47 protein-coding genes (2 of these 47 cut by a window edge) are annotated in these 57671 nt (G+C 61.4%); 19 read left to right on the top strand and 28 right to left on the bottom strand.

Going from position 1 to position 57671, the window contains the following annotated elements; all coding sequences use genetic code 11:
• The 8 genes from ACS5Q0_RS15425 to ACS5Q0_RS15390 form a co-directional block, all read right to left on the bottom strand.
• Positions 1–547: the 5' portion of a Crp/Fnr family transcriptional regulator gene (locus tag ACS5Q0_RS15425; RefSeq protein ID WP_473127534.1), read on the bottom strand. It extends 191 nt beyond the left edge of the window; 547 of the gene's 738 nt are visible here — the first part of the coding sequence; the start codon lies at positions 545–547; its stop codon lies off the left edge, out of view.
• 19 nt (positions 548–566) lie between these two features.
• Positions 567–800 (bottom strand): DUF6894 family protein, encoded by a 234-nt coding sequence (locus tag ACS5Q0_RS15420; protein WP_473127533.1) that lies wholly within the window; start codon positions 798–800, stop codon positions 567–569.
• Positions 801–1112: 312 nt separating this feature from the next.
• Positions 1113–2003: a hypothetical protein gene (locus tag ACS5Q0_RS15415; RefSeq protein WP_473127532.1), complete on the bottom strand. Its 891-nt coding sequence runs from the start codon at positions 2001–2003 to the stop codon at positions 1113–1115.
• Between the two features lie 164 nt (positions 2004–2167).
• On the bottom strand, positions 2168–4105 hold the full coding sequence (locus ACS5Q0_RS15410) for a DUF3604 domain-containing protein (RefSeq protein ID WP_473127531.1): 1938 nt from the start codon (positions 4103–4105) through the stop codon (positions 2168–2170).
• Between the two features lie 63 nt (positions 4106–4168).
• On the bottom strand, positions 4169–5152 hold the full coding sequence (locus ACS5Q0_RS15405) for a HupE/UreJ family protein (RefSeq protein ID WP_473127530.1): 984 nt from the start codon (positions 5150–5152) through the stop codon (positions 4169–4171).
• Positions 5149–6015 (bottom strand): peptidyl-prolyl cis-trans isomerase, encoded by an 867-nt coding sequence (locus ACS5Q0_RS15400; protein ID WP_473127529.1) that lies wholly within the window; start codon positions 6013–6015, stop codon positions 5149–5151. Before ACS5Q0_RS15400 ends, ACS5Q0_RS15405 begins: the two co-directional genes overlap by 4 nt.
• Before the next feature lie 350 nt (positions 6016–6365).
• Entirely contained in the window at positions 6366–7127 is a 762-nt protein-coding gene (locus ACS5Q0_RS15395; RefSeq protein WP_473127528.1) for an SDR family NAD(P)-dependent oxidoreductase, read from the bottom strand.
• A 135-nt stretch (positions 7128–7262) separates the two neighbouring features.
• The gene (locus tag ACS5Q0_RS15390) at positions 7263–7763 is read right to left on the bottom strand and encodes a fasciclin domain-containing protein (protein WP_473127527.1); all 501 of its coding nucleotides are present in this window, start codon (positions 7761–7763) and stop codon (positions 7263–7265) included.
• 193 nt (positions 7764–7956) lie between these two features.
• Between ACS5Q0_RS15390 and ACS5Q0_RS15385 the strand changes: the two genes are divergently transcribed.
• Positions 7957–8541: a helix-turn-helix domain-containing protein gene (locus ACS5Q0_RS15385; RefSeq protein ID WP_473127526.1), complete on the top strand. Its 585-nt coding sequence runs from the start codon at positions 7957–7959 to the stop codon at positions 8539–8541.
• Between the two features lie 489 nt (positions 8542–9030).
• Here the strand turns inward: ACS5Q0_RS15385 and ACS5Q0_RS15380 are convergent, their stop codons facing one another.
• Both ACS5Q0_RS15380 and ACS5Q0_RS15375 read right to left on the bottom strand, forming a co-directional pair.
• Complete coding sequence (locus tag ACS5Q0_RS15380) at positions 9031–9411, bottom strand: rhodanese-like domain-containing protein (protein ID WP_473127525.1); 381 nt, start codon at positions 9409–9411, stop codon at positions 9031–9033.
• A gap of 1208 nt (positions 9412–10619) precedes the next feature.
• Positions 10620–13487: a right-handed parallel beta-helix repeat-containing protein gene (locus tag ACS5Q0_RS15375; RefSeq protein ID WP_473127524.1), complete on the bottom strand. Its 2868-nt coding sequence runs from the start codon at positions 13485–13487 to the stop codon at positions 10620–10622.
• 503 nt (positions 13488–13990) lie between these two features.
• Between ACS5Q0_RS15375 and ACS5Q0_RS15370 the strand changes: the two genes are divergently transcribed.
• The 9 genes from ACS5Q0_RS15370 to ACS5Q0_RS15330 all read left to right on the top strand — a co-directional run bounded on the left by ACS5Q0_RS15370 (position 13991) and on the right by ACS5Q0_RS15330 (position 31605).
• Entirely contained in the window at positions 13991–15331 is a 1341-nt protein-coding gene (locus ACS5Q0_RS15370) for a nucleotide sugar dehydrogenase (protein ID WP_473127523.1), read from the top strand.
• 58 nt (positions 15332–15389) lie between these two features.
• Positions 15390–16850: a glycosyltransferase gene (locus tag ACS5Q0_RS15365; protein ID WP_473127522.1), complete on the top strand. Its 1461-nt coding sequence runs from the start codon at positions 15390–15392 to the stop codon at positions 16848–16850.
• A gap of 29 nt (positions 16851–16879) precedes the next feature.
• On the top strand, positions 16880–18082 hold the full coding sequence (locus ACS5Q0_RS15360) for a PilZ domain-containing protein (RefSeq protein WP_473127521.1): 1203 nt from the start codon (positions 16880–16882) through the stop codon (positions 18080–18082).
• Between the two features lie 58 nt (positions 18083–18140).
• Entirely contained in the window at positions 18141–19559 is a 1419-nt protein-coding gene (locus ACS5Q0_RS15355; RefSeq protein ID WP_473127520.1) for a mannose-1-phosphate guanylyltransferase/mannose-6-phosphate isomerase, read from the top strand.
• Positions 19560–19815: 256 nt separating this feature from the next.
• Positions 19816–23271: a right-handed parallel beta-helix repeat-containing protein gene (locus ACS5Q0_RS15350; protein WP_473127519.1), complete on the top strand. Its 3456-nt coding sequence runs from the start codon at positions 19816–19818 to the stop codon at positions 23269–23271.
• A gap of 10 nt (positions 23272–23281) precedes the next feature.
• On the top strand, positions 23282–24379 hold the full coding sequence (locus ACS5Q0_RS15345; protein WP_473127518.1) for an alginate lyase family protein: 1098 nt from the start codon (positions 23282–23284) through the stop codon (positions 24377–24379).
• On the top strand, positions 24379–27309 hold the full coding sequence (locus ACS5Q0_RS15340) for a tetratricopeptide repeat protein (RefSeq protein ID WP_473127517.1): 2931 nt from the start codon (positions 24379–24381) through the stop codon (positions 27307–27309). The genes ACS5Q0_RS15345 and ACS5Q0_RS15340 overlap by 1 nt, the downstream gene beginning before the upstream one ends.
• Positions 27310–27355: 46 nt before the next feature.
• On the top strand, positions 27356–30208 hold the full coding sequence (locus ACS5Q0_RS15335) for a tetratricopeptide repeat protein (protein ID WP_473127516.1): 2853 nt from the start codon (positions 27356–27358) through the stop codon (positions 30206–30208).
• A gap of 65 nt (positions 30209–30273) precedes the next feature.
• Entirely contained in the window at positions 30274–31605 is a 1332-nt protein-coding gene (locus ACS5Q0_RS15330; protein ID WP_473127515.1) for a tetratricopeptide repeat protein, read from the top strand.
• Positions 31606–31786: 181 nt separating this feature from the next.
• Here ACS5Q0_RS15330 and ACS5Q0_RS15325 read toward each other — a convergent pair whose 3' ends face one another.
• Complete coding sequence (locus tag ACS5Q0_RS15325) at positions 31787–32902, bottom strand: right-handed parallel beta-helix repeat-containing protein (protein WP_473127514.1); 1116 nt, start codon at positions 32900–32902, stop codon at positions 31787–31789.
• Between the two features lie 353 nt (positions 32903–33255).
• On the opposite strand from ACS5Q0_RS15325, the gene ACS5Q0_RS15320 reads away from it, so the two are divergent.
• Entirely contained in the window at positions 33256–34047 is a 792-nt protein-coding gene (locus ACS5Q0_RS15320) for a LuxR C-terminal-related transcriptional regulator (RefSeq protein ID WP_473127513.1), read from the top strand.
• 151 nt (positions 34048–34198) lie between these two features.
• Here ACS5Q0_RS15320 and ACS5Q0_RS15315 read toward each other — a convergent pair whose 3' ends face one another.
• Positions 34199–34426 carry a DUF6894 family protein gene (locus tag ACS5Q0_RS15315; protein WP_473127512.1) on the bottom strand — a complete coding sequence of 76 codons (228 nt, stop codon included), beginning with the start codon at positions 34424–34426 and terminating at the stop codon, positions 34199–34201.
• 504 nt (positions 34427–34930) lie between these two features.
• On the opposite strand from ACS5Q0_RS15315, the gene ACS5Q0_RS15310 reads away from it, so the two are divergent.
• A complete protein-coding gene (locus tag ACS5Q0_RS15310; protein WP_473127511.1) occupies positions 34931–35632 on the top strand; it encodes a LuxR C-terminal-related transcriptional regulator in 702 nt (233 codons plus the stop codon).
• 16 nt (positions 35633–35648) lie between these two features.
• On the opposite strand, the gene ACS5Q0_RS15305 is transcribed toward ACS5Q0_RS15310, so the two are convergent.
• The 6 genes from ACS5Q0_RS15305 to ACS5Q0_RS15280 form a co-directional block, all read right to left on the bottom strand.
• Positions 35649–37292, bottom strand: coding sequence for a GMC family oxidoreductase (locus ACS5Q0_RS15305; protein WP_473127510.1), 1644 nt, complete (start codon positions 37290–37292; stop codon positions 35649–35651).
• Positions 37293–37326: 34 nt separating this feature from the next.
• Positions 37327–38301 (bottom strand): branched-chain amino acid ABC transporter permease, encoded by a 975-nt coding sequence (locus ACS5Q0_RS15300; RefSeq protein WP_473127509.1) that lies wholly within the window; start codon positions 38299–38301, stop codon positions 37327–37329.
• A gap of 4 nt (positions 38302–38305) precedes the next feature.
• Entirely contained in the window at positions 38306–39193 is an 888-nt protein-coding gene (locus ACS5Q0_RS15295; protein WP_473127508.1) for a branched-chain amino acid ABC transporter permease, read from the bottom strand.
• A gap of 3 nt (positions 39194–39196) precedes the next feature.
• A complete protein-coding gene (locus tag ACS5Q0_RS15290; RefSeq protein WP_473127507.1) occupies positions 39197–39904 on the bottom strand; it encodes an ABC transporter ATP-binding protein in 708 nt (235 codons plus the stop codon).
• The gene (locus ACS5Q0_RS15285) at positions 39897–40655 is read right to left on the bottom strand and encodes an ABC transporter ATP-binding protein (RefSeq protein WP_473127506.1); all 759 of its coding nucleotides are present in this window, start codon (positions 40653–40655) and stop codon (positions 39897–39899) included. The genes ACS5Q0_RS15290 and ACS5Q0_RS15285 overlap by 8 nt, the downstream gene beginning before the upstream one ends.
• Before the next feature lie 84 nt (positions 40656–40739).
• A complete protein-coding gene (locus tag ACS5Q0_RS15280; protein ID WP_473127505.1) occupies positions 40740–41948 on the bottom strand; it encodes an ABC transporter substrate-binding protein in 1209 nt (402 codons plus the stop codon).
• Between the two features lie 285 nt (positions 41949–42233).
• Between ACS5Q0_RS15280 and ACS5Q0_RS15275 the strand changes: the two genes are divergently transcribed.
• Complete coding sequence (locus ACS5Q0_RS15275) at positions 42234–43721, top strand: NAD-dependent succinate-semialdehyde dehydrogenase (RefSeq protein ID WP_473127504.1); 1488 nt, start codon at positions 42234–42236, stop codon at positions 43719–43721.
• 38 nt (positions 43722–43759) lie between these two features.
• Here the strand turns inward: ACS5Q0_RS15275 and ACS5Q0_RS15270 are convergent, their stop codons facing one another.
• The 6 genes from ACS5Q0_RS15270 to ACS5Q0_RS15245 all read right to left on the bottom strand — a co-directional run bounded on the left by ACS5Q0_RS15270 (position 43760) and on the right by ACS5Q0_RS15245 (position 49583).
• Entirely contained in the window at positions 43760–44602 is an 843-nt protein-coding gene (locus ACS5Q0_RS15270) for an endonuclease/exonuclease/phosphatase family protein (RefSeq protein ID WP_473127503.1), read from the bottom strand.
• Positions 44602–45411: a carbohydrate ABC transporter permease gene (locus ACS5Q0_RS15265; RefSeq protein ID WP_473127502.1), complete on the bottom strand. Its 810-nt coding sequence runs from the start codon at positions 45409–45411 to the stop codon at positions 44602–44604. The genes ACS5Q0_RS15270 and ACS5Q0_RS15265 overlap by 1 nt, the downstream gene beginning before the upstream one ends.
• Complete coding sequence (locus tag ACS5Q0_RS15260) at positions 45408–46325, bottom strand: carbohydrate ABC transporter permease (RefSeq protein WP_473127501.1); 918 nt, start codon at positions 46323–46325, stop codon at positions 45408–45410. Before ACS5Q0_RS15260 ends, ACS5Q0_RS15265 begins: the two co-directional genes overlap by 4 nt.
• 66 nt (positions 46326–46391) lie before the next feature.
• Positions 46392–47672 carry an ABC transporter substrate-binding protein gene (locus tag ACS5Q0_RS15255; protein ID WP_473127500.1) on the bottom strand — a complete coding sequence of 427 codons (1281 nt, stop codon included), beginning with the start codon at positions 47670–47672 and terminating at the stop codon, positions 46392–46394.
• 76 nt (positions 47673–47748) lie between these two features.
• Positions 47749–48750 (bottom strand): ABC transporter ATP-binding protein, encoded by a 1002-nt coding sequence (locus tag ACS5Q0_RS15250; RefSeq protein WP_473127499.1) that lies wholly within the window; start codon positions 48748–48750, stop codon positions 47749–47751.
• 35 nt (positions 48751–48785) lie between these two features.
• Positions 48786–49583 (bottom strand): HAD family hydrolase, encoded by a 798-nt coding sequence (locus ACS5Q0_RS15245; protein WP_473127498.1) that lies wholly within the window; start codon positions 49581–49583, stop codon positions 48786–48788.
• A 200-nt stretch (positions 49584–49783) separates the two neighbouring features.
• On the opposite strand from ACS5Q0_RS15245, the gene ACS5Q0_RS15240 reads away from it, so the two are divergent.
• On the top strand, positions 49784–50587 hold the full coding sequence (locus tag ACS5Q0_RS15240) for a DeoR/GlpR family DNA-binding transcription regulator (RefSeq protein WP_473127497.1): 804 nt from the start codon (positions 49784–49786) through the stop codon (positions 50585–50587).
• A 57-nt stretch (positions 50588–50644) separates the two neighbouring features.
• Positions 50645–51895 carry a glycerate kinase type-2 family protein gene (locus ACS5Q0_RS15235; RefSeq protein WP_473127496.1) on the top strand — a complete coding sequence of 417 codons (1251 nt, stop codon included), beginning with the start codon at positions 50645–50647 and terminating at the stop codon, positions 51893–51895.
• A gap of 88 nt (positions 51896–51983) precedes the next feature.
• Here ACS5Q0_RS15235 and ACS5Q0_RS15230 read toward each other — a convergent pair whose 3' ends face one another.
• Complete coding sequence (locus ACS5Q0_RS15230) at positions 51984–52763, bottom strand: sensor histidine kinase (protein WP_473127495.1); 780 nt, start codon at positions 52761–52763, stop codon at positions 51984–51986.
• A 358-nt stretch (positions 52764–53121) separates the two neighbouring features.
• Here ACS5Q0_RS15230 and ACS5Q0_RS15225 point away from each other — a divergent pair, with 358 nt between their 5' ends.
• Positions 53122–53298, top strand: a complete 177-nt coding sequence (locus ACS5Q0_RS15225) for a CsbD family protein (protein WP_473127494.1) — start codon at positions 53122–53124, stop codon at positions 53296–53298.
• 45 nt (positions 53299–53343) lie between these two features.
• Here the strand turns inward: ACS5Q0_RS15225 and ACS5Q0_RS15220 are convergent, their stop codons facing one another.
• From ACS5Q0_RS15220 to ACS5Q0_RS15210, 3 genes are read right to left on the bottom strand one after another with little or no spacing between them, the layout of a single operon-like run.
• Positions 53344–53580 carry a sulfurtransferase TusA family protein gene (locus ACS5Q0_RS15220; protein ID WP_473127542.1) on the bottom strand — a complete coding sequence of 79 codons (237 nt, stop codon included), beginning with the start codon at positions 53578–53580 and terminating at the stop codon, positions 53344–53346.
• On the bottom strand, positions 53571–54236 hold the full coding sequence (gene mobA / locus ACS5Q0_RS15215) for a molybdenum cofactor guanylyltransferase MobA (protein ID WP_473127493.1): 666 nt from the start codon (positions 54234–54236) through the stop codon (positions 53571–53573). The genes ACS5Q0_RS15220 and mobA overlap by 10 nt, the downstream gene beginning before the upstream one ends.
• 7 nt (positions 54237–54243) lie before the next feature.
• Complete coding sequence (locus ACS5Q0_RS15210; RefSeq protein WP_473127492.1) at positions 54244–55374, bottom strand: Mrp/NBP35 family ATP-binding protein; 1131 nt, start codon at positions 55372–55374, stop codon at positions 54244–54246.
• A 218-nt stretch (positions 55375–55592) separates the two neighbouring features.
• Between ACS5Q0_RS15210 and ACS5Q0_RS15205 the strand changes: the two genes are divergently transcribed.
• The 3 genes from ACS5Q0_RS15205 to ACS5Q0_RS15195 all read left to right on the top strand — a co-directional run.
• On the top strand, positions 55593–56096 hold the full coding sequence (locus tag ACS5Q0_RS15205; RefSeq protein WP_473127541.1) for a pyridoxamine 5'-phosphate oxidase family protein: 504 nt from the start codon (positions 55593–55595) through the stop codon (positions 56094–56096).
• A 177-nt stretch (positions 56097–56273) separates the two neighbouring features.
• The gene (locus tag ACS5Q0_RS15200) at positions 56274–57539 is read left to right on the top strand and encodes a PQQ-dependent sugar dehydrogenase (protein WP_473127491.1); all 1266 of its coding nucleotides are present in this window, start codon (positions 56274–56276) and stop codon (positions 57537–57539) included.
• 56 nt (positions 57540–57595) lie between these two features.
• Positions 57596–57671, top strand: partial view of a c-type cytochrome gene (locus ACS5Q0_RS15195; RefSeq protein ID WP_473127490.1) — the beginning only. It continues 254 nt past the right edge of the window; 76 of the gene's 330 nt are visible here — the first part of the coding sequence; the start codon lies at positions 57596–57598; its stop codon lies off the right edge, out of view.

The raw sequence follows: 57671 nt of genomic DNA, 5'->3' as shown, positions 1-57671 counted from the left end.
CCCCCAGCATTCCGCTCAGGAACTCGTGCGTGAGCGGCAGCGTGTCCTGATCCAGCCGATCGTGCATGTTGAGGATCCACCGGCAGCAGCGGGCCTGGACCGAGTGGACCGCATTGCATGTGATCGTTTGGAATGTCTGGGTGAGCAGCACTTCCCCGTAGCGCAGAACCATGCGCCTCAGGTTCGGACGGACTTTCCCCGCTTCGTTCAGGCGTTCGACCGGAATGCGCGAGGCCGTACCGGGCACCTGCACGACATAGCGCCCAAACGCCTGGTGTGTGACCATCCCGCTGAGCAGGCCCAATCCCCCTTCGTGCCCGAACACCGCAACCTCGACGGTGCCGCCGTCCTCCAACTCGTTCACCAGTGAGACAATGGCATCGTGGGGGAAATAGGCCCATCGAACCATTGCGCCGGTATCGTAGATCACCTGTCTGCGCTTCAGCTCGACGGTTTCGAGGTCAGGTGCAAGCAGTCCGAAGTCTTCTGGCTCCAGGGCAGCGAGAAGCCGGTTCGTACGATGTGTGAAAGGTTCGATTCCGGTCATGGCCGACCACCTCACCCGATCACGTCACCCCTGGCTTCATGAGCGAGAACAGCAGGATGTCTTTGCCGGCCTCGTTGACGACCTTCAGTTCGTAGCGGCTCAAGAACCCCGGCATGGCGGGCCCTACCTTGACCAACCCACCCCCGCTGCGGGCATGTTGGCGGGCTGCCTCGTCGTTCTCGAAGGCATGGCCCACCATGTCATGGGCGATAATGTGCGAGCCTTGGCAGAGGTGAAAGTAATAGTGGGGCATGCTGCCTCCCTCCGGTGTTCGGCGGGAGCGCACGGATCTCTCAGTTGCCGGATGCCCAGGATGGTCGATCGGCAATATGATCCAACGCCTCATGAAGACTTTCGTTCGAAAGCGTACAAATTTCCGCGTGGGGGTGACGGAAGAAGCCGAAGAAACGAGGCGGGTGGACACCATGGCCAGCTATGGTCCAGTGTCAAGGCAGTAATCCTCATCGAACCGCGCGTCGTGGCATCGTAGGGAAGCGCGGTTCCCGTCCCACACCGGACTTCTACGCAGTGCGCTCTACCTTGCCTGATGACCAGCGGCTGCTGATCAGAACCTCGCGCTGATGCCAAGGATCGGCCCGTGCTGGATGGCGTCGAACTCGTAGCGCTGCCGGCCTTCGCCCTGGGCATAGTCAACGGAGAGCGCCCGGTAGCCGATCACGCCGGAGAAGGCGATGCCGTGATAGGTCCCGAACTCGAAGCCGTAGCCGCCGATGGCCTGCCAGGAGAAGTCGCTTCCGAGACCGAACCCGCCGATGTCACCGCGCAGGAACAGCTCGTGTCCCGGCGCCATGGCATAGCGCACCCGCGCGCCGATGACCGGGTCGAGCCAGTCAACGGAGCCCGAACGCGCGATCGCGCGGCTTCCGGCGAGTTCCAGGTCGCCCGTATCGACGGTGCCGGTGACGTCCAACGAGAGGTCCGCCTCCTGATACCAGTAGCGGGCGCCGCCGAGCACGTCGAAGGCCAGTGGGCCGGAGCGCAGGACCTCATAGGCGGCCCCGACCTCGACGATGGCCATCTGAAAATCCAGGCTGGTGGTGGTGCCCAGCGTCCCCGTCACGCCCGGCGCCAGCGAGCGCGACCGAATGTTGCTGCCTTCCACGCCGATCTTGGTCCAGACCAGGTCATTGTAGAGGGCGAGCGGGCCGTTGCGTGCCTCGAAGGCACCCATCAGCGCGACAAGGCTGTCGCTCTTCTCGACGATGTCGATGAAGCTCGCGTCGATCTTGGCGGAGCGACCGCGCACGGTCTGGGTGCCCTTGATGGACGTCAGCCAGCCGTACGGCGTGACGCGATAGGTCCAGCCCATGGGCGCCGTAGCCGGCTCCTCAGCGACGGGGCGGGGCGGCGCGATGTCGGCCGCGAGCCCTGCACCGCCTGACACTGAAAGAGCGTAAAGGGACATCAGGAGACACCGGATCGAGCGACGCGACATGAAGAGTTCTCCTTCTGCGGGAACTGGAGGGTGGGGCCGGTCGAAGCCAGGATGGCGCATGTCCGTGCACCCCATCAAGAGCTTGTCGGTTTTGGGACCGGCTGTTTCAGCCCCGTCCCCTTCGATCTCGAGCCGCCGACCGCGCGCCGGCATCATGGGGCCATTCATTGCGGCGTGTACCAGATCGGCGAGGTGTAGGCGCGCTCCGTGACGGTCATGGGCGTCCCCGGCAGGGGCTGCACCCCGAACCGCTTCGCGTCGTAGGCGGTCCAGCGCGGTGTCGGGATCTCGATCACGCGACCGTAGTAGAAGGCGGGCTGGCTCGGGTCGAAGTCCGGATCTGTCCAGACCGTCGCCAGCTCCGGTGCTCCGATCGTGTTCGTCCAGGTCGCATTCGCCACGTCGACGGTATCGCCGACCAGAGGCAGCTTGCCGTCCGCCCCGGGCTTGCGCCGCTCGGCATCGGCCCAGGCGACGTCGTAGACCTTCTCTTCGGGCCTGCCGTCCTTGGTCAGCCAGCCCTTCACGATCTGGTAGCGGTCGAGGTTCGCGCCGAGCGGATCCTTCAGCGCCGCCACCAGGAAGGTCGGCGGCTTACCCTGCGGCGCGGCCCGCAGCTCGCCGCCCATCGGCACGCCCTTGGTGTAGCCGGTCTGAGCGGGCAGGCGGCTGTTCGCGTCCTGCGGGACGAAGTCCCAGCCGCCGAAGAACCGCACGAGCATGCGCGGCCCGGTCGTGGCATAGGTCTCCCGGCGCTGCATCGCGTCCCACAGCGCCTCACGGGTGTTCTCCCGCGCCCACACGGCGGCATAGCCCGAGGCGGAGACCTGCCAGTCCATGATCTTGATGCCGGTCTTCGGGTTGTCCATGAAGGTGGCGTGCAGGCGCTCCGGGCTGGGCTCCCCGGGCGTGGTCTTGCCGAAGAAGTTGTCCTCCTCCAGCGCAGAAAGGGCCGTATGGGCGTCGCTGCTGCCGACGAGACCGAACTTGTAGGGGTTCACGCCGAGCATCTGCCCGAGCTTGAGGCCGTTCTTGAGCGCCGAGCGGGCATATTCGAACTCCAGCATCTCCTTGGTTTTCGCGACGCTGGCGTCGAGATTGCCGAAATCCCAGCGCTCGAAGTTGGCGAACTCGTCGTTCGGCGACAGGAACGGATGCGTCTCGCCGTCGCCCTTGGTCTGCGTGGCTTCGTAGAGGCGTTCCCATCGCATCCGCGTCTCGGCATACTCGCGGTCGAGCTTCTGGCCGAACGCCTCGACGGTCGGAAACATCAGGCCGTTTGAGAGATTGCCGTTGTGGGCGATCGCCAGGACGCTGCCGCCGGTCTTGTTCTGGTAGGTGTCCATCCATTTCCAGAGCTCCGCCGGATTGTCGCTCCCCAGCGGCGGCGTGGTCGTGAACGGCTCGACCTGGCTCGCCTTGTCGCCGCCATCGCGGAAGATGACGTTGCGATGCAGGTTGTTGCCGGCCGTGGTCGAGGTCCACTCGTACCCGATGAAGGCCGTGAAGCGGCCCGGATCGTTGGCCTCCTCGGCGGCCTTGATCGTCTCCTGCCAGGCGCCGCGATAGGCGCGCGTGCCGGGGGCGTAGATGAGATCCTTGGGGTACGTTCCCTGAGTGAACGAGAAGATGATGTCGATGGCGGCCTCGGCGCCGCGGCCCGACTGGATCATGTCGTACCAGCGCCGGCCCGTCGGATCGGCCAGCACCTCGGGCTTGCCGCCCAGCAGGTCTGGAAAGAAACCCATGTTGTCGGAATGATCGGCCACCACGAGGAAGTCAAGCGGGCGGGAGAGCTTGGCCGGCTGGCCGGATGAGGCGGTGACCTGCTCGCCCTTGGCGAAGCGGTAGGCGTCGCGCGGTCCGAGACGCGCTCCGAACGCTCCGGCATCGAAGGAGAACGAGGTGTGCAGATGCGTGTCGCCGAAGAACGGCCGCGTGGGGAAGTCGCGGTTCGCATAGGGCGAATACGGCGGCTTCGGCAGCGCCTTCTCGATTTGCTCCTTGGAAGGGGCACCGGCGTCCTGGGCTCCCGCCGCTGAGATGAGGCCGAGCGCCATCAGACTGCCCAGAACTGAACGCTCGAACGTCACTCTCGCCATGTCTTCCTCCCGTCACTCGACCGATCCGGCTCGGTCGCCCACATCAGCGCAGGCACCATCCGGTCAGAAAGCAGCTACGCGCTGGATCACCCAGAACATCGCCATGCTCCCGATGGCATATGGCGGTACCATCTCCGTCCAGGCGGGCCACGCCACCCGGATGCGGGTCGCCGCCGTTGCGAGGGTCAGCACGCCCGCGACGAACAGCAACTGGCCCGCCTCGACGCCGAGATTGAAGAACAGGAGCGCCACCGGGATTTGCCCCTCGGGCAGTCCGACCGCGCTCAGCGCCCCGGCAAAGCCAAAGCCGTGCAGCAATCCGAACGTGAAGGCGACGATCCACGGCATGCGCGCAGCCAGTCCGATCTTTCCCTCACGCTTGCGCAGGATCTCAGCCGCCACGAAGACGATGCTTAAGGCGATCACCGCCTCGACGGGCCCGGGCGGCACGTGGACGATCCCGAGCGTCGCCAGTGCGAGCGTGATGCTGTGCGCCACCGTGAAGGCCGTCACCGTCTTCACTAGCCGCCATGTTCCTCTCGTGAGCAGCAGCAAGGCCAGCACGAACAGCAAGTGATCGACTCCCGTGAGGATGTGCTCGACACCGAGCACGAAGTAGGTGCCCGCCACGCTCCAGGCGGTTGGGTAGACTGGGATGAGGGCGCTTGGTTGCCGAGGAGTGAGGCGCTCGACCCACATGCTGCCGTCAGTGAAGGCAATGCGCACGAGCACATCCGTGAGCGTGCTCTCCAACCCCTTGATGCGCAGGGTCTGCCCGCGCAGGCCGTCCGCCCGCAGGCGCCAGGTCTGCACGACCGCATCGCCCGTACGACGGGCCGCAACCGGGGCCAGGATATCGGCAGGGCCCGAGAAGACAGGGTCTAGCGTCAGGCGCAGTTCGCCTATCATCGGCGTCTTCCACATTACGCTGAACTCGCCGGGCCGATCCTCGCTCAGGCCGAGATAGGCAGGCCGTACCTCATGCGCTCGCCCCGTGACCGGCGACAGGAACGCCGCCAGGGCGGCGAGGATCGGAAGCCATCTCACGGCCGGATCTCCACCTGACTGGCGAGAGGACCCACGAACGGACGCACGGCCTCGTCGACGGTGACCCGATACTTTTGCATCAGTCCCTGGAGAAGCTGTGCCTGGGCCGCCTCCTGCCGCTCGCGGCGCCACTCCTCCGCAAGCCGCCCGCGGACCTCGGCAAAGGGACGCGCTTCGGGTGGTGACACTGCGGTGACCTTCACCAGGTGCAGTCCGTAGCTGGACTCGACAGGTCCCGACCAGCGCCCGACCGGAAGCTCGAGGACGGTCCGCGCGAACGCGGGGCCGAACAGGTTGCCGAGCGCCTGCTCGTCCTGATCTGCGAAGGTCTCGCCGAGCAGGATGCTGTCTCCCTGCTCCTCCGGGACCGCGGATCCCTCGGACAGTGCGGCGAGGGTGGTGCGGGCGCGGTCGTCGCCATTCTCACGGCGGAAGAACACTTGGGTGAACGACACACGCGGCAGGGTGCGGAGGAGATCCGGACGGGCCTCGTAAAGAGCGTGCAGCTCGGCCTCCGGCGGATCGGCCACCTGAATGGTGTCGTCGAGGAGAAAGGCCATCTTCTGCGCCAGCCGGCGGCGGATGACGGTGTCGCCGGCATCGAGCTCCAACGCCTTCGCCTCGCGGGCGAGCACCTCCTCGCGGATGTGGTCCGCGACGAGACGCGTGAGCTCCTCGCCCGTGGGCGGGCGCCGCCACTGGCGCGTCCACATCTCCTTCAGCCATTCGGCCTCGGCCCCGGTGATCCTGACGGCTGAGGCCGATGGGGCCTTGTCCTCGCTTGGGGAGACGGCGGCGTGGGCGGCGAACAGCAGTCCGCCGAGGACAAGAAAATGCAGCAGCGGTTCCTTGAGCAGCCTCATGCAGCAGCCTCGTGGCTTCCCTCTCGGTTGCCATGTGTGGCCCGAATTGTGGGCCTTTGCTTGACCGTTTCGGACCTCGGCTTGGCAATTACGGATACCAGCGGTACGCTATGCTCTGTCCGAACCGCTCGCGCCGGCCTACGCGCTCTCGGCACCTGCGACGTCATTCCCGTCAATCCTGACCGGAGGACCGAGGCATGGAACTTCCTTAAGTCTCTTCTTGGCACTCCTGAGACGTAAGCTCGAAGGCCGCAATTCTCACCAGACCAGACCTTCCGAAGGCGCAAGGAATCTCGGTTCGTGACCCGAAGGCGACCTTGGCAGTCCGAAATAGCGCCTGAGGTTCTCTATCAGAAGAGTATGGGCTGACCGTCCCAAGCGAAGAATTGCCCGGTGTGCGCCACCGTCAGGGCATTCGCGACAGCCAGCAGCCGCTGGGCAGAGGACTCGGGCGAGAACACCTTGTTGACGTCGATGCCGGCCTGAAATGGAAGGCTGAGAGCGGTATTCACCGTTCCAGGGTGAAGGGCGACGCAGACCGCTTCCGGTCTTTGGCGGCCGAGTTCAATCGCAAAGGTTCGCACAAACTGGTTCAGGGCCGCCTTCGACGCTCGGTAGCCATACCAGCCTCCAAGCCGGTTATCGCCGATGCTGCCGACGCGTGCAGAGAGGACGGCAAAGACGCTTTTGCCCGTTTTCGGCACAAGCGGAAGCATGTGTTTGCCCACAAGGGCCGGTCCGATCGCATTGATGCGGAAGCTCCGGAGAAGATGCTCCGGATCGAGGGTACGATAGGTCTTCTCCGGCTGGAGGGCGATATCGTGGAGCAGTCCTGTTGCCACAAGGATGAAGCGCAGGGGAGCGCCTTCAGCAAGCTGCTCGGCTGCCGCGGCTATGGTTGCCTCTCTCTCGATGTCGATCCGTCCCTCCCGCACACCCGCCAGGCCCCGGCCCACTCCCGAGCGGGAAAGCGCATGAACGGTGTCGAACCCGTCGGATGCGAGAAGGTCTGTGACGGCGGATCCGATGCCGCCGGACGCGCCGACAACAACAGCCCGGGCCGGTCGCTTGAGACTGCTCAGGATCCAAGAGTTTGAGGCGTCGGGCGGCATCGCAGTTTCCCGTTCTTGCGGCATGGGCTTGTCGTCGAATGATCTGCACGCCGACAGCATAGCGAATCGGGCCAGGATGGCACTGGGCCCCGGAAGAAGTCTGGAGCACCGGGCAGGGCGCTCCAGACCGCAGAATTAGTTGTTTGGCGGAAGGATCACAGCGTCGATGACATGGATGACGCCATTCGAAGCCGCGATATTTGCCTGCGTGACGTGGGCGTCGTTGACCATGACGCCCGAGCCCGTCGTGCTCACGTTCAGCGTCTTGCCGTTCACTGTCTTTGCCTCCTGGAGCTTGGCGACGTCAGCCGCCATCACCCGTCCCGGGACGACGTGGTAAGTCAGGATGGCTGTGAGCTTGTCCTTGTTCTCGGGCTTCAGCAGGTTCTCGACCGTTCCGGCAGGCAGCTTTGCGAAGGCCGCATCGGTAGGGGCGAAAACCGTGAAGGGGCCTGAACCCTTGAGCGTGGAGACGAGACCCGCTTCATTCAATGCAGTCGCAAGAGTCTTGAACTGACCGGCTGCGGCCGCCGTCTCGACGATGTCCTGATCGGCGGCACGGGCACTTGCGCCGCCGGCGACGATGCCGAAAGCGGCAACAGCCGCGATTGCCAGATTCCTGATTTCGATTTTCATCGTTCATGCTCCTTGGACGGGTTGTCTCGGTCGCCCCTCGGCGACCGTGGAGAGCCATGGTCCTGGCCCTGGCTATGAATTGAGATGAAAATGGATTTTCATGCCATTCAATTTATCGTGACATGAACATCGTTTTTCATTATAGTCAAAAGATCGATGTCTGAGTTGCTTCAGGCGAAAACGGAGACGCGAAATGCTATCGGAGACGCTGGCTGCCGGGCTGGGGCAATACGAGATCGGCTACAAGATTCGAGCTCTGCGCCAGAGCAAAAAGCTCAGTCTGGTGCAACTCGGGGAGCACACGAGCCTCTCGCCAGCCATGCTCTCCAAGATCGAGCGCGGGCAGCTCATTCCAACGTTGCCGACCCTGCTGCGCATTGCCCTGGTGCTCGGCGTTGGGCTCGACCACTTCTTCGTCGAATCGCCCGAGCGGCCCAAGGTCGCGGTGGTCCGGAAGTCAGAACGGTTGCGCCTCCCGGAGCGCCCGGGGGAAGATGTGCCGTCCTACTTCTTCGAGAGCCTCGACTTCCCCGTCACCGACCGCAAGCTGCAAGCCTTCTATGCGGAGTTTCCAGCCTCGTCGAAGGCGTCTGAGCTTCACCAGCATAGTGGCGCGGAACTGATCTACGTGCTCACAGGACGGCTCGCCCTCAAAATCGCCGACAGCGATTTCGTCCTGAACGAAGGCGATGCGATCTATTTCGACCCGGGCGTGCCGCACAGCTACCGGTGCACGGATCCCGCTCCCTGCTCAGCCATCGTGGTGACGGCACCGTGAGGATCAGACCTCCGGGCTTAGGCTGCAAGAAGGCTCCCCCTCTGATGCGGTGAACGACTGCTTCTGGCACAAAGCTGAAGAAGCGCTTTGGTCTACTCGCCCCGCCTAAGCAGACATTCCTGAAGGGCAGGGGATCTTCGGAATGGAGCAAACCAAACCATCCTTCGCCTGACAGGGGATCACACTGTGACGAGCAGGGGCAATCACCGTGTGCCTCGTGTGAGGCGCCTCGCGCAGGGCATAGTATCTTGGAGCAAGCACTCCCTTGCTAAGACTTCGCTATTTGAATCCTTCTGATAGGCATTTAGCAATGGTTCCCGCAGATCTGGGCAGGTTCGAATGCAAATACGTCCTCCTTCACATGGAGCTCTCTAAAAACCGGAGTCGAGGACGAACAACGGCTTAGGCGTGTGTGGGGAGCGAGTGTATCGGACCTCCGCTACCAAAATCCCTCATCGAAACGTCTGATGCCGCGAGCCGATTGTGGGTCTATGCCGGCTCTGTGTCGATCCCTGCTTCGGCGAGGTCCTTGAAGCCGCCGATATTGAACACGGCGGTATAGCCCATGTCCTGAAGGGTTTTTCCTGCCAGCGCGGACCGGCCACCGGAGGCGCAATGCAGAAAAATTGGTCTTTCCTTCTGAAAGGCTGGGTCGTGATAGGGACTTTCCGGGTCGGCGCGAAATTCCAGCATGCCGCGCGAGACGTTCAGGGCGCCTTTGAGTCTTCCTGTCTGCTGAACCTCAGTCGGATCACGAACGTCCAAAACGAGCGCATGGCCGGATTGAATTTTCTCCTTAGCCTCGGTCGGTGACAATTTGGGAACAGTCGCATTCGCTTCCGACAGTAATTCCTTGACTGTTTTTGGCATGGCGCCCTCTCACATGTAGGCCTGAACGGTGGAAGGCTCTTCCCTGTGCGCTCGTTCGTCAAGAGGAGCAAGCGGGTAGGGGTTCAGAGGCAACTGAGCGCGTTTCCGCGCGCCGCAGACGATCTCACCCATCATGGTGCAACAGTCGAGCGACATCGAGCTCCCATATTCGTGATGCTGGTCCGGGGCGCTCGCGAGCGATGAACCAGCCTTGGATCTCACTCGGGCGCATCCATTAGTCTGGACATGGCTTCGGGGCGAGGACGAGTCAGAATTTGAACGCGTCTCCCATCCGGAAACTCGATCGTGCGAAGAGTCATGACCTCAAGGCCGGCGTCGATTCCTTCTCGAACCTTGTCTGCACGTGAGGGCCCGGAGGTTCTATCGGCAACATTGCGAGATCGGACCGGTGGCTCGCTCCTCACGGCCGTACGGGTCTGTTGCTTACGAGTCTTGCTCTCATTCGCCGTTTTGCGCGGTTGAGGCTTCGAGTCAGCTCTATTTTCGTCCGTTGAAGAATAGGTCGGGCCGCTTCGTTCCAGCGCTTGCTTCTTGTTCACCACGTCTCCCTTCGCTGCAGCATTGATCTCCGTCAGCGGCGAAGGCGGTTGAGAGGTGGCAGGCTTCGGCGCGCTTGCAGCAGGGGAGGAAGCGCTTGAGGGAGGGGGGCCTGCCTCGGGAGGCGGATCAACCCAGGCACGTGGCGCTTGCGCATGGCCCGTCGACGCGAGGGCAAACAGCCCAAAGGCCAAGCTTGCATTACCAATCCATTGCAACCGTATTGCCATAATCGCCTCCTCTCAGATCAGGAAACGCTTGGCTGGCCCAGCCTGGTTCCATGGTCCATGCCGCATCGAAGCAACTTACCGTGAGATGAGAAGATATGGCCAAGGCTTGTCTGCTCGGCCCCGGCTCTGAAAACGCAGCCGTCATGCCTCTTGCTGCGGATTGAGGGCCATATCGCCGAAGGGGACGCGGTTCACCGTCAAACAATATGGCAAGCATCGAAGGGGCCGATTCCGCGCAAGGGAACGAGCGAGGAGCGGACTTCACCCGGTCAGGTCAGCCCAATATGATTATCCGACATAGGCTCCCTACTGGACGATATGTCTGGAGAGATGCAAGCCAGCGGCCGGATCCTGTCGAGCCGAGCTTTTAACGCAAAAGGGCAGCTCCCACCATCGGGAGCCGCCCCGCTGTCTGAAGGGTTAGATAACGATGAAGTCGGCGTAGGTGACGGCCTTGTTGACGCCGATATTAGCAAACGTCACATGGCCTCCAGATTTGTTCCCGTTCGAGTCGTACCAAACGTCGCCGGTCGTCTTGTTATAGCCGATATAGTCGTTCGCATCCTTGGCGGAGGACCCGAAGATGAAGGACGCCGAGCTGAGAACGCCTGTACTCTTGAGCGATTTGAAGATTGCGTTCTCGAGCTTGATCGTATCGTAGCGCGGACTGAAATCGACGATCCGGTCCTTGTTCGAACTGCTGTAGAGAGCCGTATTGAAAACGAAAACGTCGTATCCCGTTCCTCCATAGAGCGCGTCGTTTCCTGCTCCGCCATTCAGGACGTCATTGCCATCCATGCCCTTGATGATATTGTTCGCCGTGTTCCCAGCCAGCGAATTGTTGAGCTGGTTGCCGGTCAAATTAATCGCCGAACTACCATAAGCGGTCATATTCTCGACATAAGCGGATAACGTGTAGCTTACCCTCGTTACAATCCTGTCCGCTGTGCCCCCTGTCGAAGTCTCCACCACGACATCGTTCTTATCGTCTACATAATAGGTGTCGTTCCCTTTGCCTCCCTGCATGCGGTCGGCGCCGGCGCCTCCATTGAGAATATTGTTGGAGGATGTCCCGATCAGAATGTTGGACAGTTCATTGCCGGTTCCGCGGAGAGCGCTCCCCGTCAAAGTAAGCCGCTCGATGTTCGCTGCCAGGACATAGTTGATGCTGCTGTAGACGGTATCAATTCCGCTATTGGTCGCTTCGATGACGAGATCGCCTGCATGATCGACATAGTAAATGTCGTTCCCGATGCCGCCGTCCATGGAATCTGCGCCTGCGCCTCCATTGAGCGTATCGTGACCGGAGCCACCTATGAGCGTATTGGCAGCTGTATTGCCAGTGATCCGGTTATTGAGATCGTTTCCTTTGAGGGCTAGCTGTCCTGTCCCGCGGGCCGTCAGATGTTCGACGTTATCGGAGAGCGTGTAATTGACGGAGGTAATAACGTGATCGTTATCGCCGCCACCCGCGGCTTCGATTGCGAGATCGCCCGTATCGTCAACATAGTACGTATCATCTCCAAGGCCGCCCTCCATCCGATCTTCACCGGCAAGGCCATCGAGGATGTTGTTCATCACGTTCCCGATCAGGTTATTGCCTGATGCAGAATTGCCCTTCGCGACGATCGCTTTGCCCGTCAGAACGAGCTTTTCGACGGCTGTCGGGAGCGCATAATCCACGCTGCTATACACTGTGTCGATGCCACCCAGGCCATTATTGACCTTTTCGATGATCACATCCGTTACGCTATCAATATAATAGGTGTCGTCGCCATCTCCGCCGTCGAGCGTATCTGCGCCGCCGCCGCCATTCAGCGTGTCATCGCCTCCACCGGCCTTGATCACGTTGCTTGCAGCGTTCCCTGTGATCTTGTTGTTCAACGCGTTACCATAGCCGTTGATCGCCTTCAGTCCTGTGAGCGTGAGATGCTCCACATTATCGGGCAGGGTATAAGTGATGGACGACTTGACGTGGTCATCCGTTCCCTCATTTGCCTGTTCGACCACGACGTCTCCAGAGTGATTGACGATATAAGTATCGTTGCCGGCAAGGCCGTGCATGATGTCTGCGCCTGTGGTGCCGGCCATCAAATCGTCGCCGGAGGTTCCCTCTCGAATGGCACCTGGAACGGAAATGTCCCCTACATCCATTCCGGTGATCTTGTTGCCGCTGACCGTCGTACCGGTCGGTCCTCCATCGGTGTTGCTGATCTCCTCGCGGATGCCATAGCGCGCGTTGATCGCGCCGTTGGAGTAGATCGTGTTGTCCAGAATATGCGTGTTGGCCGAGTAGTAAGTGAGTTTGGTAACCGCATCGTCGAAGCGCGAGCGGATCTGGATCTCGTCATAGGTATGATCGGCTTCCTGGGAGTTGTTAAAGATGAAGCTGTCTCGGATGAGCGTATCGGTAGAGCCCTCTACCCGGATGCCTTGGCGAAGGTTTCCGTAGATCATCGCGCCAATGATCGACACATCGTCCGAGAGTTTGACCAGAATACCTTCTTTGGCATTGCCGTAGTACTCGCCGCCGAGGACCTGGATGTTCGTCACCCAAGGGATCGTCGTGTAGCCGCTTGGGAGAATGTCGCCCCGCTGGATGGTGAGGCCGGCTGATCCGTTGTCATAGGCCTTGTTGTTCTCCAGAATGAGATTACTCGTTGCGTTCTGAATATTGAATCCATGACGGTCATTATCGTAAGAGACGTTGTTCCTGTAGGTCCCTCCTGCCACAAAGTCGGCGACGAACCCATCGAGACCGTTTCCATGAGAGACGCAGTTCTCAAGCGTAACATTTGTCGTGACTTCGTGTGGATTGAATCCATAGGCCGTACAATTCCGAACCTCGACAGCAGATAAAGTGATATCGGACTGAACTTTGTTTTCTTCTGCCTTCGCGCCGCAAATGAATCCGGCCTGATGATCGGTGTTGTTGGCACGGTTTCCATCGATTGTCAGATTTGACACAGATACGTTTGAAACGTCTGTCAATGCCGTACGGACGATTCCGTTGATTCGGGCATTGAAACCGTCATCGAGCTTGATGACGGTCTGGCCCATGCCATCGCCTACCAGCGAGACGCCCGAGAGCAGCTCTACGCCACCTTTGGAGGGGTTCGCGGGATCGCCGGTTACTGCATATGTGCCTGCCGAAAGCTTAACGGTAACCTGTCCGCCGCCAGGATTCTTCATGTACTCGGCATTAGCGGCTTTGATGGCTGCATCGATTGCAGCCATGTCCGTCTTCGAGTTTCCTGACGGAGGGGCGACGTTGATGATTGTTGCCATTTTATGGATTTCCTTGGTGGAGAACCCTCATATAGCAAGGCATATTTTTCTATCGATTGCGCCTAGGGGGTAGCGCGTTGGAACAAGCGGATATCGAGAACTGGACTCGCATCGATCAAGTTCGACCCAAAAACGATCACTCCGATAGATCTGAAATCACCGCTATTCGCCATCCACTACTCATTAAGGTGGTCATCCTGCATGTCCGCGCGAGACCGGCCTCACGATGACGGAGCCAACCTCTACATATCGGAACTATACGATTCCTGTCTTAGGATCATTGCATTACGACGTAGCGACGCGTGCCGAAAGGCAGGCAATGACGATCGACAAGTTGACTGTCGTGGGTGTTTTGGAGGTCTTTGGAGTTAAACTCGGATCTTCCTGAGAGTAGTGTAAAGCGTAACCCCTCGGGAGTATCTCTCCAGCCGAAATAGTGACGAGAAAAAGCAGGCTTGGGGAGTATCTATTGGGTTGTGCCGGCGCCGCCGATTGAATGCGCCATGATCTCCTATTCCATCGGGAACAGCCTAATGCAAATCAGTGTCTTTGGAATTGGCTATGTTGGAGCCGTCTCGGCCGCATGTCTGGCCAACGACGGTCACAATGTCATCGCGGTTGATCCGAACCCGCAGAAGGTCGAGCCCTTGAATGCAGGCATCAGCCCGATCGTCGAGCCGGGTCTCGACGAGTTGATTCAGGGTGGAATTCGTTCCAGGCGGCTCAGTGCCACGAATGATGTACGCGAGGCGATTCAGGGATCAGACCTGTCGTTCGTCTGCGTTGGAACGCCATCGCGCTCAAACGGCTCTCTGGATACAGGCTACGTTACGGCTGCAGCCGAGCAGATCGGCGCCGCAATCCGCGAGAAGAACTCTTTTCACTCCATCGTAATGCGCTCGACCATCCTGCCGGGCACGATGGAGAGCATCGTCCTTCCTGCTCTGGAGCGCACGTCCGGCCGGCAGGCGGGAGTAGGATTCGGCGTAGCCTATTATCCTGAATTCCTACGAGAGAGCACGGCTATTGCGGACTATTACGATCCAGGCGCGATCATCTTCGGCAGGCACGACCAGGCCACCATCGATAGGCTGCTGGACCTTCACAAGGCCTTCAAGGTCGAGCCGCGGATTGTATCGGTTCGTACGGCAGAGGCCGTGAAGTACACCAACAACGCATGGCATGCCTTGAAGATCAGCTTCGCCAACGAGATTGGCAATATCTGCAAGGCTGCAGGAATTGATGGACACGCCGTGATGGATGTCCTCTGTTCTGATACCCGCCTCAACATCTCGAAAGCTTATCTCAAGCCAGGGTTTGCATTCGGCGGATCGTGCCTGCCGAAGGACCTCAGAGCTTTGCGCTTTGCCGCGCGTAAGCTCGAAGTTCCAACGCCTGTCCTCGATGCGACCATGGAAGCGAATGAGGAGCAATTACGGCGTGCCTACGCGATGGTTTCTGCGACCGGAAAGCGCCGCATCGGCATCATCGGATTGAGCTTCAAACCGGAGACAGATGACCTGCGCGAGAGTCCACTGGTGGAGCTCGCCGAACGCCTATTCGGGCGTGGCTACGACATACGCATTTATGATCCGAACATTCAGGTCTCGAAGCTGACAGGAGCCAATCTCAACTTCGTACGCTCTCACCTGCCGCACCTGACGTCCCTGCTTACGGCAAATATCGACGAAGTCATCGAGCATGCAGAGGTGTTCGTGCTCGGAAATCGTGCCGAGGCGCAGCGTCTGATGCGAAACGTGGACGATGGTCGTCCGCTCATTGATCTCGTGCGTATTGACCAGACAAGGTGTTCCGGTGATTTTTATCAGGGAATCTGCTGGTAACTCCAGCAGTGTCAGACTTTCCGAGTCCGTAGGGGCACACCTGCTTTATGTCGCCGCCGTGGCCGCATTCGCGGCCGTGCTGCCGGCGGAAGCCTATCGGATGATCGGTGGCGGATTCATCGGGACGTTCGGCATTCTGGCGATCTGGCGCTACGGGTGGGGGTTGCTCCATTTCGCCAGGGCTCTGATGTACAGGCTGAAGGTATTCCCGCGCATGAGAGCATCGGCCGATGTCCTCATCGCGCGGGAGACTCCCAACGCTTACCTGCTCGTGACGACGTTCCGCATCGATAGTGCTATCACGACGAGAGTCTATAAGGCCGCCTTTGAAGCGGCCATGACGGCTCCGGGCAAGGCGACGATCGTTGCATCGATCGTCGAAGCTGCGGATGAAAGATTGGTCAAAGCTCTTTTCCGAACCTTTTGTTCGAACCAGGACAAAGTGGACTTAGTTGTCGTCCGGATCGCCGGAACGGGGAAGCGCGATGCGCTTGCCTACGGGTTCAGGGCAATCGCCCGCCGATGCCCAGCCAAGGACGACGTCGTGGCGGTCATCGACGGTGACAGCATCATTCCTCGCGACCTCGTCAGGAAATGTGCCGGCTTCTTCCTGCAGGATCCGCAGATCGGTGCACTGACGACGGACGAGATCAGCGAGGTTCGCGGCAGCCGCATTTTCCAGGAGTGGTATGCCCTGCGCTTTGCTCAGCGTCATACGCTCATGTCGTCCATGGGGCTCGCCGAGCGTGTTCTGACACTAACGGGGCGTATGGCGATGTTTCGCGCAAGCATCATCTGCAATCCGGATTTCATCCGGCAGGTCGAACTGGACTACATCGATCACTGGAGGCTCGGCCGGTTCAAGTTTCTGACGGGCGACGACAAGTCGAGCTGGTTCTGGCTTCTGCGCAACGGATACAAAATGGCATACGTGCCGGATGTCGTCGTGTTGACCGTGGAGGATCCTCCATCCGACAACTTCGTGTCCGCGGCCGCGATGCTCATGGTGCGCTGGTTCGGAAACATGCTGCGGACCAACTCCCGAGCGGTTGCTCTCGGGCCGAAGCGCATTGGATTGTTCACCTGGTGGGCCATTCTGGACCAGCGTATCTCGATGTGGACGTCTCTGGTCGGATTCTCCGTGGCCCTAATCGCGACGCTGTTCATCGATGGCTATGCGTTCCTGCTCTACGCTTTGTGGATCCTAACGTCGCGATACATTCAAACCCTGTCTCTCCTGGCATCACGTTCAAGAGTATCTGTCTTCTATCCCTTCCTTCTCTACTTCAACCAGATCTTCGGATCGCTCATGAAGGTCCATATCACGTTCCGGCTGGACCGCCAGAAGTGGACACGACAGAAGACCACGGGGGGTAAACGGGATGCGAGACCTCCCTTGATCGCCAGCAGCTTCATGTCTGCCTACATGCATACTCTTTCACTCGCAGTCTTTCTGGCCATCTTGGCGTGGAGCATTGATGTTCTGCCGACGCCTCGCGGCCTGCTGATCTTTCCGTAAGCGGTGTATTCCAGATGGAGAAACGACCAATGTCGACGATCACGCATGAAGCTGAGGTTCAACGCCAGCATCCGCGTTATCGCCTGCCCATGAAATGCCTCCACAATGGCGCACCGGTTCCCGTGGTCGATCTTTCCGTCGGCGGCATCGGGTTGAAGATCGGCGCCTTCGACGCAAAGCCCGGACATGTCGCGGATATCATCCTGGTGTTCCCCTTCAGCGGATACGAGTTGACGCTGCCGATGCGAGCTGAAGTCCGCTACGTGAATAGGGAACATGGCCGGGTAGGGATGAGATTTGTGGACGTCTCCCCGCGCCAGGGCAATCTTCTGCGCTATATCTTGAACGCCTACCTCTCCGGTGATGTGGTCGAAGCCGGAGATCTGCTGGACGTCGTATCGCGCCGAAACGAAGGCAAGACCCGAGAGGTTCCGCCGCGCCAAAAGCCGGTAGGAGCCATCGCGCACGCCGCGCAACACGGGCGCAGCATTGCCGGGTATGGCGCCATTATCGCAGCAACCGTCCTGCTCGTCGGTTTCATCGGATCCGGCGTGTTTCAGCGGCTATACATCATCCCGGCGCAATCGGCGATGATCACCGCCGATCTTGTCACGGTTCCTTCTCCATCGAACGGGCAGGTGACGTTTATTGCGCCTGGAAGCGAAGTTCAGGCGGGTGAGCCGCTTCTGACGATCCAGGGGCCGCAAGGCACCAGTAGCATCGTCATCGACAGTCCGTGCGATTGCTTCGTGCAGGCGCGCTATAGCCGTACGTCGAACTTCGTCCGTGAGGGGGCGTCGGTCCTTGTCCTGCGCGATAAGACAAGCTCGCCGTATATTACCGCCAGCATCCCGCAGAGTGATGCTCTACGCTTCTATCGCGGTGCTCAGGCCATCATCGAGTATGCCGACGGCACGCGCGTTCGAGATGTTCCGACTGAGCCGATGCCGACTTTCTCGGCGGATGACGCTGCGACCGATCACTTTCTCGTCAAACTCGCACCAGGTCGAACGCTGGACGAGAGCGCAATCGGGCAGCCGGTTTCCGTCGTCTTCGATACTTTCTCCGGATCACGGATCGGAGCGGTGACTCAGAAGATCAGCGCCAGCCTGAATTGGCTCGGCACGCAGACGGCTTCGCTTATTGGCGAGAGCGGAGAGGGGAGAAGCACAAGGCAGACTGGACAAAAACCTGAAACTTATAACGGCGAACGAGTCGCGAAGCTTAAGTAATGACAGTTTCGTTGCTGGGGAATGCTGGGTTCGACGTGTCGAGATATGGAGGTAAACAATGAATAATATCATTCCTGTGCTGATGTGCGGAGGTTCCGGAACGCGTTTATGGCCAGTATCTCGCGCGAGCGAGCCCAAGCAGTTTCACGCGTTATCCGGACAGAGAAGCCTTTTCCAGCAGACGGTCCAGCGCTTCTGCACTGATCTTTATGCGGAACCCCTCGTCATTGTGAACAATAGCCATCGTGACCTTGCGCTTCGTGAGATTGGCGAACTGCAGGCAGGCCCGGTCCGCCTGCTCGTTGAACCCAGCGTACGCAGCACCGCGCCTGCGATCGCTGCCGCTGCGGCTTTGATCGCGGAACAGGATCCTGATCGCCTGATGCTTGTAGCTCCAAGCGATCATCTGATCGAGCAGGCGGAGGTTTTTTCCAATGCGGTGAGCCAAGCGGCGCAGGCCGCGCATCAGGGTCAGATCGTCCTATTCGGTATTCGGCCGACGCATGCCGAGACTGGATTCGGCTATATCGAGATTGGAGAGCAATTCGACGAGGTAACCTTCAAGGTGGCGGGATTCGTCGAAAAGCCCAAGCGCAACGTAGCTGAATTGCTGTTCTCGGGTGGGGATCACCTGTGGAACAGCGGCATCTTCATGTTCACCGCGCGCACCATCATGGACGAACTCGAGCGCTATGCACCGGATGTTCTGGCCTGTGCTCGGCGCGCCGTCAGCACGGCTCACCGCAGCAACGATACCATCCGCCTGTCCGCAGAGTTCGACAGCGCTCCGGTTATCTCCATCGACTACGCCGTCATGGAGAAAAGCGAACGGCTCGTCTGCATGCCTGTTTCGCCAAATTGGCGCGATCTCGGTTCGTGGTCCGCACTTTGGGATGCGGGCCAGAAGGACGACAACGGAAACGTCGCTCAGGGTGACACCGTTCTTCGAGACGTGCGCAACAGTTATGTCCATGGGAACTCTCGCCTTGTGGCCGTCATGGGTGTCGAGAAGATCGTCGTTGTCGATACGGCGGACGCAGTGCTCATCGGTTCCCTCGATCAGGCGCAGAACGTGGGGCGTATCGCGAGTGAACTGGCATCGGCAAAGCGGCCTGAAGCCAACCTCCACCGCAAAGTTCGCAGACCTTGGGGATCTTATGAGTGCTTGAGAGTTGGCGATTGCTTCCAGGTCAAGCACATCATCGTCGATGTCGAAGGGCGTCTATCACTTCAATATCATCATCATCGTTCAGAGCATTGGACCGTCGTGTCCGGAACCGCTCGTGTGACGGTCGGTGATAATGTTCTGCTCATGACGGCGAACGAGTCCATCTACATCCCGAAGGGCGATGTTCATCGCCTCGAGAATATCGGGGACACTGAGTTGCACCTGATCGAGGTTCAGTGCGGCACCTATCTCGGGGAGGACGATATCGTGCGCCTGGAGGATCAGTATGATCGTATCATTACGATCTGATCGTCGAAGTCGCCTGCAGTGGGTCGCCGTCATAGGGATCTCACTGCTCCTGAGCTCAGGGAGCTGGGCTCAGGAGACAGGCGAAGTCGGGCGCCTTGCAGAGGAGGCGCGTCAGGCGCTCCTCTCTGCAGAGCAGGGGGCACCTTCCAAGCAGAAAGCCGCCTTCTATCAGACTGCTCTAGAGCGCCTTCTGCTTCTCGAAAAGTTTGGTGCACAGGGAACCTCCGGACCGTCTGAATTGCGGGATGGAGCGCGTGTGGAACTCAACCGCCTCGCCGATGACGGACTGACCCACGACATGCTGGGGGCCATGCTGCTGCAAGCCCTTCTGGTCGATCTCCGTGCGGGACAATCCCCGTCGGACAGAGCAGAACTCGGGGTCACGCTTCACCAGGTTGCCAGTGGGCAAAGGGCACCGGAGTATCGTGCGGCCGCATTCATTGAAATGGGACATGCGTACAGCAAAATCGGCGCGCAGGACCGTGCGCTGCGATACGCGACGCTTGCGCTCGACGCGGCAAAGTCCATCCCGGGGGCGGGCGAGCAGTCGGGAGCTTATAACGCGGTTTCCCGGCTCGCCGCTCGCCTCGGAACAACCGGCCTAGCCCTTGCGGAGCGCGCCGTAGCCCTCATCCCGCGTCCTCAGGACCGTGCGTATGCTCAACAGGATCTCGCCCGTGCCAAGCTCAAGGGAACAGCCTGGCAGAATGCCACGAAGGAGCAGTTGACTGCAGAAGCCCGTCGGCTCCTTGAGTCCGGCGATATAGAGGGTAGCCTGGAACTGGCGCTGGCACTGTCTGGCGGGAGCGAGAGGGAGAAGCTGCTGACGGACCTTCTGTCGGCAGCTCTCGAGCACAAGCGCTTCGAAACTGCTGTTGCGGTGGCGCAGGGTTTCGACGGTGCGGGGGAGCAGCAGAAAGCACTTGCATCCGTCGTAAAGGCGCTGGCAGAGAGCGGCGTTCCGCTGCAATCCGCGAACATTCTCCAAGCCATGCAGCACGGACCTGCAAGGATAACAGCTCATCTGACCGTTGGGGCTGCACTCGCACGGGTCGGGTATGGCGCGATGGCCGATCAGCTCTTCGCGGAGGCGCTGAAGGGGGCACGGGCGGCAGATCAGGCCGCGCAGGTCGTGATCTGGCCGGAGGTCGTACGCGCGCTCACCCAAGCTGGAAGGCTCAACGAGGCGCTGGAGTATGCTGCGCGGCTTGAACCTGGCTCGGATGCATCGTCGTCTCTCGGCGATCTCGCAAAACGCCTGGCAGACAGCGACCGGATTTCGGATGCGACCGCTCTGCTGCCTCGCATCGAGGAGCAGGATGATCGCTCCCATGCTCTCAGCGGAATTGGGCGTGCGAGGGCCGAGGCCGGGGATGTCGCCGGCGCCGTGCAGATCAGCACGGAACTGACTGATGCTGAGGATGTCGGCCGCATTCTCTCTTCCATTGTGAAGGCCCATTCGCAGTCCGGAAAGTTCAATGAAGCCTCAGCGCTGGCGGGTCGGATCGCGGACAAGCAATTTCAAGTCGAGGCCTGGGTCGAGATTGCTCGTCAGGCCGGCAGGAGAAAGGAGAACGCGACAGGCGCAAAAGCCATGGACGAAGCCATTCGGCTTGCAGAGGCCCAGGAGAAGAGCGATCGCGACAAAGCCTATTACACAGTTGTGAAGTCGCTCGCGGAACTTGGCAATAGAGCGCGCGCAACCGAGTTGAAGCAGCACATTATCGACGACGGCTTCCGAAGCCGGGCTGAGGAGGCGCTTGCAAAGGCTGCCGCCAAGCAAGCCATAGAGCAGAAGAAGCGCAGCAGCCTGCCCGACGTGGTTCTGAAGCGTGTCTTGAGCCAGCGGATGGGCGACGAGGATAAGCAAGAGGTCGCTCTTGAACTCGTTGGAGTGTCAAACGGCATTGCACCCGCTTCTGATCTCGTTCGCACAATATCGGACGATCGGACCCGCAATACCGCATTCCGGCGCCTTGCCGAGGCCCAAATGGCAGCTCTGTCCGAGCCCATCGACGAAAAGGCGGGAGAGCCCGCCGACAGCGTCGAGGCACTTCCTCAGGATACTGCCGAGGAGGGTGAGCTTGGAAGGGAGCGTCGGACCAGAAAAGGGCTGGTCATGGCCTCTGTCGAGAACGAGCTAACGACGAGCATCCGTCAGCCGCTTCCGCAGCGTTTCGCTCGTGCTTCCGATATCCGCGCCGCGGTTCCATGGCCGTCGGGAGCTGTGGCCGGTATCACTTTCGCAAACTATAATCTTTACATCTCCAAGTTCCTCGATGAGGGGCCGAGTGGCGACACCCGCCTTGAGCAGGCCGTGCGCTACCAGGGGATTCCGAATCCGCGCATCATCGTCGTCCAGTCCGGCACCACAACATTGGGAATGCTCGCGCGGCAGTTCCGGGGAACCCGGGACGAGAATCTGATCGCCATGGAGGGCGATGTTCTTACGTTGCGTGTTCCGGTGTTCGTGGCGCCTGGCGCCCGCCTCGTCCTTTCCCGGATGGATGTTCCCGTCTACCGATTCAGCGCCGATGCAGGCGCATTCATCGCCAGTGCCGGTGACCTCGATGTCACCGATGCCGATATCGTCGGCTATGACGAGAACGCGAAGGGTCCTGCCTGGTCGGACAGGAGCCTGACTCACCGGTTTCGTCCATTCCTTCTGTGCTGGGGCGATGGGCGCATGAACGTTGCGGGATCGCTGCTGACGGCACTCGGTTATGAAAATTCGAAGTCGTTCGGCTTGTCCTATTCGTCCGGCCCGATCCGGGTCTCGGAGTTGCGCGATCAGGCACACGCAACCGGATTCGTTGTCGACAACGTCTTCCGCAACTCGCATTTTGGGTTCTATTCCTATGAAGCCGAGAGCGTCCATATTATCGGAAACGAATACATCGACAACGTCATCTACGGCCTCGATCCTCATGATCGAACCCGCAAGCTGACGATCGCGCTCAACGCCACTTATGGCACGAAGGTCAAACACGGGATTATCATCTCCCGCGAGGTCGACGAGAGCGTCATCGTCGGAAATCTCACCTTCGACAATGTCGGTTCCGGCATCATGCTGGACCGGGACAGCTCCAACAACATCGTGCATGCCAATAGCGCCTTCAATAATCAGCAGGACGGCATCACTCTGTTCGAGAGCTCATGCAATCTGATGACCGCCAATCATCTTCTCGCCAATAAGCGCGACGGGCTGAAGGTCAGAAACAGCTTCGACATCGGAATATACGGGAACCGGATCGAGACGAACGGCGGCGCCGGCGTCAATGCCTATGTGGCTAACCTGCTCGAGACGAAGAGCGGCGAGACGCGTGACTTCAAGATGGATCCATACGATCCCGTAACGAGCATGTCGCTCCGCAGAAATCTTGTTTCCTCGAATGCCGTCGGCATCAATGCTCAGGGTGTGTCAGGCCTGGCCATGCTGTCGAACAGGTTCGTTAGACAGTCCCGCCGTCTCTTCGGAGGAGATCTGCGGGGACTCGAGGGGCTGGTTCTCCAGTCATCGAACTCAAGCATGCTAATCGCGAGCACCTGCCGTCCCGTGAGGCCGGCTGTCGCCTGCCACCTGCGGGAGCAGGGCTATTTCGAGGGCGGTGCGGATGTCCACATCTTCGATCCTCACGCCAGGAACGATTGCACGTCCGTAGACGGAAGTGTGCAGCAGCGCGCCTTCAGCAACACCTCCCAAGGAACATAAAAGAGCCGGTATGAAACGCATCCTTGCCATTGTTCTTCTGAGCGTGATAGCGGCGGGCCCGTCCTACTCACAGACTGCTGCGAGGGGCGTCTTCGATGTGGAACAGCGTCGTGCCGCTCTCGCACAGCCTACCAATGTCGCGATCCGGGCCGCTTGCCTCGCGATCCCACGGGAGGCGTCATGGGCCACGCTCAAGCCTATCATGTCCCTCAAATCCACTGAGGGGTACGGGACGGACGGATCGGCCAATGACTATGCCTGGGCGGTGATGGTTCTGACGGGACGTGCTGTTGGTGGCGACGCAGCGTCGGAACTCGCACTCCGCGAGCTGCTGGTTACCTGGGCGGATGCGAATGCCTTTACTCAAACGGAAGTCGAGAGCGATGCCTATTATGCGCTCAAGCGCGCGCTCCTTCCGACCATCATCGGTTACTCGGTCGTTCGATGGAATCCGGACGACGAGCAGCGGCGCGCCATTTCGGCTTGGATCGGCTCCCTCGTCAGAAAGGTGGACCACACCTTCGATGGATCGGTCGACCACAACAACCACCGCTATCTCACAGACAGCGTGCTGATGGCATGGGGGGCTGTGGCGGGGGATGAAGCTCTTTACGCCAAGGGCATTGATCGTTACCGCGCGATTCTCAAAGAGGCGCGAGTGGACGGAAGTCTTCCCCTCGAGACGCGCAGGGGAGCGCGAGCCCTGTGGTACATGCGCCAATCGCTTTCCAGCATGACGGTGATGGCGGAGATCGCGGCAGCGCAGGGAACGGACCTTTATGCCCTGAATGAAGGAGGCGTCACGTACGACCGGATTCTGTCCTACACCCTCAACGGGATCACAGAGCCGAAGGTCGTCCTAGCCTATGCGTCGGAAAACTACATCCCCGGCGAGGAGTCGGATTTCCGCAAGGCCGATCTGGGCTTTCTCACCAAACGCGGCCACGGGCGCCATTACATGGCGTGGGCGGAAGCCGTAATCGCCCGCGACCGATCCGGGCTGGCGACGCGCAGGCTGAAGGCTCTTTTCGTCCGCAGCGTCAAGATTGACAGGCCTCTGATCGACGAGTTCGCGGGAGGCAATGCGACATGCATGTGGGGGCGCTGATGATGAAACGTTCAAGCCTCGCAGCCATCGTCGCGACAAAGGCGCTTCTGGCGCTCACACCGGCATGGTCGCAGTCCCTGTCGGAGCAGGAGATACGCGACCGCTTTACGACCGTCATGCAGCGGATCGAACAGTTGCATCAGCGGCATGATCAGGATGCTTTCATCGAGCAGGCGCAGATCCTTCAGAGAGGAGTGCCCCTCAGTGAGACGAATCCGCTGCGCAGGGCTCAGCCGGACGAGGCTGCGCGGCTCCTCGATCGCGCCTTGGCAACGCCCGGGCCGCGTTGGCCGGAAGCTGCCGTTCGACGTGCCAAACTCTTGCTGAACACAGATACCGACGAGCCTTCGAAAGTGCGCGCGGCGGAGCTCCTGCGCCGTGCCGCCGCCATGCAGAACAGAGAAGCGGCCTATCTGCTCGCCGGTTTGATGGAGGCGGGGAATGGTGTGCCGCGCGACACGGCCGGAGCCAAAGGGTTATACCAGGTCGCACTGCGCCTGGGTCATGGCCTGTCAGGTCTTGCTCTTGCACGGCTCGAGAGCGATGCGACGAAGGCTCATGTTTTCGCCACCCAGGGCCTGCGGCTCCTGTTCCAAGAGGCGCGCCAGGGGTCCGGGGATGCTGCGAGAACACTCGCCGATCATTATCGCTCAACCAGCGAAAGCTCACCTGAGCGATTGAACGTCGCTATCGAATGGTACCGGCGAGCGTCCGATTTGGGAGATGCGGAGGCGTCGTTCCAGCTCGGGCGGATCAAACAGGACATCAGGTCTCCCCTGTATCGGCCCGATGAGGCGCGTTCCGATTTCGAGAGGGCAGCCAAGGGTGGGTTGTTGGAAGCGGCGCTCCTTCTTGCTGAGGATCCTTACAACGGCGGGTCTCTTGGTGTTCCCGCCGCGGAGGCCGAGATCTGGCTCAAGAGGTCTCTCGAAAGCAAGTCGCCGAGGGCCCTGGTCGCAGGCATCGAGATCCGAAGCCAGCAGGGGCGGGAAGGGCGTGAGGAGGCGAAGCTCTACCTCGCCGAGGCCCTGAAGGATGCCGGGCGCGAACCGATGGTTCTCGTCGCCCTGGGACGCTATCTGCGCGCCGGCGATCTCATCGGGAGAAACGTCCCGCTTTCACTCGCGTTTTTCGACAAGGCTGCCGCGCATGACAACATAACGGCCGGGTACGAATATGCGCGCACCGTGTTCGGCTTCCCGGACGCGGCGACGGAGCCGATGAGAAGGATCGCGGTTGAGCGTCTTCAGAATGCGGCGGAGCGCGGCTACGTGAAGGCCGCGGTGACCCTCGGCGATGTTCTGATGAACGGCAGCGGCGTCGATCCGGCGCCTTCGGAAGCGCGGCGCTGGTATGAGAAGGCCGTCGAAGGCGGGTCGACGATCGCGCTCGTGCGTCTTGGTGATCTGTACCTTCGACGATCCGACACGATGGATGTCTCCCGCGCGATCGAATGGTACCGCAAGGCAGCGGATGCGAGTATTTCAACCGCGATGATTCGCCTCGGGCGCATGTTCAGCGAAGGTCAAGGCGTCCCGCAGGATTATGCGCTGGCGGCCACATGGTTCAGTCGTGCGGCGGCCGCAGGCAGCGGTCCTGCCATGGTGGAGCTGAGTGCACTCTATTCGCGCACCGGCGGACCGGGGCATTTCAATCTTGCACGGGACGTCCTCGAGAAAGCGGTTCGAGCCGGGGACGCGCGAGCATCCATCGCTCTCGCGAAGCTCTATCTTGCACGAGGGGAGCAGCCCCTCGCGGAAGCGGTGTTGAAGAAGGCGGCGGACAGTGGGGATCCCGAAGCCGCCATCTGTATGGCGGAGCTCTATTTGTCGGGATCAGCCGATCAGCCGGCTCTTGCTCGCCGCTGGCTCGTGTCGGCTGAGAAAGCCGCCGCCGGCAATAATGAGCTGATGGTTCGAATTGCCGTTCTGCAGCTGAAGGATGCGGCTCTGCGCAGACAGGCGACCGCGACTCTGGAGGCGATCGCTCGAAAGAACGACACCGATGCCATGACGGCTCTCGCGGAGGCGCTGCTGGACGGGGCCAGCATCGGGCCCGATCCTGAACGCGCGGAGGCGCTTCTTTTGCGGGCCATTCAGCTTGGGGACGATGGAGCGCGCTTCGTGCTTGCCAAGGCCTATCGTGAGGGGAATGGTCTCGAAAAGAACCCCGCTCGCGCCGTCGCGCTCTACCGCGAGATCCGTAGCGACGAACCGGACGACGCGAAGGTGCTGCTTGCCTTGGGCGAGGCTTATATGCGCGGCGAGGGAGTTCCCCGCGACCCGGCGCTTGCGACTCAATTCTACGCGCAAGCTGCGCGAAATGGAGATCCTGAAGGAAAGGCGCGTCTGGGGACGGCCTATCTTTATGGAGGTGGTGTTCCTCACGACGGAGCCGAAGCCGAGCGCCTTCTTTCGGAGGCCGGTGAGGGCAGTGTGATGACGGCGAGGCTCCAGCTCGGAGAGGCCAAGGCTTCCGGCATGGGAACCGCCATCGATCCGGAGGGGGCGTTCGCATCCTACCTGCGGGCCGCGGAGGCGGGATCGCCTGAAGCCATGATCGAGGTGGCGCGCGCGATCAGACAAGGCTTCGGCACTCAGGCCGACCCGGCTTTGGCGCAATCCTGGCTGGAACGGGCGGCGCGCATGGGGTCGCAGGATGCTCTCTATGAGCTTTATCGCGTGAACGCGGTCGCCAAGGATGCGAAGCCGCAGGAGGCGGAACGGTGGCTCGTTCAGGCGGCACGGAGCGGCCATGCCGCTGCCATGTACCATCTCGCGCTGCGCTATCGCCCATCCTCACCCGATCAGAACAGCATCGATGGGAACGAATGGCTCGCCAGAGCCGCGCAAGCCGGTCATTGGCAGGCGATCAAGGCGATCCGCAAGAAGAAGCTGCCCGAGCCTGGAGACGGCGACGACGATGAATAGGCATCGACAGAACAGCGACGATTCCGGGGCGAGGGGAGATGCCATCATGAAACAGTCGGCCGGCGAGCATGGTTCGGTGACAGCCCGATTGACAGGCTCGCGAGGAGCCTCGATCGCGATTATTCTTGCAGGATTGATCGCCGCTTCGGGCCCTCTCCAGGCCCAGACGGGCAATTCCCGTTCCTTGGCGCCCACGGCCGATTTCCGCAAGCTCTGCGCCGCTCCCCCGAAGGTCGTGCTGACGCGGGATTGGAGGAAATGGGACAAGAAGCAGGCCGTGCGCAACCTCGACGAGATGTTTGACGCGGCCGCGCTCTACGCGGCTGGTTCACCCCAAGTCGCTCGCGATCCGGTGACGGCCCGTAGGCTGCTGGAAGAGTTGTCCGCCCGCACCTGGCCGGGGAAAGGGCGGGCGCTCTATCGCCTGGGCCAGTTGATGCTCGATCCTGCGGCGGGTCCCGTCGACGCCGAGCGGGCCGCGTCGTTGTTCTCGTCCGCAGCCTCCATGCTTCACATGGATGCCGCCGTTCAGCTCGCCCGGCTTCATGAGCAGGGTCGGATCAAAGGGGCTGATGTGAAGGAGGCTGAACGTCTTCTGCGGACGGCCTCCGCGGCGGGCAATGTCGACGGCGTGATCGGGCTCGCGCGTCTCCAGCGGAGCGGCCGCATTGGTGTGGTATCGCAGACCGCGACGGAAGATCTCATCAAGCTTGGGCTTCTCATTCTTTACGGCGATCTGGGGCGAGGGAAGTGCAGCTCGCTGTATGAGATCGGCACGATTCTGTCCGACGAAACACTCGTTCCAGGCGGGTTGCCGGAAGCGATGAAGTGGTTCGAGGCGGCTGCGCGGCAGGGCGATTATCGGGGGGACATGGCACTCGCCGAGATCTACATGCAAGGAAAGGTCAATGCCGGGCCGGGCGTTGTCCTCATGCATCTTACCAAAGCCGCCGAGGCGGGCTCAGCGCAAGCCATGACCTCGCTGGGTGAGTACTACCTGCGCGGGGAACGTGCACCCAAGAACATCGCCAAAGCCGTGGCTTGGCTGGAGAAGGCGGGAACGTACGCCGATGTGGACGCCTACAAGCTCCTGTCCCGGCACTATCGTGGGGAGTTCGGATCGCCTCCGGATCTGCCGAAGGCAGCGGATGCGCTGTCCCGAGCCATTGCTCTGCCGGGGCATACGTCCAGCGTCATCGTTTCGCTCGCCCGCCTTTATGCGGTCGGAATCCAAGGGCAACCGGACATCGAGCGCGCGCTCGCCCTCTACCGGCAAGCAGCCGACAGTGGAGACCCCTCGGGCCTGACGGAACTTGCCAAACTCCTGCTCGCCCGGCCGCAGGATGCTCACGGGACGGATGTTCTCGGGCTCCTCAATGAGGCGGCTGGCCGGGGAAATCCTGATGCCATGGGCCTCCTCTCCGACCTCTACGAATGCAGTGCCGTCGTTCCTCCGGATATGGAGCAGTCACGGTCCTGGTTGATGCGCGCGGCGGCGGCGGGGCACGCCCGCAGCATCGCGGCACTCGCCTCACAAGCCGATGTCGACCCTGAGGCCAAGCGTCGGAGTGCGGAGGCGCTCAAGCGTTCTGCGGAGAAGGGGGATCGCGAGAGCATGGTGTACCTGGCTCTTGCCTACCGGACTGGGCGAGGGGCCGAGCGGGACGAGCGTCTGGCCGCTGAATGGCAGAACGCCGCGCTGGCTCCGGGTGAGGACCTTTCTCGAGCTCAGCTTCTTCTGGCTCGCAAACTTCTGACCAGTGGGAACACCGAGGCCGACCGAACACTCGCACGCAGTCTTCTTGAAGAGGTCGTCAAAGGAGGCGATGCGAGTGCTATGTTCGAGTTGGGACGGGCTCTGGTGTCTTTCAGCCAGCCCGGGACTTCCGAGAACACACGTGGCGTGATGCTTCTCCAGAAAGCGGCTGCATCCGGTGTCGTTGCCGCGATGGTAGAGCTGGCCGAACAGCCTGACGATCAACTCCGCGCCACTGGTAAGGCAGCCGGCGACTGGAGAAGAGCTGCGGCGGAGGCCGGGAATGCCCGTTCCGCCATTGCACTCGCCGCCCTTGCCAAGGACCCGGCTCATGCGTCTGCATGGATCGACCGGGCCGAGGCGCTTCCGGTCTGCTCTGCGAGAGACATGGTGGATTTGGCGCAGATCCAGCATCGCATGAACAATCCTCACGCGGCCGAACGGGCCCGCCTCTGGCTTCAGCGCGCAATTGCCGACATGAAGCTTCATGAGCCGGATCCGGCGACGCTGTTCCAGATCGGCCGTGCCATGCTCAATGGCGTCGGAGGACCCTTCGCCCCGCAGGAAGCAGTGACGTATGTCGAGCAATCCGCCGAAGCAGGGAAGGTGGAGGCGATGCGCTTCCTCGGCCGCAACTATGCCTCCGGAGCCCTGGGAGAGGGCATGAGCACTCTCGCCGTCGAGTGGCTGGTCAAAGCCATGCAGGCTGGAGACGAGGGCGCGGCGTCCGATCTGTCCCGTCTGGCAGCGACATCCGAGGGCGATGCTGGATCTGCCGTTGCAGCTCTCAAGGAGTCTGCGGACAAGAGCTTCGTCCCCGCTATGCGCGAATACGGACGCAGTCTTCAGTTCGGCTTTGGCGTGGCTGCAGATCCTGCGCAAGGGGCCGTGTGGCTACGCAGGGCAGCCGAGGCGGGCGACATCGTCGCCATGAAGGAACTCTCACGCGCCTATGCATCAGGCTACGGCGTGGAATTGTCGGCGAATGTCAGCACCGACTGGCTCCTGCGCGCCGCCAATGCGGGCGACACGGAGGCCATGTATGGCGTCAGCCTCGCGATGACGCTTGGATTTGGAACTGAGGTGAATGCGGACGCTGCACAACGATGGCTTGCGACTGCCGAAGCGACGACGCGCAAGTGATCGTTCGAGAATGGCCGACATGAAGCACAATCTCGATCGCCGAGGATAAGTGTAAGGAGAAGCCGATGATCAGAACGAGCCACATTGCGCTCCTGAGCTGCCTTCTGGCGAGCAGCGCGCTCGCTGCACCGGAGCGGCAGGAGAACGCGCCTGCCGCGTCCTCTCCCGTTCAGGCCAGCCCCAGCACGGCGAAGTTGAAGGCGATGCCGACCGCGCGCCTTCTCAAGCTCGGGCAGGCCGCTCTCACGGCCGAAGTCGAAACGCCGGCTTTCACGACGGGGCTTGAAGCTCTGAAAGTTGCGTCCTCGCGGGGAGATCGCCTTGCGACGCGGATGCTCGGCAAGATCATGGCGCGCCATGATCTCGACGTCGCGGAGAATGGTCCTGCCCGCATCGAGAGCCGGCTGCGATACGAAGCGATGCAGGGAGCCTCCAGTTCTGTCCTGGCCATTGCAGGGATGTACGACCGGGGCGATGGCGTTCCCAAGGACGCGAAGAAAGCGGCCGAGTGGTATCTCTGGGCTGCAAGGGTGGGGAATCGTCGTGCGATGGCGAATGTCGCCTATTCCTTTGGAACCGGGCGAGGGGTTGCGCGTGATGAGGAAACAGCCTTGAAATGGCTCAAGGAGGTCAATCCTGGCCGTGCCCGGATAACGCTTGTCGATATCGGGTGGGCGTTGGCGACCGGATCGGAGGGGGCGGCAGACATGCCGGCGGCTCTGCGCTTCTTCGAGAAAGCTGCGCAGATCAGTCCGAATGTCGCTTACCAGATCGCACTCGATCTTGAGCGCGGCACGAATGGGATACAGAACCGGGACGCTGCTGGACATCTGATCCGAGTTGCCGCCGAGCGCGGCGACAGTGCCGCGGCGACGCATCTCGCAAACATACTCGCGGGCAGCGACAAGCTCGAGGATCAGCGCCAAGCCGTGCAGTGGTACAGTCTGGCCGCTCTCGACAAGGAAAATTCCGCCGCAGGGCAAGGACTCTCGCGGCTCATCGCCTTGCGCCCTCAAGGCGACCTCGTGGCCAGCATAGTCTCGGGCTTGGAAAAAGCAGTGGACGCAGGAAATCACGAGGCTTTCCTCGGCTTGGCGCAAGCGTATTCCGATGGCATCGGCGTGGAGGCTTCGCCCGACCGCGCCGCAACCCTGCTCCGGCAGGCCGCTGATGCAGGCATCCCCGAGGCGAAGTACCGGCTCGGTCTCATGTACAAAACCGGCACCGGCGTCGGCATGGATCTCAACAAGGCCATCGAGCTGATGAGCAGCGCACAGGAAAGCGGATTTCCATTGGCCGCCGTCGCCTTGAGCTCGATGGTCGATCGATCCGTCACGAGTACGCTTCCTGGGCAGACGGCGCCAGCCACGGATAGAGCAGAAACCGCCGCGCAATGATCGGAGCTCATGGTCTATCCCGGGCGGAAGGCATGATCATGCGGTCCGGTGCGCCATCGATGGCAGCCCGCTCGAACCGCACGATACGCGTGAGAATTTTTCGACAAAGTGGATCCGGTCCGCCGCCAAAAGTTGTGCCGCGCGGGAGGAAAGGGCCGATCCCACGCGAGTTGAAGCAATTCTAGCAAGGGCGGCGAGGGTCGATTTTCTCACCCATCTGACCCTTGATACCTGTGTGTTTTCCGGCGATTGCATTGCCGCAGATTCTGCCCTGAGGCCCGCGCTTAACCTTCAAGCTGCCGACCTCATTGTCGCGTAGAGTGTTGGAGTAGGCATTGTTGCCGATTCCGTCTCCGGTTTTATCCCCGCCGAAGCGGATTCCGGCACCGCGATTGCCGTAGACGATGTTGTAGCGGAAGGTGTTGCCGCTGCCGCGGGAATCGAGACCCGCCGACTTTCTGTCCCGCTGCCCTGTACAGCGATTATGCTCAACGATATTGCCGGAAGAACCTTCCTTGATATCGACGCACTCGTTCCCACGCGTGTTGAACGTATTGTGGTGAATCCAGTTCGCATCCGACCGGTCGACGGACGCATCAGGCGCGCCCCTTTGTCCGAGTTGCTCCGGAGCCGTGCCGATGTAGACGCCCTCGCCGTTCTTGCCGCCCTCTTTAAAAACGAAGTCGTGGATGCCGCAGTTCTCAATCGTCGAGCTGGCGATCTCGTTGCGCTGGGCATGATACCGCAGCCGCACGCATTCACCGCCTGCATTCCTGAGATTCATGTGAACGATGCGAAGTCCTGTGACGCCGTCGCCGGGCCGGCTCCCGATGGCGTAGATCAGCTTGTCTCGGTAGCTAGCCTTGCCTTCCGACGCATTGTGCCTACCGTCGATTGTGAAACCGTGCAGTTCAATGTAGTCATGGTTGATCTCGACGATCCTGTTTGCGCCCGCTCCCGAAACGATGGCGCTGCGTCCTCCTTTGATGACGATCGGGCGACCAGGATGACCGTCCCTTACGGTTCTGACGTCTTGAAAGTATCGACCGGGAGCAAGCTCGATCGTATCTCCGGACTTCGCTCGCTCCAGTGCAGCTTGGATGCTGTACAACGGATCGGATTTCGAGCCGGTTCCCACTGTGCTGCCCGAGGGCGACACGAAGTAAGTTTCGGCCCATGCGGCATTCGTGGAGAGCCCAAGGAGCAGCGCGAACGTCCAGCCCGGCGATATGGTTCGAAACGCATATATTCCGCTCATGTGTATCTCCACGCAGATGCCGTGGAAGGGCAGGTGCACCGCGCCGCATTCCACCGCTCCGTGCGGCGCGGTGGCCGCTTCTGCAGGTGCAGTGAACCCCTTATCTTGATTGCAGACTGCGGTGGAAGCATCGTCGCTGTCGCTTATCCGAAATTGCCTCTTTCAGCGGATGTTCTTGGGGGGCGTATTGCTGCAGCGGGTTTCAAATGGGAAATGTCGAGAAGAATGCACATGATCTCATGATCGTGTATCTTATGGCTCTGAAAATCGGCATTCGTTTCAGACCGAAATCCTATACTCCCTAAGCAGTAACAGATACCTCCTTTGCCTCGTAGTCCGGAAACCGGCTGTTCGTATAATTGGAGGTAATCTCTGCGAAAAGGCTCGCTCGTATGACAAATATCCTTCAAGTTACGACGATCTTGGGGTGCAAGAACTCAATGCTCCGTGAGGGGATCAGACACATCTTATCCAGCACGCGGTACAAAGTTCATCCTGAAGATCTGAGTTGCCGCGGTACGACCGTGCCGCAGGTCTACGGTCATGCCCCTTTTCTCTTCATCATCGATAGTAACCTCTACCCGCATGGGATGAACAATCTCGTCCGGGATCTCAAGGCGCAACATGTCAGCGCACGTGTCGTCATTCTCGCAGACGGCTTCGATCTTGAGGAAATGAAGCTCACTCTCCAGGCCGGGGCAGATGGCTATTGCCTTGCAACGACAGGATGCGAGGCAATGATAAAATACCTCGATCTCGTCATGCTGGGGGAGGTGGTTTTCCCGTCGTCAGCTTTCCTGAGCACGATAATGCCATCGGGCGAGGCGACCGCGTCACAGGACGAGGATGCGGCGGTCGCTATGGCTCTTCCTCAGATGGAGCGTTTGGCGGAGGCCAAGGATTCCGTCATTCGCACCCTGTCCAGCCGCGAAGCGGAAATTTTGCAATGCCTCATGGAGGGCGCGCCCAACAAGGTCATCGCACGCAAGCTCGATGTCGCCGAGGCAACCGTCAAGGTTCACATCAAAGCGATCTTGAGAAAAATCCGGGTGGCCAACCGCACCCAGGCCGCCATGTGGGCCGTCAATCATCTGTCCGGTGGCAATCAGGAGCCATCCTGGTCGCAACTTCAGCCGAGCGATAGGGGAATGTCGCAGGCGTCGCCCTTCATGAAAATCTGCTGAAGGCAGAGGACCAGGAGCCCGGCTTCGGCTGAGCGCGCCATGCGGACCATTGGATCACGACCGTGATCCAATGGTCCGCATGATGCATTATCCCGGTTTGGACGAAGCGGGCGGGTCTCAAAAGCGGAGGCCACTTTGGCCGTTCTCTGGCTTAATGCAGATTGTGCGTAAGCTTGATCGTAAATAGCACTCTGCCGGTGGTGTCCGTTGCCTCCAGCCGCCACCGATCCCACTCGATGAGTTCACCCTCTGCCTCGGCGCGAAGCTCCATGACGGCCTTGAGAGCCTGGGCCCAGGCTTGGTCCAAATCCCTGACTTCGACGCCTTCATCGTCGATCATTGTTTCATCGTCGCTAATCAGGTTGAAAAAACATCTCATGATCAGTCAGGCAGATCGGCTTTTCGGTTCGGTTATATCATTTTAGGACGCCTGGCAGGCGTTTCCACAGGCGGCTTCGAGGCAGCAGCCTCGACTATCGTGCAAGATCTTAATCACAGGTGTGCCCTGAATAGCATAGTCGATGTAGATTGATTCGACTTTAGTCTGGTCACTCAACGGACGTTCATAGGTACATAGAGCGTAAGATTCAATTCATGTACTGCAAAAGAAACTATATAACATGCAAAAGGGCATTTTTTTAACAAACTTTTAAGAGATGTGAAGACGAGGTCATTGTAGGAGTGGGTCAAATAAGCTAATTTACCTAAAGAAAAGTATCGTATCCCTCATCTTTCGACTTGAAGCCCAGAAAAAGGCTCTCCTATGCGGAAATCCTACGATCTTGATGGCTCGTCACTTCCAGGCGTACCGCTCACGAGAGATGCCGGGCAGGCCCGATACCTGGAATTGGCCCGCGCGTCAGAGAAAGCCCAGGATCGATACATGAATTCTCAAACGATCCCGACGCTCCTTGTCGAATCCAATACCCTCCTGCGTGAGGGATTGCGACGGATCCTGACGGAGACGGCCTACAATCCTGTCGCCTTGTCTCCGAACCTCGATGGCGTCCTTGCGGAGTGGGGGGCGGAGACCGGCCCGTTTCTGTTGATCATGGGCTGCGCGCGCGATCACGATGAGGCCTGCACCCAAGTTCAGCAGATCAAGAGCCGATACGACTCTGTGCGTGTGCTGATGCTGGTCGATCAGTACGACCTGAAGCAAATCATCTCCGCGTTCCAGGCCGGAGCGGACGCCTACCTGATCAAGTCCGTTTCCTGCGAAGTTCTCGTGAAGACGCTGGACCTGGTCATGCTCGGCGAGGTCGTGTTCCCGTCGGCGGTTCTCGATCTGCTGAACGAGCATGTTCTGCGGCCGAATGGAGAAACCAAGACCCCGGGAGCCGAGAAGGCCGCCGACGAGCAATTTCAGAGCAAGGGATTGTCCGTGCGTGAGACCGTGATCCTGCGGTGTCTGATGGAGGGCGATTCGAACAAGCTCATCGCCCGGAAGTTCGATATCACCGAGGCCACCGTCAAAGTCCACGTCAAGGCGATTTTGCGCAAGATCCATGCGAAGAACCGGACGCAGGCCGCAATCTGGGCCGCAAGCCATCTGCCCGCCGACGGGCAGATGTCGGCTCAGTAAGCGGGACGGTATCACTTCAGGCCGATTGCCTGATCTCTTCGACGATCGTCCGGCCGTGGTCTTCCAGGATCATGGCCGCACCTTTTTCGGCGATCATCAGGGTCGGCGAGTTGGTGTTGCCGCTGGTGATCGTCGGCATGACCGAAGCATCGACGACGCGCAATCCCTCGGTGCCGCGAACCCGCAGGCGCTCATCCGTCACGGCCATGGGATCGCTCTCGATCCCCATCTTCGCCGTACCAGCCGGGTGGAAGATGGTGGTGCCGATATCACGGGCGCCGCTGAGCAGTTCGTCGTCCGTCTTCAGATGGGCGCCGGGCTTGTATTCTTCCGGATGGTATTTCTGAAGCGCTGGCATCGAAACAATGTGACGGACGAGGCGCAGGGAATCCACCGCAACCTGCTGGTCCTCCGGTGTGGACAGGTAAGTGGGCCGGATAGCGGGAGCATCGGCCGCGCTGCCGCTCCGGATCTTGATGCTGCCGCGGCTCGTCGGGCGAAGATTGCAGACGCTCGCCGTGAAGGCGGGGAAGGGGTGCGGCTCTTCGCCGAACTTATCCAGTGACAGCGGCTGGATGTGAAACTGAAGGTTGGGCGTGGCGTATTCGGCGGAGGACCGCGTGAACGCTCCCAGCTGCGACGGCGCCATTGTAAGGGGCCCGCGCCGGAACAAGGCGTATTCGAGCGCCATCAAGCCCTTCCTCACGAGTGAGCGATATTCCTCGTTGAGTGTGCGGACACCGGAAACTTTGTAGATGGGGCGCAGTTGGAGATGATCCTGCAGGTTCTCGCCGACGCCGGGCAGATGCTGAAGGACCTCGATGCCATGCTGCTGCAGAAGAGTGCCGTCGCCGATGCCGGAAAGTTGCAGGATCTGCGGGGAGGCTACCGCACCTGCAGACATGACAACCTCCTTGCGCGCATGAATTCGCCTGAGTTGTCCCTGCTGCAGAATTTCGACCCCGATAGCTCGCCTGCCTTCGAAAAGGATGCGCGTGGCGTGCGCATTGATCTCGAGCTTGAGATTGGACCGTGACAGGGCGGGCTTCAGGAAGCCGCGCGCCGCCGACCACCGCCGGCCGTTCCTCTGGTTGACGTGGAAGTAGGAGATTCCCTCGTTGCTGCCGGTGTTGAAATCGGACGTGCGAGGAATGCCGGCCTCGACGGCCGCTTCGATGAACGTATCGAGGATATCCCAGCGCATGCGCGGCGCTTCCACGCGCCATTCTCCCCCCGCGCCATGATGCTCGCCAGCGCCGAGGTAATGGTCCAGGTGCTGGCGGAAGATCGGCCGGACGTCGTCCCAGCCCCAGCCGTTCAGGCCCATCTGACGCCAGTTGTCGTAATCCTCGCGCTGGCCGCGCATGTAGATCATGGCATTGATGGCCGAGCAGCCGCCGAGGACCTTGCCGCGCGGATAGTTCAGGACGCGTCCGTTGAGGCCGGGTTCGCTCTCGGTCTTGAACATCCAGTCGGATCGTGGATTCCCGATCGCGAAAAGATAGCCCACGGGAATGTGGAACCAGATCCAGTTGTCCTTACCGCCAGCCTCCAGGAGGCAAACGGAATTGCGTGGATCCTTCGAGAGGCGGTTCGCCAGGACGCAGCCCGCCGAACCTCCTCCGATGATCACGTAGTCGAACGTGGTGCTGTCGGACATGTCACGCCTCGCTCGGTCGCCGCAGGCACTGAGTTCACGCGGTGCCTTTGGGCTTGCGCTTCACGAATTCCAGAATCTCGCCCACGATGCCCCGGCGGAACAGCAGGACGCAGATCACGAAGATGATGCCGATCAGAACCGTTACGGGGAATTGCGACGAGGCGAGATAATTCTGCAGGGCGATGACCAATCCCGCGCCCACGATGGGGCCGATCATGGTGCCGATGCCGCCGAGAAGAGTCATGAGGATGACTTCGCCCGACATCTGCCACTGCACGTCGGTGAGGGTGGCGAATTGGAAGACGATCGCCTTCGTGCCACCCGCAAGACCTGCCAGTGCAGCGGACATGACGAAAGCGCCGAGCTTGTAGCGGTCGACCCTGTAGCCGAGAGAAATGGCGCGTCTCTCGTTCTCGCGAATGGCTTTCAGGATGTTGCCGAACGGCGAGTTCACAATGCGCCAGATGGCAAAGACGCCGAATAGGAAGATCGCAAGCGTGACGTAATACATCGCACGCGGCTCGTTGAGATCGATCAGGCCGAGCAGATGTCCGCGGGGCACGCCCTGAATGCCATCCTCGCCATGGGTGAAGGGCACCTGCAGGCAGATGAAGGCGAACATCTGGGAAAGGGCGAGGGTGATCATGGCGAAATAGATGCCCTGACGGCGGATGGCGAGAAAGCCGATGACGAGCCCCAGGACCGCGGCGCCGGCTGCACCGAGAAGAATGCCGGAAAGAGGCTCCCATCCCCAGACCTTGACCGCATGCGCGGTGAAGTAAGCCGCCCCTCCGAAGAACGCGGCGTGGCCGAAGGACAAAAGGCCGACATAGCCGATGAGCAGGTTGAACGCGCAGGCGAACAGCGCGAAGCACAGAATGCTCATTAGGAAGACGGGGTAGAGGAAGAACGGGGCGGCGACCAGGGCAGCGATTGCAATCGCGACCAGCACGAGCGACGTGGTCCGCAGCTTGGGCTGATCAGCCAGATATTGGGTTCCGACAGCCATGATGTTACTCCTCCCGCCCGAAGAGGCCGGCCGGCCTGATGAGCAGAACGATGGCCATGATGACGAAGATAACGATACTCGAGGCTTCCGGATAGAAGACCTTCGTCAGGCCCTCCAGCACCCCGAGCATGTAGCCGGTCACGATCGCGCCGAGGATCGAGCCCATGCCGCCGACCACGACCACGGCGAAGACGATGATGATCAAGTTCGAGCCCATCAACGGGCTGACCTGATAGATGGGTGCCGCCAGCACTCCGGCCAGGGCGGCAAGCGCAGCCCCTAGGCCGTAGGTGAGCGTCAGAAGCAGCGGCACGTTCACGCCGAATGCCTGAACGAGCGTGGCATTCTCCGTGGCAGCGCGCAGGTAAGCGCCGAGCCGCGTCTTCTCGATGAGAAGCCAAGTGCCGAGGCACACGAACAGGGAAGCCGCAACCACCCAGCCGCGGTAGATCGGCATGAACATGAAGCCGAGGTTGAGCGCACCGGTCAGCTGAGCCGGAGGCGCATAGGGCTTGCCCGCCGCGCCGAACCAATGGCGAAACGCGCCTTCGAGGATGAGCGCCAGACCGAAGGTCAGCAGCAGGCCATAGAGCGGATCGAGGCCGTAAAGACGCCGCAGCATGAAGCGCTCGATGACGATTGCCACGGCACCGACGATCAGGGGCGCCAGGATGAGGGCGAGCCAATAGCCGATGCCCGCATAGGTCAGCAGGAGATAGGCGGTGAAGGCGCCCAGCATGTATTGGGCGCCGTGGGTGAAGTTGATCACCCGCAGCAGGCCGAAGATCACCGCCAAGCCGAGGCTGAGCATGGCGTAGAAGGAGCCGTTGATCAGCCCGATGAGGATCTGCCCATAGAGGGCAGGGGCGGGAATGCCGAAGATAGTGCTCATACCTTACACTCCCAGCACTTCTTGAAGTTCGTCCATGCGCGCATCGAGCTCATGGCCCGGGAAGGAATTGACGATGCGCCCATCCTCCATGAGGTAGAAGCGGTCGGCGACCTTCCGCGCGAAGCGGAAATTCTGCTCGACGAGCAGAATCGTCATGCCCCGATTCTTGAGGGCGACAAGAACGTCGCCGATGCGCTGAACGATGACGGGAGCAAGGCCTTCTGTCGGTTCATCGAGCAGGATGATCTTCGCTCCGGTGCGCAGGATGCGGGCGATCGCCAGCATCTGCTGTTCGCCGCCGGAGAGCTTCGTGCCCTGGCTCGAGCGGCGTTCGTGAAGGTTGGGAAAGAGCGTGTAGATTTCCTCCATGCTCATTCCGCTTTCCGAAACATTCGGCGGCAGCATGAGGTTTTCAGCCACGTTGAGGCTCGCGAAAATTCCGCGCTCCTCCGGCACATAGCCGATGCCGGACTGGGCCACCTTGTGGAGAGGAAGGCCGAGGAGATCCTGTCCGCGCAGGCGGATCACGCCCTCGCGGCGACGCAGGATTCCCATGATAGCGCGCAGGGTCGTGGTCTTGCCCGCGCCGTTACGCCCGAGCAGCGTTACCGTTTCGCCTTCGCGAATGTCCAGGTCCACGCCGTGGAGAACATGGCTTTCTCCATACCAGGCATTCAGCCCGCGAATTTCGAGGAGAGGCGCGTTACTCATGCTCGGTCCCCATATAGGCTTCGCGCACGCGCGGGTCGGCGCTCACAGTGTCATAGGAGCCGTCGGACAGAATTTCTCCCCGTGCCAGAACGGTCACGCGGTCGCACAGATCGGCGACGACGTTCAGATTGTGCTCCACCATCAGCACGGTGCGGCTCTTGGCGACGCGCCGGATCAGGTCGGCAATCCTCCCGATATCCTCGTGGCCCATTCCCGCCATCGGCTCGTCGAGAAGGAGCATGGCGGGATCGAGAGCGAGCGTCGTGGCGATCTCAAGCGCGCGCTTGCGCCCGTAGGATAGTTCGGAGGCCGTCAAATGCGCGTAGGGAGAGAGATTGACGGCATCGATCAGTTCCATCGCGCGCTCGTCGAGAGCCGAGAGGCTGCCGGACGACAACCAGAATTGCGTCGCGAGACCTTTGGGTCGCTGAAGCGCCACGCGTACATTGTCAAGGACCGAGAGATGCGGAAACACGGCGGAGATCTGAAACGATCGCACGAGGCCGAGGCGCGCGACCTCTGCAGGCTTCATGCGCGTGATGTCGGTCCCGCGAAAGAGAATCTGTCCGCGTGTCGGTGTGAGAAACTTGGTGAGGAGATTGAAGACCGTGGTCTTGCCGGCGCCGTTCGGGCCGATCAAGGCGTGGGTCGTTCCTTCGTTGACGGACAACGTCACGTCCTTCACGGCGACGAAGCCGCGAAACTCCATGGTGAGGCCTGTGGCGCTCAAAATCGGTTGAGTACTGACCATCTGTGGGCCGCTGATCCCGAACGATGAGAGAAGATAAAAGGGGCGGGGACGGTGCGCGCCATCCCCGCCTCGTCGTTTACGAGCTTACTGCGTGAGCTGACAGCCGCTCTCGGAGGCCTTCATGTAAGCCTGGTCGCCCGGGATCGTGGCGAGCTGCTTGTACATGTCCCATTCGCTCTTGCTCTCCTCCGGCTTCTTCACCTGGAAGAGGTACATGTCATAGACCATGCGGCCGTTGGGCAGCACCTTGCCGTTCTTGGTGAAGGCATCCTGGACCGGCATTTCATGAAGCGCTTTTGCAACGGCTTCCGTCTCGTCCGTTCCGGCCTTCTGAACAGCCTTCAGGTACTGCATCACCGTGGAATAGGTGCCCACATGGATCATGTTGGGCATCTTGCCGGTCTTCGCCTGGAAGCGCTTGGCGAAGGCACGGTTCTCGTCGTTCTGATCCCAGTACCAGCCCTCCGTGAGCGTCAGGCCCTGCGCGGCCTGCAGGCCCAGGCCGTGAACCTCGGCGAGGGTGAAGAGAAGCGCCGCCAAGCGGGTGCCGCCCTGGGTGATGCCGAACTCAGCGGCCTGCTTGATGGCGTTCGCCGTGTCGAGGCCCGCATTGGCCAAGCCGATGACGTTGGCTCCGGAGCTCTGCGCCTGCAGCAGGAAGGACGAATAGTCCGTCGCCGCCAGCGGGTGGCGGACGGACCCGACCACCTGACCGCCCTTAGACTTCACAAATTTGGAGGTCTGCTCTTCGAGGGAATAGCCGAAGGCATAATCCGCGGTGAGGAAGAACCACTTGTTGCCGCCGTTCTCCACCAGCGCGCCGCCGGTTCCCACGGCCAGGGCGTGGGTGTCATAGGCCCAGTGGAATCCGTAAGGGGAGCATTGCTTGCCGGTGAGGTCGGTCGTGGCCGCACCGGTCGTCATGGTGATCTTCTTCTTTTCCTTGGATAGTCCCTGGACCGCGAGCGCAACGGACGAGGTGGTCAGCTCCATGATGGCATCGACCTTTTCCGTGTCGTACCATTGGCGGGCGATGCTGGAGGCCACGTCGGGTTTGTTCTGATGGTCGGCGTTCACGATCTCGACCGGGGCGCCGAGCACCTTGCCGCCGAAATCCTCGACGGCCATGCGGGCGGCCTCGACGGACGACTTGCCGCCGAAATCGGCATAAACGCCGGATTGGTCGTTGAGGATGCCGATCTTCACCACGCCGTCGGAGACCTGCTGGGCATAGGCCGCCTGCGCCGCCACTGTGCAGCTTAAGGCGAACAGAATGGGCTTGAGAACTCGCATCGTCTTCCTTCCCTTTGTTGTCTGGAGGGCAGGTTGGTCCTGCCATGTATCGGACCGCATGGTGGAACCCCCCATGAGGCCGGTCAAGACAAGGTAACGGCGCTAGATGTCTTAGCAATGCGAGGAGAGTTCATCCTTAAGTCGCAAAACCTTCCCGGGTGCACGGATCGGCAGAGGGGGTACCTTACTAAACGACAACCCAGACCGGCGTACAAGGTGGTGTTCATGACGCGCCGGAGCGCTTATATCCGTTCCATCCTTTCCTCACCTAGGCTGGAGTTCTCCATGACAGCTCACAATCCTCCGGAACGTCGCGCGCCTGCCCTGAAGGATGCGTCCCTGCTGGTCTCTCAGGCCTATGTGGCGGGCGAGTGGGTGGATGCCGAAGGCGGCAAGACCATCCCGGTCACCGACCCCTTCGACGGGGCCCTCATTGCGCATGTGCCGGATCTCGGGGCGGACGCCGCCCGCCGCGCCATCGACAAGGCGCACGAGGTGCAGAAGGCCTGGGCCAAGCGCACCGCCAAGGAGCGCAGCCAGATCCTGAAGAAATGGTACGATCTCATCATCGAGAACGCCGACGATCTGGCGCTCATCCTCACCACCGAGCAGGGCAAGCCGCTCGCCGAGGCCAGAGGCGAGGTGATCTCGAACGCGGCCTACATCGAGTGGTTCGCGGAAGAGGCCAAGCGCATCGACGGCGACATCATTCCCGGCTCCAATCCTTCCCAGCGCATTCTGGTGCTCAAGCAGCCGGTGGGCGTATGCGCGGCGATCACGCCTTGGAACTTCCCTAACGGCATGATCACCCGTAAGGCCGGCCCTGCGCTCGCCGCCGGCTGCACCATGGTGCTCAAGCCCGCTGCCCAGACGCCGCTCTCGGCCCTGGCGCTGGCCGTGCTGGCCGAGCGGGCCGGTGTGCCGAAGGGGGCCTTCTCGGTGATCACCACCAACGACGCCAAGCCGATCGGCGAGGAGTTCTGCCACAACCCGAAGGTGGCCAAGATCACGTTCACCGGCTCCACGGGCGTCGGCCGCTGGCTGATGCGCGAAGCCGGCGACAGCATCAAGCGCCTGTCGCTGGAGCTCGGCGGCAATGCGCCCTTCATCGTGTTCGATGACGCCGATCTCGACGCGGCGGTGGAAGGGGCCACTGCATCGAAGTTCCGCAATGCGGGCCAGACCTGCGTGTGCGCCAACCGCATCTATGTGCAGGAGAGCGTAGCTGAGGCCTTCGCCGAAAAGCTCGCCGCAAAGGCACAGGGCCTCAAGCTCGGTCGGGGCACGGAAGCCGGTGTGACCATGGGTCCGCTGATCGACGACCGGGCCGTGGCGAAGATGGAAGACCATCTGGCCGACGCGCTCTCGAAGGGCGGCAAGGTGCTGGTGGGCGGCAAGCGCTCGGATCTCGGCGGCACGTTCTTCGAGCCGACGGTGGTGACCGGCATCACCCAGGAGATGAAGGTGACCAGGGAGGAGACCTTCGCGCCGCTGGCTCCGATCATCACCTTCAAGGACGAGGCCGACGTGATCGCCATGGCCAACAACACGGAATATGGCCTGGCGTCGTACTTCTATGCCAAGGACATGGCGCGGGTCTGGCGCGTGGCCGAGGCTCTGGAGAGCGGCATGGTGGGCGTGAACACGGCGGCTCTCGCGAATGAAATGGCGCCGTTCGGTGGCATCAAGCAGTCGGGCCTGGGCCGAGAAGGCTCGAAATACGGCATCGAGGGCTTCCTCGAGATCAAGTACATCTGCCTCGCAGGGATCTGACATCCGAGCCGGGCTGCCCCGCAGCCCGGCTTTTTCATTCACGCGCGAAGCGTGATCGCCACCGGCTGATGATCGGAAGCCGTCGTTTCCACATCGACGCGCAGGTCGACAATCCTGTCAGCCAGGTTCTCCGTCACGAAAATATAGTCGCGGCAATGGGGGCCCTGGGGCCATTGCTTGACATCGGCAACGCCGGTCGTGGGCGCATGCGGCGCGGCGCCGTGCCTGACCGTCCACGCATCCACGAAGGACGGAACGCCCGACGCGAAGGGCTTGCGCATCTCGGCATGGAGCGGGTCGTCGGGCCCCAGATTGAAGTCGCCGCAGACGAGGGCGCCAACCGGCGCCGGAAGCGAGCGGTACGGCCCCTCCGACGTGTCGCGATGATCAAGCCTGGTGCGCTTCTCGTGTTCCTCGTGCACCTTGCGGATATGCCCGACTTGAGCGCGCCGGTGCTCGTCCGAATGGTATTCGAGATGGCAGGTCGTGATGCGCACGGGACCGAAATCCGTCGCTACGACGACTTCGAGCGCCTGACGCTGCATGCTCCTGCATTCGGTGGCGGGCCAGGGCAGGATGTGGCTCGTCACCTCCATCACGGCCAGACGCGAGAGGATCATGTTGCCGAAGACCTGCGGGCGCCCATTCCCGTCCCGCCTCTCGACGGCGGGCCGGAAGACGGGCGTGTAGCCCGGCAGGAGAGAGGCGATAATCGCAGGCTGATCCTCGCCACCGTCATGTGGGGCAAATCCGTGCGAGATCTCCTGGAAGCAGAAGACGTCCGCGTCGCTGAGCGCTTTCGCGGTCTCGACGATGCGCCTGAGATCGACCTTGCCGTCGCAGCCGAGGCCCCATTGGATGTTCCAGGTCACGAGCTTCATCAGCGGATTCCCGCACGCATGAAGGACTGAACGAATTGCCGCTGGAACAGGAGGAAAGCCAGGAGCAGGGGCGCCATGGTCATCACGGTGGCGGCCGTGATCACCGACCAGTCGACGCCCGTCTCGGGAGCGCCGAAAACGGCGAGGCCCACCGTGAGCGGACGGCTCTCGACCGAGTTGGTGACGATAAGCGGCCACAGGAAGTTGTTCCAGTGATAGCTCACGGACACGAGGCCGAAGGCGATGTAGGTGGTTTTGCCGAGCGGCACGAAGACGCGCCACAGGACGCCGAAGGAGGATGCCCCTTCCACGCGCGCGGCTTCCACGAGTTCGTTCGGAACGCTCTTGAACGTCTGGCGCAGCAGGAAGATGCCGAAGGCCGAGGCGATGTAGGGCAGGGCGATGGCCGGAATCGTGTCCAGCAGGTTGAGCGCGCTAATCACACGGTAATTCTCGACGATCAGCACGTCCGGCATGATCATGAGCTGCACCAGAACAAGGGCGAACAGAACGTCGCGCCCGAAGAAACGGAAACGTGCGAAGGCGTATGCTGCGAGCGTCGAGACGACCAGCTGACCCGCGAGCACCAGGGTCACCAGCATCAGGGTGTTCAGATAGTAGCGCGCGAAGGGCGCCTGGTGCCATGCGCGCACGAAGTTGTCGAGCGTCAGAGGCGCCGTGATGTCGAAACGCGTCGCATATTCGGAGGGATGGAACGCGCTCCACAGGCTGTAGGCCAACGGCAGCAGCCACAGGAGCGCGAGGATCCAGGCGGCGATGGTTTCGACCGAGTGGCTTTTCTGTCTCATTGGTAGTGAATCCTGCGGTCGAGGTAGACGAATTTGGTGAGTGCGACACCCGCCAGGATTGCGATCAGGGTGACCGTCAGCGTTGCGGCGAACGCGGTGTCCTGGAAGGTGAATGCGACTTCATAGATGTAATAGAGCAGGAGCGAGCTCGCGTTGTTTGGGCCGCCTTTGGTCATGATGACGAGCTGATCGACGAGCTTGAAGGAATTGATGAGCGCGTTGATCGAGATGAACAGGGTCGTCGGCATCAGGAGCGGCAGCGTCACGCGGCGGAAGAAATACCACCGGCTCGCACCTTCGACCTCCGCGGCTTCCTTCAGCTCGGGCGGGATGGTCTGCAGCGCCGCGAGATAGAAGATCATGAAGAAGCCTGCTTCCTTCCACACCACCATGACGGCAAGGCAGCTCATGACGGTCGACGGATCACCCAGCCAGTTGTGGCCGGAGAAGCCGAGGCTCTTCAGAAACTGGTCGAGCAGGCCGTAATCGGGCGTGTAGAAGAACAGCCAGATATTCGCGACCGCGATCATCGGCAGCACGGTCGGGGTGAAGAAGGCGAGGCGCAGAAAGGAGCGGCCGGCCATCTTCTTGTCGACCCACACAGCCATGAGGAGGGCGAGCGCGATGCTGGTCGGAACGGTCGCCAGCGCGAAGACGATGTTGTTGCGCAGCACCTGCCGGAAGACGTCGTCCTCCAGCATGTAGGTGTAGTTCTCAAGACCCACGAAATTCGCTTCGCCGCCGCGGCTCAGCGAGAAGAAGCTGTGATAGAGCGTCGCCAGAATCGGATAGTGGGTGAAGGCTGCCAGGAGAACGATGGCGGGCAGCAGAAGCAGCCAGGCATTGACGTTCGTCAGCCACGCCTTGCGTCTGACGGCGTTGGGCTCGGCGGCCCTCATGACGGCGGATACCATCGTTGTCTCCTGCGGAATCGAACGATGTGCTGCGGCAGGAAGTCCGCCGCAGCACACGAGGTCGGATTATTTGTAGCGGCTCAGAACGCGCTCGGACTGCTTCTGGGCGCTGTCGAGAGCTTCCTGCGGCGTCTGCGTGCCGGTGACGGCTGCCTGCACCGCATCGTTGACGATCTTGTAGATGCGCCCGTTGTCGTGAACCGACAGCTCGGCCACCGCATGCTCCAACTGGTCGCGGGCCACGATCGCCTGGGGGAAGTCCTTGACGTAGGTCTTCATGACGTCGGTCTCGTAGGCCGCGGGCGTCACGGCCACATAGCCCGTCTTGATGCTCCAGTCAGCGGCGCGCTCGGGAGCGGTCATCCAGCGGATGAACTTCACGGCAGCCTGCTGCTGCTCGGGAGAGGCGCTCTTGAAGACGTAGAAGTTGCCGCCGCCGGTGGGAGAGCCGCGGCGCTCCTTGGCCGGAAGCATGGCGACGCCGAAGTTGAACTTCGCGCCTTCCTTCACCGCCGTCAGGTTGCCGGTGGTGTGCCACATCATGGCCGTCTTGCCTTCAAGGAAGTCCGTGCGCAGGGTGCCCCATTCGACGGCGCCCTTCGGCATCACGCCTTCCTTGGCCGAGAGGTCGACCCAGTACTGCAGGGCCTCGACGGTCTTGGGCGCATTGAAGGAAACCTGGTTTCCGGCCTCGTTCATGAGCTTCTGGCCGTTCTCGATGGCGAGCGCCTGGAGCATCCAGTAGCCGTAACCCGTGGAGGGAATCTCGACGCCCCAGCGGGTCACGTTGCCGGATGCGTCCTTCTTCACGAGCTTCTTCGACATCTCGGCCATTTCGGCCCAGGTTGTCGGCGGCTTCTCGGGATCGAGGCCTGCTTCCTTGAAGGCGTCCTTGTTGTAGTAGAGGACGATGGTGGAACGCTGGAACGGGATGCTCCAGGTCTTGCCCTCGACGCGGCCGTTTTCCATGAAGGCCGGGTAGAAGCTGTTGAGCCAGTCCTTGTCGGCGCCGGGGATCTCGTCGATCGGCACGATCGCCTTCTCGTCCATGAGCGTGAAGAGATCGGTGGAGAACAGAACCGACAGCTGCGGCGGCTGGCCGCCCTTCATGGCCGTCATGGCCTTCGTCATCGTGTCGGTGTAGTTGCCGGCGTAAACGGCCTCGACCTTGATGTCCGGGTTCTCTTTCTGGAACTTCTGCACCATGTCGTCGATGACCTTCGTGACAGGTCCGCCGACGGCGACGGGATAATACATGGTCAGGTCGACCGCGTGAGCGATGCTGGCGCTCAGGCTCGCCGCCGTCATGAGGCCTGCCGTGAGCAGGGCTTTCGTCTTGAACTTCATTGTCCTCCCCCTTCGGGTCTTAGAAGCCACGCGCCGGCGGACAGGATGGCCTCCGGCGCTCTTTCAGAAGAAAGCCTCACTGGGGCAGGGCGTTGCCCGCACGACGCTTTCCGCTGTCCCTGTCAAACAGATGTATGTGACGGTTTTGCCACCCGAGCGCGACTTGTGCACCGGCGGGCAACGCGCAATAGCCGGTCTGGCGAACCGAGACGGTTTCGCCTTTCACGTCGCAGAGGACGATGCTGTCCGCGCCGAGATACTCCACCGCCTTGACGGTGGCGGGAATGCCGCCGTTCTCCACGATGGTGACGTGCTCCGGCCGGATGCCCAGGACAGCGCCGTCCTGCCAGGAGATGATGTTCATCGGCGGCGTGCCGATGAAGCGCGCCGTGAAATCGCTCGCGGGCTCATTGTAGAGCTCGTGCGGTGCCCCGTTCTGCTCGATATGTCCGTCGCGCATCAGAATCACGCGGTCGGCCATGGTCATGGCTTCGGTCTGATCGTGGGTGACATAGACCATGGTCATGCCGAGCCGCTGCTGCAGGCTGCGAATTTCCGTGCGCATCTCGTGGCGCAGCTTGGCGTCGAGGTTCGACAGCGGCTCGTCCATGAGGCAGACGGGAGCCTCGGCGATGATGGCGCGCCCCAGCGCGACGCGCTGGCGCTGTCCGCCCGAGAGCTGGGACGGCTTGCGCTCCAAAAGGTGGCTCAAGCCCACGATGTCCGCCACCTTTTTGAGGCGCGCGTCGCGTTCCGCGCGCCCGACTCCGCGCACGCGCAGGCCGAAGATGATGTTCTCCGCCACATTCAGGTGCGGGAAGAGCGCATAGGACTGAAACACCATCGAGATGTTGCGCTGGGCCGGCGAGAGATGCGTGACATCCCGTCCACCGATGGTGATGGTGCCGGAATCGACCTCCTCCAGGCCCGCGATCAGGCGCAAGGTGGTGGACTTGCCGCAGCCCGAAGGGCCGAGCAGGACCAGCAGCGTACCAGCATCCGCCTTGAAGCTGATGCGATTGACGCCGCCGACGCCGCCCCAGGTTTTCGATACTGCGTTGACGACAATCTCGGACATCGGCGTGATCCTTGAGACCCTGATTGGAAAGCGTATTAGCCCTTGGAGGCAAGGAGAAGTTCGGCCAGTTCGGCGAATCCGTCTCCTGAATGCCCCTTGGCGATGTAAGCCGGCTTGTTCTTCAGCCGGTGCTCGAAAGCGTGAATGTTGGCGACGCCGACGCTGAGCGGAAAGGCGGCGAACATGGGCTCGTCGTTCGGCGAGTCTCCCGCATAGATGACGGATCTCTTCGCCTCTTCCCAGTCCAGGCCGAACGCGTCGGCCAGGAGCGTCTTGGCCATGCTGAGCTTGTCATAGTCGCCGAACCAGCCATTCACATGGATGGAGCTGACCTTGGCCTGCGCGCCGTGGCGCTCGAAGATCGCCACGATCCGATCCACCTCGGATTCCGGGAGCGGCGGCACATCCTCGCAGAAATCGATGGCGAGGTCAGCCAGCCGATAGGCTTGATCGCTGGCGAGCGCCGATCCGGGAACGGAGGCAAGTACCTCTTTCTCGATGGCGTCGAGCTTGGTGCGATTGCTTTTCAGTTCGGCGGCGGCGGCCCAGAAATGTTGGTTCATCGTCTTCCGCTCGCGATCATAGCGGAAATAGAACGCGCCGTTCTCGCCGACGACGGCATCCACCGGCCACATGCGCGCGATGTGATCGCACCAGCCGGCCGGGCGGCCGGTGACGGGAATCACCAGGAATCCGGCGCGCTGCAGATTTTCCAGCGCCGCATAGGCGGAGGCCGTCAGCATGCCTTCAGTCGTGATGGTGTCGTCGATATCGGTGAGGACGACGCGAACGGAACGCGCCTTCTCCAGCGGGAGCTGAGAAAGAGGGATCATGCCGCCGCTCCCTGCACGAGGGAACGGGGAGAGCGCGGGCCAGTCACTTGCATTCGCGGGCGATTCCTTTTCGGGCACTTTCGGGCCCTTGTGTGAAGCCTAGATGACGGAATTTGGGGGATCAAGCATACAAATGTGGGATGTTCCAACACTTTTGATTAAGTTACGATATTCTTGGCTGTGAATTGGAGAGTTCCGTCGTGTCTTTTCCTGAAGGCAAGAAGGCCGCGCGCCAGCGCCTCATCGTGGCCGAGCTGGGATTGAGCCCCGCCGTGCGAACGTCGGATCTCGCCCGCAGGCTCGGCGTCTCGGCGGAGACCGTGCGGCGCGATATCGAGGAACTGACCCAGAGGGGCCTGGTCAGCCGGACCTATGGGGGTGCGGCTGGACGGCAGCTCGGCCTCCAGCCGGTCTTCCAGGACCGCAACACGCTTGCGGTGGAAGAGCGCGAGGCCATCGCGCGGGTCGCCGCCGAGCTGGTGAAGCCGGGCGACGTGGTCATGATCGACTCGGGCTCGACCACGGCCCGGTTCGCGCATGTTCTTGCCGCAACAGTCGAGAGAATCACCGTCATCACCAATTGCTTCGCCGTCGCCAACGCCCTGGTGTCGCAGAACAGCGTGCGGGTCCTGTTCTGTCCGGGAGATTTCTGGGCTCATGAACGGGGCGTCTACGGATCCGAAACCTGTGCCTTCCTGCAGCGCTTCAATGCGGACATCGCCTTCGTGGGCGCCAGCGGCCTCACCCTCGAAGGGCCGAACGACGTCGAGACCCAGGCCTGCTGGGTGAAGCGCACGATGATTGAGCGGGCGGAGCGCAGGGTTCTTCTCCTCGACGGGTCGAAGTTCAACCGGCGCCATCTCGAACTCGTCTGTCCGATGGGGCAGCTCACCGACATCATCACCGACCGCTTGCCGGATCCGTCACTCGTCGACAGGATCGCGGCCGCGGATGTGTCGTTGCATCTCGCGGGCCAGAGCAGGCCTGTCGCCGTCGAGGCATGATGACAGCGAAGCGTCGCCGGGTCTTCACGAAATCGATTTCTCGCGTAAGCTGCCGGCATGACAAACGATGCCCTGATCCTTCGTGCCCTGTTCGACGCCGCGCTGGCTGCGGCGCTTCCTGACGGCAAATTCGACAATCGCCTGCCGCCTCGCCCGAAGGGCAGAACCATCGTTCTCGGGGCGGGAAAGGCGTCCGCGCGGATGGCGGCCGCTTTCGAGGAGGCGTGGGCAAAGGCGGGCGGAACCTGCGAAGGGCTGGTCGTCACGCGCTACGGCCATGCGGTGCCGACACGCTCCGTCGAGATCGTCGAGGCCGCGCACCCGGTCCCCGACGAGGCGGGCCTGAATGCCGCCCGGCGCATTCTCGCCATGGCCCGTGAGGCGGGCCCCGACGATCTCGTCGTATGCCTCATCTCGGGCGGTGCATCGGCGCTTCTCTCGCTGCCTGCCGAAGGCATTACCTTCGCGGACAAGCAGGCGCTGAACCGCGCCCTCCTCAAATCGGGCGCGCCCATCGGCGAGATGAACCTCGTGCGCAAGTCGCTTTCGGCCATCAAGGGAGGCCGGCTCGCCGCCGCCATCGCGCCCGCGCGCCTCGTCACCTATCTCATCTCCGACGTGCCGGGGGACGATCCTTCGAGCATCGGCTCCGGTCCGACGATCCCGGAAAGGGTCGATCCTCGGGCGGTCCTGTCCATTCTCGGCCAATACGGCATCGACGTGCCGGCTCACGTGGAGAAGGCCATCCAGGCCAACATTGTCGAGGACGCGGTCGAAGGGGGCGAGGTGCATATGCTCGCCACGCCCAAGATGGCGCTTGATGCGGCGGCCGGAAAAGCGCGCGAGTTCGGCCTCACGCCGCTGATCCTCGGCGACGCCATCGAGGGCGAGGCGCGCGAGGTCGGGCGTGCGATGGCGGGCATCGCGCGCTCCGCCAGGCATTACGGCGAGCCGGTCGGGGGACCATGCGTGCTGCTGTCGGGAGGTGAAACGACAGTGACCGTCCGCGGGGCGGGACGAGGCGGGCGCAACGCCGAGTTCCTACTCTCGCTCGCCCTCGCGCTGCGCGGCGAGTCCGGATTGTCGGCCATCGCGTGCGATACGGACGGCATCGACGGATCGGAGGACAACGCGGGCGCCTGGTTCGATCAGGCCATGTTCGTGGCCGCCCACGAGAAAGGCATCGATCTCGTTGCTCACCTTGCCGCCAACGATGCCTATTCCGCCTTCGCGCAGCTCGACAGGCTCGTCGTCACGGGTCCGACCTTCACGAACGTGAACGATTTTCGCGCCATTCTCATCTGCTAGAGATGTTTCTCTTGCATGGAAGCGGCTCATCGTCTCGCCGTGCCGCATTCTGTGACGGCAAACCGGATCCTCGTCCGCGTCCGATGCCCTAGAAAATTCCGGTTGCGCCCGTCACATTCTTTTCCGGGATCGTCAGGGTCACCGAGGTCCCGTGGCCTTTGTCGCTGGCAATGTGAAGGTTGCCGCCGTGAAGCATGAGAATGTGCCATGCCAGGCTGAGCCCGAGCCCGGTGCCGGGGAGCTTCCTGACGTTTCTCCCGCGGAAGAACGGCTGCATGAGGAAGGGAAGATCCAATTCCGAGATGCCGATTCCTTCGTCCCTCACCAGGACCTCGATGCCTTTCGTCGAGGGGCGCGCCGTAACGTCGATGGGTTTGTCCGGAGGTGAGTATTTCATCGCGTTGGACAAGACGATCACGAGCGCTTGCTCCAGCAGAACGGGGTCGCCGATGATCACTTCGGGAAGCTCCTGAATGTCGATGGCGAACGGCCTCTCCGGATCCAGGCTGCTCTGCTCCCGGCAGGCGCGCCTGATCAGAGCTTCCGGATTGAACTCGCTGGGGTTGAGAAGCATTCCGCCGGCACTGGCCCGTGTATAGGACATGATCATCTCGATCAGCTCATCGAGACGCAGGCTGGCGCGCCAGATCCTCTCGGCGCGGCTTCTGACGTCTGCCGGGCTCATGCGTTCCGCGCGCCGCAGAAGGCCTTGCGCCAGGGCGCTGATGGCCGAAAGAGGGGTTCTGAGCTGATGCGCCAGGAGAGCAACCCGGTCCAGCGATTGTACCGACGGCTTGGCGCTGGTCCGGGTAGGGTTCTGACGCGCAGTCTTCGCGGGCTTTTTGGGAGGCCTTGGGGCGGGGGACACGGGAGACTCACGAACGAGAATTACATAACGCGAATGTTAGATCGTTCGAATTAGGGCGGTTTGTTGGCGTGTCTATATACCGAGATCGACCCAAAATGGCTATCGAGCCTTAGGAGTTCAGGCGAATAATCGCATACTGAATGTATGTATAAAAATGTAATAGTTCAAACTATATTCTGTTATAACTACGTATTATTCCGAATTATTGGATGCATAATCATAATAGTAATCTTGTATAATTTAGTGAATTGCGCGGCGTCATTAACGGGGCGGCTGCGACGATCTGGTTTATGGCCCAGCTTGAAACCGAATATTCGGTTCCGCGTTGACCGGCAGGCGTTCAATAAGGAGAATGACCATGGATCATGATCGCAGCGAAGGCAGCATGAAGAACATCAAGGGTCGCGTGAAGGAAGGCCTGGGCAAGGCCATCGGCGATTCGAAGATGGAAACGGAAGGCAAGATGGATAAGGCCGAAGGCCGGGTCCAGAACACCATTGGCGGTATCAAGGACAGCCTGCGAAAGGGCTCTTGATCCTCTGACCAGTTTGCGAAGGGCCCGGCTCGCGCCGGGCCTTTTTCATGTCCGGGGATCGGCTTTAGCAATCACGAAAGTGATGCTCGCCTCGTCATGATGATGCTCTACCAGCGTGTCGCCGAGCTCCCGGACGAGATTGGGCACATCGATCCCCGCAAGAGGGTCCGTGCAGATGACGCGGAGCCTGTCGCCCGGATTCATGGCGAGCAACGCCTTGCGGGTGCGCAGCACCGGAAGCGGGCATTTCAAGCCGGATAAATCCAGGTCCGTCATCGAGATTCTCCCGCTGGCGCATCTGCCATCCGGACGGGCGCGGGCTCGCGCTCGACGAAAGACTGCGCAGCGTTCAGGTCTTCGGGTGTATTGATGTTAAAGAACGGATCGAATGGCTCCGTCGGCCAGGATACCGTCACGAATCCGTGCTTCTTGACCCAGTCTTCCACGCGGCGCACGCCCTCGGACGTGAGCGCATGACGCAGGTCGCAGCGCAGGGCGACCGGCCACACGCAGATCGTGTAGTGCTCATGATGTCCCGATGCTGCGCAGGCGAGAGGTCGTCGTGCCGCCTCACGTTCTGCATGGAGACGAGAGACCAGATCGGTGGGAATGGAGGGCGTGTCACCCGGAACGCTGATCACCCATTCGACCGAGGGGCAGTGAACGGCAGCCCATTCGAGCGCCGCCAGAACGCCCGCGAGAGGGCCGGGATGCCCAGGAATGGAATCGGGAACCACGGGCAGCCCGGTCCCGGAGAAGCGCGCAGGATCGCCGTTCGCGTTGAGGATGACGCCTTCACATTGGGGGGCAAGCCGCTGCTCCACGCAGGCGAGAAGGGTTCGCTCTCCGAGCTTCAGCAGAGGCTTGTCGCCTCCACCCATGCGTCGCGCCAGGCCGCCGGCAAGGATGACGCCCAGGGTCGCGGGATACGGCGTCATGCCCACCTTACTCGATCACGATGCGCGGCGCAGGGCGCGCGGCCTCGCCGCCCGAGAGCTCCGCCCAGACCTGTTGCGCCATGTCCTTGTAGATTTTGGCATGCGGCCCATCCGGATCCGCGACGACGACAGGGCGTCCCGCATCCGAAAGTTCGCGGATCGTCATGTTGAGCGGGACCTCGCCGAGGAACGGCACGCCCAGGCGCTCGGCCTCCGTGCGCGCGCCGCCATGGCCGAAGATGTGGGAACTCTGGCCGCAATGGGGGCAGACGAAGGTCGCCATGTTCTCGATGATGCCAAGGATGGGAATCTCCACGCGCTTGAACATGGATACGCCCCGGCGCGCATCGATGAGGGCGAGATCCTGCGGCGTGGACACGATCACGGCGCCCGCCAGCGGGGTCGCCTGCGCCATCGTGAGCTGTGCGTCCCCCGTTCCGGGAGGCATGTCCACCACGAGCACGTCGAGATCGCCCCAGGCGACCTCGCGCAGCATCTGCGTGATCGCCGACATGACCATCGGGCCGCGCCAGATCATGGCGGCCTCTTCCTCGACGAGGAAGCCGATGGACATCACCTTGAGACCGTAGGCCTCCATGGGCTCGAGGATGCGGTTCTCCAGCAGTCTCGGCTTGCCGTGAATGCCGAGGAGCTTGGGCATCGAGGGGCCATAGATGTCGGCATCGAGCACGCCGACCTTCAGGCCGAGCGCCTTCAGGCCCAGGGCGAGGTTGCATGCCGTCGTCGACTTGCCGACGCCACCCTTGCCGGACGCCACGGCGATCACGTGCTTCACACCCGGAATGCGCTGGTTCTTGGGCTGGGCCGCCGCCCGGGGATGTTGCGTCGCCGCGGGGGGCGGGGAGGGGCGGGCGCTCGAACCGGCGGGGCGGTCCGCGGTCAGGCTCGCGAACACTCCCTTTACCCCGGGCAGCCCCTGCACCGCCGCGGACGCGGCCTGGCGGACCCGTTCCATCGCCTGCGCCTCGGACGGATCGACAGCGATCGAGAACATCACCCGCCCGGCATCGTCGATATGAACGTCGGAGAGGCGCCCCGACGCGGCAAGGCTGGTTCCGGCGGCGTCGACCGGGACGGTCGAGAGCGCCTGCAACACATGTTCACGGGTAATGGCCACGACGGAGGCTCCTGGGCTTACGTCCAATAACGTCTTGAGCTTCATGTATAGGTTTGAGCCCCATCCGTTAAGGCGTTGTCTTGCTGTCATAGGGAATATCCGAACCAAAACCGACCCTGTCCGTTGTCCAGCCGACCCCTCGGGGGCTGCCCGGCCGACTGGAGAAATGTGCTTGCGCATCGCTGCCCCGAGACAATGCGATGAATCAGGAGTGGATGATGCACCAACATGGCCATAACGATCCGAACGCCAAAAAGCTCTATGAGCTGATTAAGGATGTGAGGATCGCCATGATGACCACCGTGGATACGGACGGAACGCTGCACAGCAGGCCCATGTACAGCCAGGAGGCCGATGAGCACGGCGATCTGTGGTTCTTCACGCAGATTCAATCGCCCAAGATGACGGAAGTGTCTCGCGACAATGAGGTCAACCTAGGCTTCAGCGATCCCAAAAGCCAGACCTATGTCTCCGTTTCCGGGAAAGCGGAGATCGTCCGAGACAAGGCCAAGATCGAGCAGAAATGGTCGGAGCCCATGAGGGCCTGGTTCCCGAAGGGGACCGACGATCCGCAGATCGCCCTGATCCGCGTGCATCCCTCGAAAGGCGAATACTGGGACAGCCCGTCCTCCACGATCGTGCACCTCTACGGTTATGCGAAAGCCGCTCTGACGGGGGAACCGCCCCATCCAGGCGACCAGGCGAAGGTGAATCTGAGCTGAGACCGGCATCCGGTCTTCAGCAGCAAAGGGCCGCTCGGCGGCCCTTTTTCGTGGCGCATCTCTGCTCCTTTATTTCATGTGGCAGCGTGAGTATAATCGGTTACAAGAAAACCAATGTACTTCGGAGCCAATCCGAAGGTCGAAAACAGTACAGGGGGCGCTCCCAGGGAGGGAAGGATGAAATCCATCTGGCTCGCCGCCGTCTCCACTGTAGCGTTCGCGTCATCCAGTTTTGCTCAGCCCGCCACACAGCCGCCGACCAGCAATCTCGAAAAACTTCAGACATTCCAGAGCACGGGCACCGTCGAGCCCAAGCAGATTCCGCAGGAAGGGCGTCGCGCAGACGCCATTCGCAAGAACCTTGAAAAGATCAAACTCCCGGCCGGCTTCAAGATCGATCTTTATGCGGTCGTGCCCGATGCCCGGCACATGGCCGTCGGGCCCAATGCGGGTGTTCTCTTCGTGGGAACGCGCAAGAACAATGTCTATGTGGTCACGGACCGCGACAAGGACCGCGTCGCCGACGAGGTGAAGCAGTTCGCGCCGTCAGTCGAGTTCAAGATTCCCAACGGGGTCTGCTTCTCACGCGACGGCATGCTCTACGTCGTCGAGCAAAATCGCGTGCTGCAGTTCCCCGCCGCCGAGTTCTTCTATGAGGGCCCGGATGTCGCGGCCGGAATCGTCGTCAAGCAGGGCGAACTGATTCCGCCGTCGGAGGAGAGCTTCAACCACACGGCCCGCGTCTGCCGGGTCGGTCCGGACAACAAGCTCTACATCGCTCTCGGACAGCCGTTCAACGTGCCGCCGAAGGATAAGCTGGAGCTTTATCGGAAGGACGGCATCGGCGGCATCATCCGCATGGATCAGGACGGCAAGAACCGCGAGGTCTATGCCACCGGCATTCGCAACTCGGTCGGCATGGATTTCAATCCGGCGGACAAGACCCTTTGGTTCACCGACAACCAGGTCGACGGCATGGGCGACGACCAGCCTCCCGGCGAGCTCAACCGGATCGTCCAGATGGGCCAGAATTTCGGCTTCCCCTATTACGGAGGCGGTCTGGTGCGCACGGTCGAGTACAAGAGCGATCAGGTTCCATCCGGCACCATCCCGCCCCAGGTCGAGATGACGCCCCATGCCGCGGATCTCGGGATGATGTTCTACACTGGCAAGATGTTCCCCCAGACCTATCGGGGCGGCATCTTCTCGGCGCAGCACGGGTCCTGGAACCGCACTCAGCCGGTGGGTGCGAGGGTGATGTTCACACCCCTCAAGCCCGATGGGACGGCGGACAAGCCGCAGGTCTTCGCTGAAGGGTGGCTCAACGAGAACGGCGAGTATCTCGGCCGTCCGGTCGATGTGGCGATGCTGGCGGACGGCTCGCTCCTGGTTTCGGACGATACGGCCGGCGCGATCTACCGCATCTCCTACGAGAGCCAGTAAGGGCTGCCCCTGCAGGCGCGCCGCAGGGCGCGCCTGGTCTCCTGAAAGGCATATTCATGCGTAAAATCGATGTACCGGCGCTGCTCGGGGCTCTGCTGACCTGCCTCGGGCCGGTCTCGGCAGCGGCGGCCG

The organism is Microvirga sp. HS2 (assembly GCF_055792805.1).
The sequence above is the reverse complement of the archived record's forward strand: the minus strand, read 5'-3'. Positions and strand labels throughout refer to the sequence as shown.

Excerpts from the sequence above, each read along its gene's own strand:
- ACS5Q0_RS15420 (WP_473127533.1), bottom strand. The coding sequence starts at position 800 with ATGCCCCACTATTACTTTCACCTCTGCCAAGGCTCGCACATTATCGCC.
- ACS5Q0_RS15415 (WP_473127532.1), bottom strand. The coding sequence starts at position 2,003 with ATGTCGCGTCGCTCGATCCGGTGTCTCCTGATGTCCCTTTACGCTCTT.
- ACS5Q0_RS15410 (WP_473127531.1), bottom strand. The coding sequence starts at position 4,105 with ATGGCGAGAGTGACGTTCGAGCGTTCAGTTCTGGGCAGTCTGATGGCG.
- ACS5Q0_RS15400 (WP_473127529.1), bottom strand. The coding sequence starts at position 6,015 with ATGAGGCTGCTCAAGGAACCGCTGCTGCATTTTCTTGTCCTCGGCGGA.
- ACS5Q0_RS15395 (WP_473127528.1), bottom strand. The coding sequence starts at position 7,127 with ATGCCGCCCGACGCCTCAAACTCTTGGATCCTGAGCAGTCTCAAGCGA.
- ACS5Q0_RS15390 (WP_473127527.1), bottom strand. The coding sequence starts at position 7,763 with ATGAAAATCGAAATCAGGAATCTGGCAATCGCGGCTGTTGCCGCTTTC.
- ACS5Q0_RS15385 (WP_473127526.1), top strand. The coding sequence starts at position 7,957 with ATGCTATCGGAGACGCTGGCTGCCGGGCTGGGGCAATACGAGATCGGC.
- ACS5Q0_RS15380 (WP_473127525.1), bottom strand. The coding sequence starts at position 9,411 with ATGCCAAAAACAGTCAAGGAATTACTGTCGGAAGCGAATGCGACTGTT.
- ACS5Q0_RS15375 (WP_473127524.1), bottom strand. The coding sequence starts at position 13,487 with ATGGCAACAATCATCAACGTCGCCCCTCCGTCAGGAAACTCGAAGACG.
- ACS5Q0_RS15370 (WP_473127523.1), top strand. The coding sequence starts at position 13,991 with ATGATCTCCTATTCCATCGGGAACAGCCTAATGCAAATCAGTGTCTTT.
- ACS5Q0_RS15360 (WP_473127521.1), top strand. The coding sequence starts at position 16,880 with ATGTCGACGATCACGCATGAAGCTGAGGTTCAACGCCAGCATCCGCGT.
- ACS5Q0_RS15355 (WP_473127520.1), top strand. The coding sequence starts at position 18,141 with ATGAATAATATCATTCCTGTGCTGATGTGCGGAGGTTCCGGAACGCGT.
- ACS5Q0_RS15345 (WP_473127518.1), top strand. The coding sequence starts at position 23,282 with ATGAAACGCATCCTTGCCATTGTTCTTCTGAGCGTGATAGCGGCGGGC.
- ACS5Q0_RS15340 (WP_473127517.1), top strand. The coding sequence starts at position 24,379 with ATGATGAAACGTTCAAGCCTCGCAGCCATCGTCGCGACAAAGGCGCTT.
- ACS5Q0_RS15335 (WP_473127516.1), top strand. The coding sequence starts at position 27,356 with ATGAAACAGTCGGCCGGCGAGCATGGTTCGGTGACAGCCCGATTGACA.
- ACS5Q0_RS15330 (WP_473127515.1), top strand. The coding sequence starts at position 30,274 with ATGATCAGAACGAGCCACATTGCGCTCCTGAGCTGCCTTCTGGCGAGC.
- ACS5Q0_RS15320 (WP_473127513.1), top strand. The coding sequence starts at position 33,256 with ATGACAAATATCCTTCAAGTTACGACGATCTTGGGGTGCAAGAACTCA.
- ACS5Q0_RS15315 (WP_473127512.1), bottom strand. The coding sequence starts at position 34,426 with ATGAGATGTTTTTTCAACCTGATTAGCGACGATGAAACAATGATCGAC.
- ACS5Q0_RS15310 (WP_473127511.1), top strand. The coding sequence starts at position 34,931 with ATGAATTCTCAAACGATCCCGACGCTCCTTGTCGAATCCAATACCCTC.
- ACS5Q0_RS15305 (WP_473127510.1), bottom strand. The coding sequence starts at position 37,292 with ATGTCCGACAGCACCACGTTCGACTACGTGATCATCGGAGGAGGTTCG.
- ACS5Q0_RS15300 (WP_473127509.1), bottom strand. The coding sequence starts at position 38,301 with ATGGCTGTCGGAACCCAATATCTGGCTGATCAGCCCAAGCTGCGGACC.
- ACS5Q0_RS15295 (WP_473127508.1), bottom strand. The coding sequence starts at position 39,193 with ATGAGCACTATCTTCGGCATTCCCGCCCCTGCCCTCTATGGGCAGATC.
- ACS5Q0_RS15290 (WP_473127507.1), bottom strand. The coding sequence starts at position 39,904 with ATGAGTAACGCGCCTCTCCTCGAAATTCGCGGGCTGAATGCCTGGTAT.
- ACS5Q0_RS15285 (WP_473127506.1), bottom strand. The coding sequence starts at position 40,655 with ATGGTCAGTACTCAACCGATTTTGAGCGCCACAGGCCTCACCATGGAG.
- ACS5Q0_RS15280 (WP_473127505.1), bottom strand. The coding sequence starts at position 41,948 with ATGCGAGTTCTCAAGCCCATTCTGTTCGCCTTAAGCTGCACAGTGGCG.
- ACS5Q0_RS15275 (WP_473127504.1), top strand. The coding sequence starts at position 42,234 with ATGACAGCTCACAATCCTCCGGAACGTCGCGCGCCTGCCCTGAAGGAT.
- ACS5Q0_RS15270 (WP_473127503.1), bottom strand. The coding sequence starts at position 44,602 with ATGAAGCTCGTGACCTGGAACATCCAATGGGGCCTCGGCTGCGACGGC.
- ACS5Q0_RS15265 (WP_473127502.1), bottom strand. The coding sequence starts at position 45,411 with ATGAGACAGAAAAGCCACTCGGTCGAAACCATCGCCGCCTGGATCCTC.
- ACS5Q0_RS15260 (WP_473127501.1), bottom strand. The coding sequence starts at position 46,325 with ATGGTATCCGCCGTCATGAGGGCCGCCGAGCCCAACGCCGTCAGACGC.
- ACS5Q0_RS15255 (WP_473127500.1), bottom strand. The coding sequence starts at position 47,672 with ATGAAGTTCAAGACGAAAGCCCTGCTCACGGCAGGCCTCATGACGGCG.
- ACS5Q0_RS15250 (WP_473127499.1), bottom strand. The coding sequence starts at position 48,750 with ATGTCCGAGATTGTCGTCAACGCAGTATCGAAAACCTGGGGCGGCGTC.
- ACS5Q0_RS15245 (WP_473127498.1), bottom strand. The coding sequence starts at position 49,583 with ATGATCCCTCTTTCTCAGCTCCCGCTGGAGAAGGCGCGTTCCGTTCGC.
- ACS5Q0_RS15235 (WP_473127496.1), top strand. The coding sequence starts at position 50,645 with ATGACAAACGATGCCCTGATCCTTCGTGCCCTGTTCGACGCCGCGCTG.
- ACS5Q0_RS15225 (WP_473127494.1), top strand. The coding sequence starts at position 53,122 with ATGGATCATGATCGCAGCGAAGGCAGCATGAAGAACATCAAGGGTCGC.
- mobA (WP_473127493.1), bottom strand. The coding sequence starts at position 54,236 with ATGACGCCGTATCCCGCGACCCTGGGCGTCATCCTTGCCGGCGGCCTG.
- ACS5Q0_RS15205 (WP_473127541.1), top strand. The coding sequence starts at position 55,593 with ATGCACCAACATGGCCATAACGATCCGAACGCCAAAAAGCTCTATGAG.
- ACS5Q0_RS15200 (WP_473127491.1), top strand. The coding sequence starts at position 56,274 with ATGAAATCCATCTGGCTCGCCGCCGTCTCCACTGTAGCGTTCGCGTCA.